Annotated in this window: 42 protein-coding genes and 1 tRNA gene (1 of these 43 running past the window's edge); 26 read left to right on the top strand and 17 right to left on the bottom strand. The window is 62.5% G+C overall.

Annotation, left to right across the window (positions count from 1 at the left end; all coding sequences use genetic code 11):
* From ACIQUG_RS32750 to ACIQUG_RS32740, 3 genes are all read right to left on the bottom strand, one after another.
* On the bottom strand, positions 1-1714 hold the 5' portion of the coding sequence (locus ACIQUG_RS32750) for a polysaccharide biosynthesis protein (RefSeq protein WP_402326550.1). 440 nt of this gene lie to the left of the window's left edge; 1714 of the gene's 2154 nt are visible here — the first part of the coding sequence; it begins with the start codon at positions 1712-1714; its stop codon lies beyond the left edge, outside the window.
* A gap of 750 nt (positions 1715-2464) precedes the next feature.
* Positions 2465-3745, bottom strand: coding sequence for an HlyD family type I secretion periplasmic adaptor subunit (locus tag ACIQUG_RS32745; protein WP_246764824.1), 1281 nt, complete (start codon positions 3743-3745; stop codon positions 2465-2467).
* Positions 3746-3783: 38 nt separating this feature from the next.
* Positions 3784-5565, bottom strand: a complete 1782-nt coding sequence (locus ACIQUG_RS32740; RefSeq protein WP_402326491.1) for a type I secretion system permease/ATPase — start codon at positions 5563-5565, stop codon at positions 3784-3786.
* A gap of 251 nt (positions 5566-5816) precedes the next feature.
* Here ACIQUG_RS32740 and ACIQUG_RS32735 point away from each other — a divergent pair, with 251 nt between their 5' ends.
* Positions 5817-7007: a calcium-binding protein gene (locus ACIQUG_RS32735; RefSeq protein WP_402326489.1), complete on the top strand. Its 1191-nt coding sequence runs from the start codon at positions 5817-5819 to the stop codon at positions 7005-7007.
* Positions 7008-7085: 78 nt separating this feature from the next.
* Here the strand turns inward: ACIQUG_RS32735 and ACIQUG_RS32730 are convergent, their stop codons facing one another.
* The 3 genes from ACIQUG_RS32730 to ACIQUG_RS32720 form a co-directional block, all read right to left on the bottom strand.
* Positions 7086-7784 carry an HAD family hydrolase gene (locus ACIQUG_RS32730; protein WP_402326488.1) on the bottom strand — a complete coding sequence of 233 codons (699 nt, stop codon included), beginning with the start codon at positions 7782-7784 and terminating at the stop codon, positions 7086-7088.
* A 4-nt stretch (positions 7785-7788) separates the two neighbouring features.
* Positions 7789-8760, bottom strand: coding sequence for an ATP-grasp domain-containing protein (locus ACIQUG_RS32725; RefSeq protein WP_402326487.1), 972 nt, complete (start codon positions 8758-8760; stop codon positions 7789-7791).
* An 88-nt stretch (positions 8761-8848) separates the two neighbouring features.
* Positions 8849-9754 carry a methionyl-tRNA formyltransferase gene (locus ACIQUG_RS32720; RefSeq protein WP_402326485.1) on the bottom strand — a complete coding sequence of 302 codons (906 nt, stop codon included), beginning with the start codon at positions 9752-9754 and terminating at the stop codon, positions 8849-8851.
* A gap of 428 nt (positions 9755-10182) precedes the next feature.
* On the opposite strand from ACIQUG_RS32720, the gene ACIQUG_RS32715 reads away from it, so the two are divergent.
* The 3 genes from ACIQUG_RS32715 (at position 10183) to ACIQUG_RS32705 (ending at position 13234) form a co-directional block, all read left to right on the top strand.
* The gene (locus ACIQUG_RS32715; RefSeq protein ID WP_043610801.1) at positions 10183-11268 is read left to right on the top strand and encodes a glycosyltransferase; all 1086 of its coding nucleotides are present in this window, start codon (positions 10183-10185) and stop codon (positions 11266-11268) included.
* Positions 11269-11398: 130 nt separating this feature from the next.
* Positions 11399-12058, top strand: coding sequence for a response regulator (locus ACIQUG_RS32710; RefSeq protein WP_402326483.1), 660 nt, complete (start codon positions 11399-11401; stop codon positions 12056-12058).
* Positions 12059-12130: 72 nt separating this feature from the next.
* Positions 12131-13234, top strand: a complete 1104-nt coding sequence (locus ACIQUG_RS32705; RefSeq protein WP_402326548.1) for a glycosyltransferase family 4 protein — start codon at positions 12131-12133, stop codon at positions 13232-13234.
* Between the two features lie 39 nt (positions 13235-13273).
* Here the strand turns inward: ACIQUG_RS32705 and ACIQUG_RS32700 are convergent, their stop codons facing one another.
* The gene (locus ACIQUG_RS32700; RefSeq protein WP_402326481.1) at positions 13274-14911 is read right to left on the bottom strand and encodes a glycosyltransferase family 39 protein; all 1638 of its coding nucleotides are present in this window, start codon (positions 14909-14911) and stop codon (positions 13274-13276) included.
* A 403-nt stretch (positions 14912-15314) separates the two neighbouring features.
* Between ACIQUG_RS32700 and rfbF the strand changes: the two genes are divergently transcribed.
* The 10 genes from rfbF (at position 15315) to ACIQUG_RS32650 (ending at position 26254) form a co-directional block, all read left to right on the top strand.
* Positions 15315-16139, top strand: coding sequence for a glucose-1-phosphate cytidylyltransferase (gene rfbF, locus ACIQUG_RS32695; RefSeq protein ID WP_052201503.1), 825 nt, complete (start codon positions 15315-15317; stop codon positions 16137-16139).
* 3 nt (positions 16140-16142) lie between these two features.
* Positions 16143-17300, top strand: a complete 1158-nt coding sequence (gene rfbG, locus ACIQUG_RS32690) for a CDP-glucose 4,6-dehydratase (RefSeq protein WP_402326479.1) — start codon at positions 16143-16145, stop codon at positions 17298-17300.
* On the top strand, positions 17290-18528 hold the full coding sequence (locus tag ACIQUG_RS32685; protein ID WP_402326478.1) for a DegT/DnrJ/EryC1/StrS family aminotransferase: 1239 nt from the start codon (positions 17290-17292) through the stop codon (positions 18526-18528). Before rfbG ends, ACIQUG_RS32685 begins: the two co-directional genes overlap by 11 nt.
* A gap of 90 nt (positions 18529-18618) precedes the next feature.
* Entirely contained in the window at positions 18619-19596 is a 978-nt protein-coding gene (locus tag ACIQUG_RS32680; RefSeq protein WP_402326477.1) for an NAD-dependent epimerase/dehydratase family protein, read from the top strand.
* A 16-nt stretch (positions 19597-19612) separates the two neighbouring features.
* Complete coding sequence (locus tag ACIQUG_RS32675; protein ID WP_402326476.1) at positions 19613-20626, top strand: glycosyltransferase family 2 protein; 1014 nt, start codon at positions 19613-19615, stop codon at positions 20624-20626.
* Positions 20598-21035, top strand: coding sequence for a GtrA family protein (locus ACIQUG_RS32670; protein ID WP_402326474.1), 438 nt, complete (start codon positions 20598-20600; stop codon positions 21033-21035). Before ACIQUG_RS32675 ends, ACIQUG_RS32670 begins: the two co-directional genes overlap by 29 nt.
* Before the next feature lie 116 nt (positions 21036-21151).
* Positions 21152-22051: a sulfate adenylyltransferase subunit CysD gene (gene cysD / locus ACIQUG_RS32665; protein ID WP_402326472.1), complete on the top strand. Its 900-nt coding sequence runs from the start codon at positions 21152-21154 to the stop codon at positions 22049-22051.
* The gene (gene cysN / locus ACIQUG_RS32660; RefSeq protein WP_402326471.1) at positions 22051-23940 is read left to right on the top strand and encodes a sulfate adenylyltransferase subunit CysN; all 1890 of its coding nucleotides are present in this window, start codon (positions 22051-22053) and stop codon (positions 23938-23940) included. The genes cysD and cysN overlap by 1 nt, the downstream gene beginning before the upstream one ends.
* 55 nt (positions 23941-23995) lie before the next feature.
* The gene (gene cysQ, locus ACIQUG_RS32655; RefSeq protein ID WP_402326469.1) at positions 23996-24805 is read left to right on the top strand and encodes a 3'(2'),5'-bisphosphate nucleotidase CysQ; all 810 of its coding nucleotides are present in this window, start codon (positions 23996-23998) and stop codon (positions 24803-24805) included.
* Positions 24806-24880: 75 nt separating this feature from the next.
* Complete coding sequence (locus ACIQUG_RS32650) at positions 24881-26254, top strand: O-antigen ligase family protein (RefSeq protein ID WP_402326468.1); 1374 nt, start codon at positions 24881-24883, stop codon at positions 26252-26254.
* Here the strand turns inward: ACIQUG_RS32650 and ACIQUG_RS32645 are convergent.
* The 4 genes from ACIQUG_RS32645 to ACIQUG_RS32630 all read right to left on the bottom strand — a co-directional run bounded on the left by ACIQUG_RS32645 (position 26220) and on the right by ACIQUG_RS32630 (position 30139).
* On the bottom strand, positions 26220-26810 hold the full coding sequence (locus ACIQUG_RS32645) for a sugar transferase (RefSeq protein ID WP_402326467.1): 591 nt from the start codon (positions 26808-26810) through the stop codon (positions 26220-26222). The two genes, ACIQUG_RS32650 and ACIQUG_RS32645, sit on opposite strands and share 35 nt — an antisense overlap.
* A gap of 78 nt (positions 26811-26888) precedes the next feature.
* Entirely contained in the window at positions 26889-28097 is a 1209-nt protein-coding gene (locus ACIQUG_RS32640) for a DegT/DnrJ/EryC1/StrS family aminotransferase (RefSeq protein WP_402326465.1), read from the bottom strand.
* A 36-nt stretch (positions 28098-28133) separates the two neighbouring features.
* Positions 28134-28817, bottom strand: a complete 684-nt coding sequence (locus ACIQUG_RS32635) for a PIG-L deacetylase family protein (RefSeq protein ID WP_402326546.1) — start codon at positions 28815-28817, stop codon at positions 28134-28136.
* 158 nt (positions 28818-28975) lie between these two features.
* Positions 28976-30139: a polysaccharide biosynthesis/export family protein gene (locus ACIQUG_RS32630; protein WP_052201512.1), complete on the bottom strand. Its 1164-nt coding sequence runs from the start codon at positions 30137-30139 to the stop codon at positions 28976-28978.
* A gap of 457 nt (positions 30140-30596) precedes the next feature.
* On the opposite strand from ACIQUG_RS32630, the gene ACIQUG_RS32625 reads away from it, so the two are divergent.
* Positions 30597-31946: a lipopolysaccharide biosynthesis protein gene (locus tag ACIQUG_RS32625; RefSeq protein WP_371742679.1), complete on the top strand. Its 1350-nt coding sequence runs from the start codon at positions 30597-30599 to the stop codon at positions 31944-31946.
* Between the two features lie 367 nt (positions 31947-32313).
* On the opposite strand, the gene ACIQUG_RS32620 is transcribed toward ACIQUG_RS32625, so the two are convergent.
* Both ACIQUG_RS32620 and ACIQUG_RS32615 read right to left on the bottom strand, forming a co-directional pair.
* On the bottom strand, positions 32314-34446 hold the full coding sequence (locus ACIQUG_RS32620; RefSeq protein WP_043610823.1) for an exopolysaccharide transport family protein: 2133 nt from the start codon (positions 34444-34446) through the stop codon (positions 32314-32316).
* 327 nt (positions 34447-34773) lie between these two features.
* Positions 34774-36234 (bottom strand): polysaccharide lyase family 1 protein, encoded by a 1461-nt coding sequence (locus ACIQUG_RS32615; RefSeq protein ID WP_402326464.1) that lies wholly within the window; start codon positions 36232-36234, stop codon positions 34774-34776.
* A 271-nt stretch (positions 36235-36505) separates the two neighbouring features.
* On the opposite strand from ACIQUG_RS32615, the gene ACIQUG_RS32610 reads away from it, so the two are divergent.
* Both ACIQUG_RS32610 and ACIQUG_RS32605 read left to right on the top strand, forming a co-directional pair.
* Entirely contained in the window at positions 36506-37711 is a 1206-nt protein-coding gene (locus tag ACIQUG_RS32610) for a glycosyltransferase family 4 protein (protein WP_402326463.1), read from the top strand.
* Between the two features lie 31 nt (positions 37712-37742).
* Entirely contained in the window at positions 37743-38588 is an 846-nt protein-coding gene (locus ACIQUG_RS32605) for a sulfotransferase family protein (RefSeq protein WP_402326462.1), read from the top strand.
* Between the two features lie 7 nt (positions 38589-38595).
* On the opposite strand, the gene ACIQUG_RS32600 is transcribed toward ACIQUG_RS32605, so the two are convergent.
* On the bottom strand, positions 38596-39780 hold the full coding sequence (locus ACIQUG_RS32600) for a TCR/Tet family MFS transporter (protein WP_402326545.1): 1185 nt from the start codon (positions 39778-39780) through the stop codon (positions 38596-38598).
* Between the two features lie 394 nt (positions 39781-40174).
* On the opposite strand from ACIQUG_RS32600, the gene ACIQUG_RS32595 reads away from it, so the two are divergent.
* The 6 genes from ACIQUG_RS32595 (at position 40175) to ACIQUG_RS32570 (ending at position 48002) form a co-directional block, all read left to right on the top strand.
* Positions 40175-40705 carry an RNA polymerase sigma factor gene (locus ACIQUG_RS32595; protein ID WP_402326461.1) on the top strand — a complete coding sequence of 177 codons (531 nt, stop codon included), beginning with the start codon at positions 40175-40177 and terminating at the stop codon, positions 40703-40705.
* A gap of 66 nt (positions 40706-40771) precedes the next feature.
* Complete coding sequence (locus ACIQUG_RS32590) at positions 40772-41716, top strand: FecR family protein (protein ID WP_402326460.1); 945 nt, start codon at positions 40772-40774, stop codon at positions 41714-41716.
* Between the two features lie 122 nt (positions 41717-41838).
* Positions 41839-44232 (top strand): TonB-dependent siderophore receptor, encoded by a 2394-nt coding sequence (locus ACIQUG_RS32585; RefSeq protein WP_402326459.1) that lies wholly within the window; start codon positions 41839-41841, stop codon positions 44230-44232.
* Between the two features lie 13 nt (positions 44233-44245).
* A complete protein-coding gene (locus ACIQUG_RS32580; RefSeq protein ID WP_402326457.1) occupies positions 44246-45133 on the top strand; it encodes an ABC transporter substrate-binding protein in 888 nt (295 codons plus the stop codon).
* On the top strand, positions 45130-47136 hold the full coding sequence (gene fhuB / locus ACIQUG_RS32575; protein WP_402326455.1) for a Fe(3+)-hydroxamate ABC transporter permease FhuB: 2007 nt from the start codon (positions 45130-45132) through the stop codon (positions 47134-47136). The genes ACIQUG_RS32580 and fhuB overlap by 4 nt, the downstream gene beginning before the upstream one ends.
* An 80-nt stretch (positions 47137-47216) precedes the next feature.
* A complete protein-coding gene (locus tag ACIQUG_RS32570; RefSeq protein ID WP_402326453.1) occupies positions 47217-48002 on the top strand; it encodes an ATP-binding cassette domain-containing protein in 786 nt (261 codons plus the stop codon).
* A gap of 72 nt (positions 48003-48074) precedes the next feature.
* Here ACIQUG_RS32570 and ACIQUG_RS32565 read toward each other — a convergent pair whose 3' ends face one another.
* On the bottom strand, positions 48075-49259 hold the full coding sequence (locus ACIQUG_RS32565) for a GGDEF domain-containing protein (RefSeq protein WP_402326452.1): 1185 nt from the start codon (positions 49257-49259) through the stop codon (positions 48075-48077).
* Between the two features lie 114 nt (positions 49260-49373).
* Positions 49374-49823 (bottom strand): winged helix-turn-helix transcriptional regulator, encoded by a 450-nt coding sequence (locus ACIQUG_RS32560; protein WP_402326451.1) that lies wholly within the window; start codon positions 49821-49823, stop codon positions 49374-49376.
* Between the two features lie 95 nt (positions 49824-49918).
* On the opposite strand from ACIQUG_RS32560, the gene ACIQUG_RS32555 reads away from it, so the two are divergent.
* From ACIQUG_RS32555 to ACIQUG_RS32545, 3 genes are all read left to right on the top strand, one after another.
* A complete protein-coding gene (locus ACIQUG_RS32555; RefSeq protein ID WP_402326449.1) occupies positions 49919-51184 on the top strand; it encodes an MFS transporter in 1266 nt (421 codons plus the stop codon).
* Positions 51185-51363: 179 nt separating this feature from the next.
* The gene (locus ACIQUG_RS32550) at positions 51364-55089 is read left to right on the top strand and encodes a response regulator (protein ID WP_402326448.1); all 3726 of its coding nucleotides are present in this window, start codon (positions 51364-51366) and stop codon (positions 55087-55089) included.
* A gap of 158 nt (positions 55090-55247) precedes the next feature.
* Positions 55248-57293, top strand: coding sequence for a PAS domain S-box protein (locus ACIQUG_RS32545; protein WP_402326446.1), 2046 nt, complete (start codon positions 55248-55250; stop codon positions 57291-57293).
* 287 nt (positions 57294-57580) lie between these two features.
* Here ACIQUG_RS32545 and ACIQUG_RS32540 read toward each other — a convergent pair.
* Positions 57581-57657: transfer RNA gene (locus tag ACIQUG_RS32540), tRNA-Met, on the bottom strand.
* Positions 57658-57671 lie beyond the last annotated feature (14 nt).

Here is a 57671-nt window from a genome sequence, read left to right as displayed (position 1 = left end):
TGATCTTGATCGGCTCATTCATATCAAGAACGAAAATCTCGCCCTTGCCGATTTCGCCTTCCAGACCGTAGGCCGAAGCCTGCAGCGTCAGTTCGACGGCTTCGCGAATGGTCATGAAGAAGCGTGTCATGCGCGGATCCGTCACCGTCAGCGGCCCACCCTTGGCGATCTGCCGCTTAAACAACGGGATCAGCGAACCGCTCGAACCGAGCACGTTGCCGAAGCGAACGGTCATGAAGCGCGGGCCGGACCCCTTCTTCAGGCAATGAAGGTCGAGCGCCTGGCAATAGAGTTCGGCCAGCCGCTTGGTCCCGCCCATCACGCTGGTCGGGTTGACGACCTTATCGGTCGACACCTGCACCATCGCCTGCACCTTGAAGCGGCGGGCGGCATTCGCGACGTTCATCGTGCCGATCACATTGGTCAGCACGCCCTCGCAAGGGTTAAGCTCCACCATCGGCACATGCTTGAGTGCGGCAGCATGGAAGACGAGTTCCGGCCGATACTTGGCAAAGACGTCGTTGACGCGATTGGCCCGGCGGACGTTGCAAAGGTTTGCGGTCCGCTTGACGGCCGGATAGCGTTCTCCGAGCTCCATATCGATCGCATAGAGATTGTACTCGCAGTTCTCGACCAGGATGAGTTCGGCCGGTTCGCGCGCTGCCACCTGCAAGGTAAGCTCACTGCCGATCGAACCACCGGCGCCGGTGATCAGGACGCGACGGCCGCGGACGAGGCGCAGAATTGCCTCGTTGTCGAGGGCCGCCTGCGGGCGCTCCAGAAGATCCGTCAGCTCGATCGAGCGCAGCTCGAAACGGCTTTCCTGCTTGGCGCTCTTGAGTTCCGTGATCTGCGTCAGGCGCGATACGGTCATGCCACGCGCTTCGGCGCGCCGCATCACATCCTCCGCACCATCGCCAAACGCCGAAAGCGCTTCGGTAAAGACGACATGGCGCGGCAGCTGCCCACTCTCTGCGAGCGCACAGACCACACTATCGAAATCGCTGAGCGCACCGAGGATCGGAATGCCGCGCAAGGTCATATCCGTATGCTCCGGCGTCACTTCCAGGCAGCCGACCGGCTTATGGCTGCAATGCGGATCGCGGCGGAGCGCTCTCAGATAGAGGTCTGCCGCATGGCCGCTGCCGACGAGCAAGGTCGGGATCTGCTCGGCATTGTCCTCGGCGACCGGCTGGCGCCGGCTCGGGCGCAACGCCAGTTCGTCAAGCCGGAAGCTCAGCCGCGAAGCCGACAGGAATGCGGTCAAAAGCAGCGCCTCGAGCGGCACGACGCTTCGCGGCATATCCTGCAGGCGGTTCGCAAAGAACGACATCAACACAAGCGCCGCCGAACTGATCAAGACGGCCTGCAGGATCGAGCGCAGATCCGAAACGGAGCAGTAGCGCCAATCGCGGGCGTACAATCCGGCGACCGGAAAGGCGAGCGCACAGGCAAGAAGATATAGCGGCCCGGTCGATACCAGCGCCCAGATCAGCTCCGGACGAGTCGACATCGCGTCGAAACCGTAGCGCAGGAAAAAGGCGGCCACGAGCGCCAAAGCTGCAGACGCTATGTCCATCGCATAGAGCACACGCGATCGACGGACCTGCTTGACCGAGGATACGGCCGTTCTTGCCGCCAGGCGCAAAAGTGCGCGTCCGACAGCGGCAAACCAGGTGAATATGGTGAGGAACCTTGCCCAGTATCTCGCCATGGACGGCGGAGACGGGGCGACGGCTTGCGTGGGCTGGGCAGCGGCCTCGTTGCGATGCATGCGACACCCTTCGATCCATAGAACGCCATTCAACCGCCGCGCCGAGAACGGACGGACGAATGATGCGCCTTGAGACGTCATGTCTCGTTGAATTTGTTTGGAATAAACTTCTGATACCGATCAGATCGTACAAAGTTACCTGAAATTTATTTTATCTATGCACGGATACAAGCTTTGGTCTTCGCAATAAAATACGTCAACTTCGCCCAAACTCTCGCACGCCAAAAACTGCGTGTAAATTATCTTTTCGTTTTATCGGAAGCAATTTACCTAATTATCTTAGAACTCAATAGTATTACGGCAAATTAATCCATAGCCCTTTAGGATTAACCAGCGACCATTCCGCTCCTCCGGGAACAGAACGCACCGCTCGAAATATAGAAATAAAGTCCAAATTCCGAAAACAAACTCACTCATTCCGGCGCATAAAAATAGATATGATTTTCATTTCCAAAATTATCTAAAGAAAATCTTGCAGTACATCCGAAAATATACACCCGACAAATCTTAGCGCGATTGGAGAAGGCGCTTCAACACTCCCCAGCACGCACCTCGGAACCGCTCTCGGGTGACGGGCGAGCGACGCCGACAGCCCCCAGACCACCGGAGGCGGACCATGCCAAGGGAGTGCCCTGCGTATCAGCCGGCACGCGGTTCAGCGCAATCTTGCACGGGAAAGACCTTGTGGGCTCATTCCCCTGCAAAGGCACGTCGATAGGAGTCGGAAATCGGCCGGATCAAATACTCAAGGAAGGTGCGGTCGCCGAGTTCGATGAAGGCGTCGATCGGCATCCCCGGATGCAGTTGCTCCATGCGAACGCCGGCCGGCAGCGGGGTATCCAGGCGCAGCACGGCTCGGTAATAGGGCTCGCGCGTCGCCGGATCGGTCAGGCGGTCGGCCGAGACATGGGCAACCGTCGCTGAAACCTCCGGCGTCAGGCTGGTATTGAGCGCCGAGAGGCGGACCCTCGCCGGCTGGCCGACATGGACGACGTCGATGTCCTGCGGATGAATACGCGCATCGACGACCAGGTCCCCTGTCGGCAGGATCTCCATGATCTTTTCGCCGGGACCGACGACACTGCCGACGGCATTGTAGACCGAGGCGACCACAACGCCATCCACCGGCGCCTTGACGACGGTGCGCTCAAGCACCCGGCGTGCGGCCTCGACCTGTTCTTCGACGTCGGCGAGCCCGGTCTTCACCTCGTTCATCGCGGTCACCGCCTGCTCGACGCGCTGGGTCTTCAGTCGTTCGATCTGCTCACGCGCTTCCGCCACCTGCGTGCGGCTCGACGAGGCTTCCGCTTGCAGCATGCCGACCTGGCCGAGCAGGTCCGCTTCGACGCGGAGAAGCTGCGTGTACTCCGTGCGGTTCGTCAGCCCCTTTTCCAGGAGATTGAACTTGCGCTCGGCTTCGCTGCGCACGATCTGCGTCTGTTTCTCGACCGCCGCCTTCTGTGCGGCCAGACCATCAAGCCCGTCGTTCAGGCTTTCGACGCGCTGCTGCAGAATGACGGTTTCGGAGGTGAAGCGGGCAAGCCGGGTCTGAAACTCCTTGACCTGCTCTTCCGTCAGGTCGCGGCTTGCGGCCGACATCGTGGCCGGCGCATTGCCGATCGCGATCGTCAGATCCCGCTTCCCGTCCCGCTCGGCGGCAAGTCGCGCCTCCCGCGCCTTCAGTGCTACCCATTGCTTGGCAAGGCGATTGAGCTGGGTGCGGGCCACGGTGTCGTCGAGGACCACGAGCGTCTGCCCCCTTGCGACGGCATCCCCTTCACGAACCGCGATTTCGCTAACGATCCCGCCTTCCAGATGCTGCACGAGGACATTGCGGCCCGTGGCCGTGATCGTACCGGAAGCGACGGCAGCGCCGGAGAGCGGCGCCGTCGCCGCCCAATAGCCGAAGCCGACAAGGATGAGGGCAAGCGTGCCATAGCCGAGCCGGGCGACAAACCCGGTATCGGTCACGATCGCATCCCGCCAGGAACGCCGAGCACCCGCCGCCGTCATGGCCGGTCCCCGGTTCTGCCAGGCAGGAACGCGGAGATGTTTGCCGGCGGGAGGTTCGACGGTCGCTTGGCAGCGGCTGCCTTCGCGGCCCGGTCCGCCCGCTCGGACTGCGCGCGCCGCGCCACCTCGTCCGTTGGGCCGAAGTCATCAATCCTGCCATTCTTCATCACCAGGATCCGGTCACATGTCGTTGCGATCGAAATGCGGTGCGTGACGATGACGACCGTGACGCCGCGCTCCTTCGCGTCTCTGAGCGCCCGTCCGAGGGCCGCTTCCCCCTCACTGTCGAGGTTGGCGTTCGGCTCGTCGAGAACGAGAAGACGCGGAGAGCCGTAGAAGGCGCGCGCAAGCCCGATGCGTTGCCGCTCTCCGCCGGAGAGATTGTTGGAGCCGGGCCCGATCGGGGTCTGATAGCCCTTCGTTTGCGCCAGGATGAGATCATTGGCATGTGCCGCGCGCGCGGCCGCAACCACCGCCTCGTCCGCCGCATCCGGTTCGAAGCGCGAGATATTGGCGGCGATTGTGCCGGGCAGAAGCTGCACATCCTGCGCGAGATAGCCGATGAGGCTGCCGAGCTGCGCCGCGTCCCAGGTTCTCAGGTCCGCACCGTCGATGGTGATCGAACCCGCGGTCGGGGCAACGGCGCCGGTCAAAAGCCGCGCAAGCGTCGATTTGCCCGCCCGGCTCGGGCCGACAACCGCAACGCTTTCGCCGGCAGCGATCGTGAAATTCAACCGTTTGAGGATCGGCTCGGGGTCGGCTCCCGCGTCCGGCGAAACATAGAGCAGATCGCGCACGGCAATATCGCCTGCAGGATTCGGCAGCAGAAGCTTGCGGCCATCGGCATTGCCGGCCTCAATCACCTTTTCGAACCGCGTCCAGGCGCTGCGCGCTTCCATTGCCTGCTTCCAGATCCCGACCAGTTGATCGAGTGGCTGCAGTGCGCGGCCCGACAAGATCGAGGACGCAAAGATCATGCCGGCGGTCATCTGCCCCTTCAGGACAAGGGTCGCGCCGACGGCGAGGATCGCCATCTGCAGGATCATTCTGATCGATCGCGATATGCCTCCGAAGATGGCGTTGACGACGAGATTTCCGTCGGCTGCCGCAGTCGCGGCGGCAAACTGGCGCCCCCAGACCTCGCTGACATTGTTCGTCATGCCCATCGCACGCACCGTCTCGGCACTGCGGCTGAACATCTGCGCCGTCAGATTGGCGCTGGTAATCCGCTCCTGCGCGAACTGCGACGCCTTCTTGTTCATGTACTGATTAAGGAAAACCAGGAGCAGGATCACGATCGCGCCGATCGTCGTCATCAGGAAGAGCATTGGATGCAGGAGATAAAGCAGTGCCGCGAACACCGGCGAGAACGGCAGATCGAAGAGGACCGGCGTGCCGCGTGAAGCGATGAAGCCTCTGACGGTCGCAAGATCGCGCAAGGGCTGGATGTCGCCCGGCTCCCGGCCCGTTGCCGCGACCACGTTTGCAAAAGCCGCCGCCCCGAGCTCGCTGTCGAGCTTGGCCGCCATGCGCACGGCGTAGATCGCCCGAATCACATCGAGCAGGCCGAGGAATGCGAAGGCAAGGAACGCGATAATCGTCAGATAGACGAGCGTTTCGATGCTTGAAGAGGGCAAAACCCGATCATAAACCTGGATCAGAAACAGAGGCGACGTCAGCGCCAGCACGTTAACGACCGTCGAGAACAAGCCGAGATCGATAACGCTGCGCCGGAACGCAGAGCGTAAACTGCCGCTTGTGATTCTGTTGTCTACCATGCTGCAACGACACCGTTTCCAGGAATTTGAGTGGGGCCGTATCGATGGAAGTGTTCCCCGATGTCAACGTGCCGGGGGTTGAGTAGATACTATACATCTGTTGTAGCGGTTGCTTATAGATGCTATTTTAAGCCCCCACCATTGAACGCGACAGATCACAGTTTTCACACGCTCCGGTCGCTTGCTGTCTTTGCGCGGCGGTCGGTAAAAGCAACGGCGCGTATTCTGCCCCACTAATAAAGGATGGAAACATGATCGTTAAGGGAAGACCCGTAGCTGACACGCTTTATGGCACGAACGTAGCTGACACAATTTATGGATATGCGGGCGACGATAGCCTTTGGGGCTATGCGGGAGACGACTATCTCGACGGTGGCGACGGCAACGACCGCATGTACGGTGGCGACGGCAACGACTTCTTCAAGGCCGGTCCAGGCGACGATTATGCTGAAGGCGGCGTCGGCAACGACTCCTTCGATGGCGGCCTTGGCAACGACCACTTCGTCGGTGGCCTGGGCAACGACATCTTCGACGGCGAGGACGGCGACGACATCCTCGACGGCGGCGATGGCCACGACACCATGCTCGGCGGTGCCGGCAACGATACCTTCTACGGCGGCGCCGGCGAAGAATACATCGACGGTGGCGCCGGCAACGACATCATCTATGCCGGCGACGGCAACGACGGTTTCGTCAACCGCATCAACCCGGCGACCGGCAAATTGACGACGCAGGCCGTCGGCGGCGGCGCCGGCGACGACTACATCTATGGCGAAGGCGGCAACGACGCGCTCAAGGGCCAATCCGGCAATGACCACGTCTATGGCGGCATCGGCGATGACCGGGTCGACGGCGGCGACGGCGACAACTATCTCGACGGCGGCGACGGCAACGACATTCTCGATTCCGAGAGCGGTCGTGACGAGGCCCATGGCGGTGCCGGCGTCGACAGGATCAGCGTCGGCGCAGGCGACGACCTCGTCTATGGTGATGGCGGCAACGACAGCATCAGCGGCGAAGACGGCAACGACACGCTGAACGGCGGCGATGGCGATGACCTGTTCTATGGCGGCAACGGCAACGACACGATCCGTGGCGATGCCGGCAAGGACACGCTTATCGGCGAGAGCGGCTCCGATTTCCTCTGGGGCGGCGCCGACGCCGACCGCTTCGTGCTCAAGGGCGCCGGCGCGCTCGTCGGCCAGGATACCATCATGGACTACCAGGATGGCCTCGATCGCATCGTTCTCGAAAAGCTCGGCATCACCCGCTACGCCAACACCGGTGGCCCCGGCACGGTCTATGCCTATGACGACCCGAGCGGCGACGTGATCCTCAAGGCGCAGGATTCGGCTGGTCACGCGTTCTCGATCGTCGTCGACGATCCGAACGGTACTCTGTCTGCGGCCAACTTCAGCGCCGCGGACTTCACCTTCGCATAAAATACCGGCGGCCGCGGGTTTGAATACGCGCTTCGCGGCCGCCACTACCACCCGTCCCTGCCTTCACCGGCAGATAACTCAGCGGGAGACCGCTTCGCCCGCGGCGAGTGATCGCAAGGCGTCGTCCAGTTCATCGAGATCGCTGATACGCGTGTCGGCCTGGTGCGCCTCGTCCGGTGCCGCCGTGCGGTGGACCCGCGCTTCGCGCGCCACCATCACAGTTTGCCATCCGCGCCGGCGCGGTGTGACGAAATCCTTGAGCGGATTGTCGGCAATATAGACTAGAGTGTCCGACTTGACGTCAGCCCAGGCCTCGATCGCCTCATAGGCCCGTGCGTGCGGCTTCCAGAATTCTCTCCCCCAAAGGTCAGTGAAGATCACCCGGTCGACCAGGGCTTCGAGCCCCAGCGCCTTGACCTTGGCCTGTTGCGTGGCCGCGGGCCCGTCGGTGATGATCGCCCTTCGGCCGACACGCGCACGCTCCAGATAGCGGCGCGCATCGTTTGCCAGAGAGATTTCGGGCTGGTGTCCGCGATAGACCGCAACCAACTGGCTTACCAGCGCCTCGTCAGGCGCAATGCCCATCGCCGCCAGGGCCATATCGAAAACGCGCCCGCTGTGTCCGCGCGCAGCAACTGCCTCGCAATGCCCGGCGAAGCCTTCTACGCCCAGATGGTGCGCCAGCCAGGCATCAACGGCCCTGAAGCCGCTTAGGGCGAAATCCCGCTCCAGATAAAGCGTATCGTCGAGATCGAAGACAAGCACCTGCTCGCCCATCCGCCTATCCCCTGAAGACCGCTGCATCGTATCGCAGCATCAGCACGCCTTCGCGCCAATCGTCGTGCGCCGTTCTCGGCAAGCCCGCCACTTCCTCAAGCAGCCATTGCGCAAAGGTCGCGCCGGCATGGTCAACGAGCGGATAGCCACCGCCGAAACGGGCATTGATTTCGATCACCCGCGGACCAGTGAGCCGATCGTCCATGACCTGGAAACAGAACGCGCCGCGCAAGTCCGGCAACGCCCGCAAGATGCCCTCGGCCATCGCCCGATGCACCGGATGACGCTCGGTGACGCCCTTTTCGACTTCGCCTGCCCTTATGCGCAAGCGTCGATGCGAAATGACCGACTGCAAAGTGCCGCCGTCATCGACGAACGCATTGACCGTATGCTCCGGGCCGTCGAGATATTGCTGCAGGATCATCGGCTCTGCGGTCGTTTCCGGCAGATCGGCCATTGAGCGCACCATGCTGATCGAGCGGCTTGCGCTCCCGGCATTGGGCTTGAGGAACAGCGGCCAGTTCCAACGCGAAAGCTCGCCGCGAACCTCCTCCAGCATACCGGTTCGCGGGACCGGTACTCCGGCCGCGTCGAGCACGCGCATGGTTTCGAGCTTGTCGCGCACGACGTCGATGACAGCCGAAGTGCTCACATGCACGCGGCAATCGAAGCCGGCGAAATCCCCCGCCGCACCCGCAAGCGGCACAAGTTCGGGATCGATCGTAGGCACGAGCAGGCGCACATCATGCGCCCGCGCGATTTCCGCCAGGCGGTCGGTGAACTCCGGGTGATTATAGGCAGGGACCGAGAAAGCCCGGTCGGCGACGGCGCAGGCGGCGCTCAGATCGGGATCAAGGTCGCAGGCCAGAATCTGGATATCGATGTCCAGCGCGCGCGCTGCCCGACGAAAGCACTCGATCAGGCCAACACGTCTTCCCGCGGAAGAGACGAGGATCTTGAACGACCGGTACGCCATACACGCCTTCTCCTTGACTGTTAGGACGAGGGGTCAAGGCAATCGCCGCAGCCCCGCCCGACTGAACCCGATGCCAATGCCCGCGCGATCACGCTCCCAACTTGCTGTGCACTGGGGGGCGCCGGCCGTCGGCTGTACGCCACGCGGTTACCTCGATGCACTGCCGGTCTCCGCACATGACGGTGAAACCATCCGCCGTATGGGTCTGAACTTGCGCGGCAAGGCCGATGTAGCGAAAGGACTCCGCGAAGGCCCGCGCCGCATCGAAATGGACGACCCTTCCGTCCTGACGCGAAAAGGCGCCAGGATAGGGTTCGCCTACCGCCCTGATCAGGCGCAGCACCTCAGCCGCCGGCCGCTGCCAGTCGATCAGGCCATCCTCGGCGACACGCTTTGCGCAATAGTTCGCCAGGCTGTGGTCCTGCTCGACCCGCGGCGCCCTGCCCGCTGCCGCCAATTCAACAGCCTCCGGCACCATCTCCGCGAGATTGCGCACATGCTTGCCGTAAAGACTGCGCGCCGTCTCGTCCGGCGCGACGGGAAACAGGCGCTGCAGGATGATGGGGCCGGAATCCGTGCCCTCGTCGATCCAGAAGAGCGACGAACCCGTCGTCTTTTCGTCAAGCAGGATGGTCCAGGGGATAACACCCCTGCCTCGCAGGCGCGGCAGCGCCGACGGGTGAAAACCGATCACCCCGAGCCTCGGGATGGCACGGAAGGCTTGGCGGCAGATCTGCGACCAGCCGAGGACCAGGACGAGGTCCGGGTCGCAGGCGCGAACGGCTGCAAGCGTGTCTTCGGCGTTCACATTGGTCGTGTGGCAGACCGCGCTGCCCGCCGCGCGCGCCGGCGTCGTCAAGTCCGCGAAATCGGAATGGCGATCCGCAGCCTCCGGCGGCAGCGTAACCACCAGGGAGGGCAGCATCCCCTTCGCCAACAGGGCATCGAGCGCGATCCGGGATCCTTCGACGGCACCAACCAGAGCAAAACGCATTTTGGTTCTCAAATGCACAATGTGTCAGAGCGCAATATACAACTCGGATCACAACCAAGGGAAGAAATAACCCATCCGGGCGATATAAATGTATTTCAAGTATGATATGACGGGATGCTATTTCAGAGCCGGGCTATACTGCAAGAGAATAATTGCATGACAGTGTCTGCCGTTGTATCTTGAATCCACTGCTTTTCTAGGGTGCGCTCTGGAAGGCCAATTTAGAGTACGAACCTATTTCAGAAATGATCGCATCCGATGTGCCCTCCAAATTCGAGGCAATAGGAAGTTGATGTCCTGGCGTGCATGGCGCGCCCAGGAATTTAATGCTTGTGACCAGCGCCGGGATACACGCCAGTGTGCCCCGTCGTCAGGCTCAGGGAATGCGGAGGAATGCCCTAACGGCGGCGCAACTTCGGATCCACGGTATGATTTTGCATTTGATCACCAATTTCAGCGCAAGCGCCGGAGCTGAGACGATGCTCGCGCGCCTGCTCAAGGCGTCGTCTGACGAACGCGTCATGGTCGTGTCGCTACTCGATGTCTCGGCGCGAAACCGTGACCTCGCGGACAATCCGCGCGTCGAGTATGTGGCGCTTGGCGCGCACTCGCTCCCGGCCATTCTGCAGGGTACGATGCGGCTTGCCAACATCATCCGCCAGGAAAAGCCGAGCGTCATGCTCTGCTGGATGTACCACGCCATGGTGGTCGGCACGGTCGCTGCCAAACTTGCGCGCCGCGCCACCCCGGTCATCTGGAATGTTCGCCAGTCGCTCGATGACGTCGCCTCGCTGTCGCGAAGCTCCCATGTGGCGATCGCTGCTGCCCGGGTGCTCTCCGGTTCGGCCTCCGGCATCATCTACAATTCGTCGCGCGCCCGCGAAATGCACCGCGCCTACGGCTACCGTAACCTGAATTCGGTTGTCATCCCGAACGGCTTCGAAATCCCCGCGGTGGCGGCCGGCCATGAGGCGCCGCCGCGGCGGATCGGCATCGTCGCACGCTTCCACCCGCAAAAGGACCACGCCACCTTCTTTCGCGCCGCCGCTTCGGTGTTGCGCACCCATCCCGACACGCGCTTCCTCGCCGCCGGACGTGGGTTGGCCTGGGACAATCCCGAAGTCGTGCGGCTGATTGCCGATGCTGGATTGCCAAGCGAGGCCATCGACCTCAGAGGCGAAGTCGCGGACATGGAGGATTTCTACCGCAGCATCGACATTCTCGCTTTGTCCTCCAGAACCGAGGGCTTTCCGAATGTTGTTGCCGAGGCCATGAGCTACGCGAAAATGGTGGTGGCAACGGACGTCGGAGACGCGGCAGAGGTTGCCGGCAATGCCGGGATCGTCGTGCCTGCGCGCAATCCTGAGGCCTTTGCCGACGCCATGCGCAAGGTGCTCGACCTGTCGCCGGAGGAATATGCCCGCTACGCGCATCTCGCCCGCGATCGCATCGAAAGCGAATACACGCTGCACAACATCGAACGGCGTTACTCCAATTTCCTGAGGAACTTCTAGCAAGCCACCGCACGGCTCAAGCTGCGGAAAGAGAATTCGGAGAGGGGGACCGACACATGAACGACAACGACAAGGGGGCTCGACCTACGCGAATGCCGGCGGACTTGGCGCCGACAGTCAGGCGGGCATCATGACGACGCCGATACGCACAGTCATCATCGACGACCATCCGCTCGTCATCGTCGGCGCCCGCGCGACGATCGATACGACCAGCGATATCGTCTGCGTCGGCGCGGCTGGAACAGGTGCGGACGCGCTGGCGCTGATCAAGGAAACCGGGCCCGACGTTTCGGTCATCGATATCGCCCTTCCCGACATGAGCGGCCTTACGCTCGCCGAACAAATCCTCAAGCAGCAGCTTTCGGCCTATGTTGTGGTGATGACGATTTACCCGGAACGTTCCTACGCACAGCAGGCGCTTCAGATCGGCGTCAAGGGCTTCATCCAGAAATGCTCGGCGCCCGAGCACCTGCTGCTTGCCGTTCGCTCCGTCACGCATGGCGGGCTCTATCTCGACCCGCCGACCGCCCAGGAACTGACCCGCGCGGCGCCAAGCCCCGGATCGCGCGCGTTGAAGGCGGCCGGTGTGCCGGGGCTGACCCGTCGCGAGCAGGACGTTCTGCGCCTCGTCGCCCTTGGGTACTCCAACAAGGAAATCGGCGCGCGCGCCAATGTGAGCGTCAAATCGATCGAAACCTACAAGGCCCGCGCGACGGAGAAGCTACAGCTCCACACGCGGGCGCAGATTGTCCATTTCGCCTTGACCCACGGCTGGATGAGCGCCGTCTAGGCCGTGGTCGGGTCGGGCGCAGGCGGGATTGTCCGCCTGTCCCAATCGAGACAGGAGCCGCCATTGCGAATTGTGTTCGTGCTTTCGGGGCTTGGTGCCGGCGGCGCAGAAAAGGTCGTCAACATCCTCGCGCGCCATCGCTCGGCCCGCGGTGACGACGTGCACGTGCTCGCGCTCAATGCGGAAACCCCTGAGACCTACTTCGCCTACGACCGCTCCGTCCGCGTCGAAGCGCTCGGCGGCGGCTCGTCGGTGCCTGTGTTCAGGACGGCCGAGCGTATCGCCCGATTGCGCGCGCGCCTGCGCGCCCTGTCGCCCGACCTCGTCATCTCCTTTCTGACGAAGGTCAACATCATGGTCGTGCTTGCCAGCCGCGGCCTCGGCCTGCGGCTCGTCCTTTCCGAACGAAACAACTTCAACACGCAAGACATGAACGGGCTGTGGCGATTGGCGCGGCCGTTGGCGGCCCGCCTGGCGGAGCGGCTGGTGATGCAGACGACGGAAGCGGCCAATTCGCTGCCGCCGGCCCTCAAAGCCAAGGCCGTGATCATCCCCAACCCGATCACGCTTCAGCATGTGCGTGACAGACAGTCAGGCACCAGCACCCGGCTGCTGGCCGTCGGCCGCCTGGACAGGCAGAAGGGCTTCGATCTGCTGATAGACGCCTTTGCCGATGTCGCCGGGCGCGCGCCGAACATGACGCTGACCATCTTCGGCGAGGGCCCGGAACGGCCGGCGCTCGAGGAACAGGTCCGACGTCTCGGCCTTTCGAACCGCGTTCGGCTGCCCGGCACGACGAAATCCCCGGTCGAATGGATCAACGCCGGTGATATGTTCGTCCTCAGTTCGCGCTTCGAAGGGTTCCCGAACGTGCTGCTTGAGGCGATGTCCGCCGGCCTTGCCAGCATCGCCTTCGATTGCCCCTGGGGACCGTCGGAAATCATCGACACGCCGGCCGTTGGGGTGCTCGTCCCCAAGGAGGACACGCACCGGCTGGCAGAGGCCATGGTCCGCCTAGCGGCCGACGCAACGCTCCGGCAGCAGATCGGCGCCATGGGCGCGCGCGCGGTTGCCGCGCGCTACGCCATCCAGTCGGTCCTTCAGCAATGGGACGATGTCATCGCAGCGCCTGATGAGGCCCAGGCGCTTTACCCGGCAGCGCGCGTATCGACCTGACACGGCGCCGCCTTCGGAAGGCGACGCCGCATCGCCCGATCACGATCCGGGCGACGTTGCTGGCTTCAGATAGAGGGTCGGAATCCCATATCTGTCCTTGAAGCCGAGTGAGGCGGACTGCACGTAGCCGTGGCTTTCCGCAAAGGCACGCATCGGCTTTTCCAGTTCGTCTTCAAAGCCCAGCAGAAACGCCGCCGGCGGGTCTTTCTCGAACAGCGCTTCGATCGTCGATGGCGATGTCATCTTGTAGTACTTCGCCAGGTCGGGGCTCGTCATGTCGGCGGTGCGGTAGGCAAACGGCCCTGTCGCCAGCTCGGCATAGACATCGAGGCCGCCTTCCAGCGGATAGATGGGCGCGAGCGTCGCAACCTTGCCGGTGACGCCGGCAGCCTGCATCCTCTCGGCAATCGTCACGCCTCCCTCATGCACGCGCATCGTCGTCCACTGCTGCGGATGGGTCGCCTTACCGAGGTATTGGCCAAGGCGCGGCGCGTTCACCGCAAGAACGACAAGCACGGCCGACAGCAGGATCGGCCGCACCATGGGCAGCGCGCGCGGCCCAAGCGCCTCGAGCAGAAGCCCAAACGCCAAAGGAAGGCAGACGAGCGGCGGCGCAAAATACTGCGGGAACCCGGGCGTCGGAACGAAGCTCAGCACAAAACTGCAGAAGAGCACGCCGGCAAGGACCAGCACCTCCCCGATGCGCAGCCTTGGTTCGGCTGCTGCATTGTCCGTGCGCCGGGCAAAGGCGATGAACGCGATGGCGATGAGTGCGGCAAGCGCAACGGCCACGGCTGGCGCAAGCCATATGTCCTGCGCCATGACCAGTTTCTGGGCAAGCGACATCGCCCCGCCCTCCCCGTCGCCGCTCATCAGCCGCCAGTATTGCGGATGCGGACCGGTATGGTAGCGCACCACGTGCGCCAGAAAGAGTTGGGGATCCCTGACGAGGTAGAAGAGGATCGGCGCCCCGCCGACAAGTCCACCGATGAGCAGCGGCGCCGCGACCTTCACGATACGATCCTTCAGCGCCAGCGAGCGCGGCAGAAGGAATGCGGCCACGGCGACGGCCGGGATGAAGGCGATGGCGCTCAATTTGAAGCACACGGCCAAGGCCAGCAGAAATCCGGCGAACGCCACCATCAACGAACGGCGCTTTTCGTTACGCAGGGCGAGAAGAAAGAGACTGAGGCCGAGAAAGGCGAACGGCCACGGCAGGAAATTGTTGGTGGCGCCGACACCCGTCTGGGTCAGAAACAACTCGTTCACCAGCGACAGGATGCCGACGCAGACCGTTGCCCAGGCCGAGCGCGTCAACACATAGACCACACCGCCGACAGCAACAGTCAGGAGGATCCAGGCGAGAAAGACACCGAGGCGACCGCTTAGAAGCAGGTCGCTCGACCCCGTCAGCTTGCTGATGGCGTAGAAGTACCAGGCGGAGGCGGGCGGATGATTGTAGAAGAAATCGGCGTATAGCGCATGGTCGTTCAAGAGCCTGGCCGGCGGAACATACAGCTGCTCGTCTCGCCGCATCTCGAAATTCATGATCCGAAGAAACAGGAAATAAAAAACGAACAGGAAGAACAGGACTGCGGCAACTTGATAGAAAATCCCGACTGACTTTCCTTCAACGGAACCCGGTCTTTCCGAAGAAACACTTGCTGGATAGGTCATATAAAAACTCCGAACAAAAATAGACGAAGTATAAAATACAGGCTGGCGACGGGAACGATGCGGTCGCACACGACTTCAAATGGATCACACAGGATCGTAATGCGCAGTGGCGCACGCCCTAGCGGGACAACCCCGACAAGTGTGCAGGGATAAACCTGACACGTAAAAAGGCTTGCGGCCCAGCAGAATATAAGGTATTTCTTGTATATTAGTTACTTAACATAACGGAAACCCTGGGATTTATCCAGACATATTCCGTAGCGCGCAGGTAACCGCCTGCCTTTATTGACGTGCATTTTTATCAGTTATTGAAAACGCTCAAATCGCGCATTGGATCGCGATTGCTCATGAATAAAACCTGAGACGTCAACACTATCCCAAACATATCTTCTTGGAGACCGCTATGAAAGTCGTTCTCTTTGCGGGAGGGCTTGGCTCGCGCCTGGCCGAGGAAACCACGCGTATTCCTAAGCCGATGGTTGAGATTGGTGGCAAACCCATCATTCTTCACGTCATGGATATTTACAGCCACTGGGGGCACCGCGACTTCGTCGTGGCCGGCGGCTATAAATGCATGTCGATCAAGAGCTTCTTCCATAACTTCCATCTGTCGACCGCGGACTTTACCGTCGCGCTCGGAAGTGGCTCGATGGTGCTGCACCCCAATCATCCGCTCGACTGGAATGTCTCTGTCGTGGACACCGGCCTGTCGACGATGACCGGCGGTCGGCTCCTGCGCCTGCGCGAATGGCTCGACAACGAGCCCTTCATGGTGACCTATTCGGACGGCGTCGGAAACATCGACATCGAGGCGCTGCTGGCGTTTCACCGCTCGCACGGGCGCCTTGCGACGGTCACCGCCGTTCAGCCTCCGGCCCGCTTCGGCAACCTCGAGATCGAAGGCGACCAGGTCGTCGAGTTCACCGAGAAGGTGCAGAAGAAGGAAACCTGGATCAACGGCGGCTTCTTCGTCTTTGAACCTGGCGTGCTCGACTACATCCCGAGCCTTTCCGAACCGCTGGAAATGTCGCCGCTGACCAATCTTGCCCGGGACGGTCAGCTGTTTGCCTACAAGCATCACGGCTTCTGGCATCCGATGGATACGGTGCGCGATCGCGATTACCTGAACGGCCTGTGCGAAAGCGAAGATCCGCCGTGGCTGCACTTCGAACGCGATCACCTGGCCGCCGCGACAGCCGCACCGTCCACCCATCACGTACGGATGTAGGACATGGCTTTGATCACCAGCGAGGCTGACCTTGCCGAGGCGTTCCGTGGTCGAAAGATCCTGGTCACGGGACACACCGGTTTCAAGGGAGGCTGGCTCTCGCTCTGGCTGAGGCGACTGGGTGCAACGGTGGTCGGCCTGTCGCTGCCACCGTCGACGCCGTCCTTCTACCTGGCGACCGGCCTCGACGATGTCATCGACGGCCACGAGGGCGACATCCGCTCTGCCGCCGACGTGGCGCGGGCAATCGACGGACAGGATTTCGATCTCGTCATTCACATGGCCGCGCAGGCTGTGGTGCGAGCCTCCTTCGAGAGCCCGGTCGACACCTATGCGACCAACGTCGTCGGCACCGCCATCGTGCTCGATGCGGCAAGGCGCATGAAGTCCCTGAAGGGCGTGATCGTCGTCACCAGCGACAAGTGCTACGAGAACCGCGAATGGGTCTGGGGTTATCGGGAGAACGACCCGATGGGCGGGCGCGATCCCTACAGTTCGTCGAAAGGCTGCGCCGAACTCGTCGCAGCCGCCTATCGATCCTCGTTCTTCAATGAACCCAACGGACCGCAACTTGTCAGCGTGCGCGCCGGCAACGTCATCGGCGGCGGCGACTGGGGCGCCGACAGGCTCGTGCCCGACCTGGTCCGGTCGGTGGAAGGCGGCAGCCCGGCCCGGCTGCGCAATCCGGCGAGCATCCGGCCATGGCAGCACGTCTTCGAGCCGCTTCGCGGTTACATGATGCTGGCGGCGCACCTGCTTCACGGCAGAACGCGCTTTGCCGGCGGCTGGAATTTCGGCCCCGACCAGGAAGCGACCGTCAATGTCGGAACGCTTGCCGACATGGTCGTCGGCCAATGGGGCGACGCGCCACCGAAATACATCGTCGAGCCGCAGGTAAACGCGCCGGTGGAGTCGACCATCCTGCGCCTCGACAGCACCAAGGCCCGCACGGAACTCGGCTGGAAGCCGGTGCTGCGCCTGCGCGACACCGTGGCCATGACTGTCGCCTGGTACCGCAGGTACCGGGAAGATCCGAGAAACATCCGGTCGTTCTCGGAGCATCAGATCGAGCAATACGCCGCCGCTTGGAAACAGGAAGTCGAACACGAAGCAAGACCATTGCCATTGCGCGACATCGGAGATTGGAAAGATGCGAGTTAATTACGGACAGTCCGTTTACGGTCAGGAAGAGATCGACGCCGTTGTGGCAGTCCTGCGCTCATCGACACAGATGGGCGCGGCCGTCAGGACGATGCAGGAACGTGTCGCGACGCTCTTCGCGAAACGGCATGGCATCATGGTGAACTCCGGTTCGTCTGCGAACCATCTCGCCATCGAAATCGCCGACCTTCCGAAGGGATCCGAGGTCATCACGCCCGCATTGACCTTTGCGACGACCGTCGCCCCGATCGTGCGCGCCGGTCTTGTCCCGGCATTCGTCGACGTTGTCGAAGGCACCTACAATATCGATGTCGATGCGATCGAGCGGATGATTACCAGGAAGACGAAGGCGGTGATGATCCCATCGCTGATCGGGAATTTGCCTGACTGGGATCGCATTCGCGCCATCGCCGACGCGCACAAACTGCTGGTGATCGAAGACAGCGCCGACACGCTGGGCGCGACGATCAGGGACACCAGCACCGGCGCGCGGTCCGATATCAGCACGACCAGCTTCTACGGCTCACACGTCATCACCGCGGCGGGCAACGGCGGCATGGTCTGCGTCAACGACGACGAACTGGCGCGCAAGGCGATGCTCTATCGCTCCTGGGGCCGAACATCCTCACTCTTTGTCGAATCCGAGACCATCGAGAACCGGTTCAACATCGATCTCGACGGCTTCGATTATGACGCCAAGTTCGTGTTCGAGGTGCTGGGCTTCAACATCGAACCGTCCGAAATGGGCGCGGCGTTCGGGCTCGTCCAACTCGACCGACTGCAGCAGAACATCGATGCGCGAGAGCGCAACTTCGCCAAGCAGCGCGCCTTCTTCGAGACCTACGAGGACTGGTTCGTGCTGCCAGAGCAATTGCCGCTTTCGCGAACCGGATGGCTCGCCTACCCGATGACCGTGCGCGCCGATGCGCCGTTCACCCGCCGGGAGATGCAGATCTTCCTGGAACAGCGCGACATCCAGACCCGTCCGGTGTTTACCGGAAACATCCTGCGCCAGCCGGCGATGAGTGGCGTTCACAGCAAGGTCGAACCGCGCGGCTATCCGGTCGCCGACGACGTGATGCGCGGCGGCATCCTGCTTGCCTGCCACCACGGCCTGACGCAGGCGCACCTGGACCATATCCACCAGTCCTTCCGTGATTTCGCCCAGCGGTATGCAAGCTCTGGCGCCACAAAGCGCCGGGATCATCAGCCGGCCTCGTTCTTCTGAGCGAACACGAAACGCGCCTCTCCGGCCAAGGGGAGGCGCGTCAGACGGATCTTCGGTCCTCGGCGGTCACGCGTAGATGAGAAGAGGCGCATGTCGAGAATATTGATCACCGGTGCCGCTGGTTTCATTGGTTCGCATCTGACGCGAACCTGCCTCGACGCGCGCCATGAAGTGCATGTGGTGGTGCGGCCCGGCTCGGAAGACAGCCGGCTCGAGGCCGTCGACGGTGCGTTCATCCGGCACAATTTCGACCTTCAGTCCGACGATGCCATGCGGCGTTGCCTGCAGGACGTCGAGCCGGAAATCGTCTTCCATCTCGCCGCCCGTACACGCCGGCGGGAAGAGGCGGAACTCAACGACGCCAAGGCCGGCATCCGCGAACATCTCAATGCATTGCTCGGCCTGCTCGGCGCGGCAAGCGCGCTGCGCCATCCACCGCGAAAGATCATCCGAACCGGATCGCTTGCCGAATATGGTGCGACACCCGCCCCCTACGAGGAAGACAGCCGCGAAATCCCGGTAAACGCCTATGGCGCCGAACTGACGGCCGCGACCCATTTCATCGGCGGGTTGCAGACACGCCTGCCCTTTCCGGTGATCACCGCACGGCTGGCGCTTGTCTTTGGCCCGAGGCAATCGACCGAATTCATGATCCCGTCCTTCATCGAGCGTTGCCTTGCCGGCCAGCGTTGCCTCGTACGCCATCCCAGCGACCGGCGCGACCTGCTCTATGTCGACGATGTCGTCGAGGCGCTGCTGCGGATTGCCGATGCGCCGGTCAGCACCCGGCTCGTCAATGTCGCAACCGGCATCGCCCCGCCGATGCGTGAGGTCGCACGCCTGATCGTCGAACAAACCGGCGCCGACCCCGCCCTCATCGAATACGGCTCGGCCACCTCGACAGGCGGCATCCGCGATTTCCGGGCAGCGCCGGGGCGCGCCAAGGATCTGTTCGGCTGGAGCGCCCGCATACCGTTTGCGGAAGGGCTGGCCCGCACCATCGCATGGCACAGGGCCGTCGTACCGCCGGCCTCGAACGATGGCCACGCATCGCGCAAGACCGTCTGAGGGTGGTGACGACGAGATGAAGAAGAGACAGAAAATCTCGATCCTGGTACCGGCCTATAACGAGGAGGCCAATGTCCGGCGCGCCCACGAGGCGATCGTCGATATGTTCCGCAGCCTGCCCGAATACGACCGCGAGATCATCTTCACGGACAATCACTCCACCGACAGAACCTTCGAGATCCTGTCGGAGATTGCAAGCGAAGACCCGAGCGTTCGGGTGATCCGCTTCAGCCGTAACATCGGCTACCAGCGCTCGCTGCTCGTGGCCTACAAGGCGGCGACCGGCGATTGCTCGGTGCAGATCGACTGTGACCTGCAGGATCCGCCGCACCTGATACCCGGCATGATCGATCTCTGGCTACAGGGACACCAAGTGGTCTACGGCATTCGCCGGACGCTCACCGACGGTTGGCTGACAACCCATATCCGCCGCGCCTTCTACTGGTGCATCAACGCGCTCAGCGAGGATGATCTGCCGCTCAACGCCGGCGAATTCAGGCTCGTCGACCGATGCATCCTCGACGAGCTGCGCAAGGTCGACGACACGTCTCCCTATCTGCGCGGCCTCATCAGCGCCATGGGGTTTTCCCAGGTCGGCTTCGAATACGACCGTCACGCGCGCGTGGCCGGCGAAAGCAAGTTTCCGTTCAGGGCGATGCTGTCACTTGCGGTCGATGGCATCCTCAACCATTCGCTGACGCCCCTCAGGCTCGCCTCGATGGCGAGCCTAGTGATGGGCACCGCCACGCTGCTGCTTCTCTTCGGCTACCTCGTCGGCAAGCTTCTGTTCGGGCAGGACTGGCCCGCCGGCTTTGCCACGACCACGATGCTGCTTTTGCTTTCCATTACCTTGAACGCGATCTTCCTCGGCATCATGGGAGAGTATGTGGGCCGCATCTTCATGCAATCGAAGCACCGCCCCGCTCCGATCATCGAAGCCTCAATCAACAACGACGAACACCGGCGCCCGACGCCGGCGATGCCGGACTGGAGGCGCGGCGATGTCGCTGCCGACAACAAAAGACGCTAGTTCCCGGCAGCGCGCCGGCGAAACGCTCGCCCGCTTTGCGGCCGTGGGCGCCGTGACGACGTTGCTCGACATGGCGTTGTTCAACACGTTCTATTTCGCGGGGGCGCCGCCAACGCCGTCTAACCTCGTTTCCTATTCCTGCGGCATCGCGGTCAGCTACATGCTCAATCGCGCCTGGACCTTCCGCGCCGCCCACAGCCATGTGCAGGCGGTGAAGTTCGTCGCCGCCACCCTGACGGGCCTCTTGATATCGACCGCGATCGTCGCGGGCCTTGCCCTCCTGATCCCGGCACCGGTCGCCAAGGTGGTCAGCGTCCCGATCGTCTTTGTCTGGAATTATCTGGCGTCGCGGCTTTGGGTCTTTCGCGGCGCGGAGCAGCCTAGTACAGCCGCTAGAAACAACACTTAAAACAAGAAGTTCAGTGCAGCTTAAGTTTAGTTAACACATAAACTATCGACTGAAACAAAAGATATAAATTTGAGATTTTAGAATTTTTATTTTGCAGTTTTGGAGTATTCGCACCGATGTCCTTAACTCATTTGCAGCGCCTGGAAGCCGAAGCGATCCACATCTTCAGAGAGGTCGCTGCGACCTTCGCGAAGCCGGTCATGCTCTATTCGGTGGGCAAGGACTCCTCCGTCATGCTGCATCTCGCGATGAAAGCATTTTATCCCGGCAAGCCGCCCTTCCCCTTCCTCCATGTCGACACCACCTGGAAATTCCGCGAGATGATCAAGTTTCGCGACCGCACTGCGGCCGAACTCGGCATCGATCTCCTCGTTCATATCAATCGCGACGGCGTCGAGCAGAAGATCAACCCCTTCACCCACGGCTCAAACGTGCATACGCATGTGATGAAGACGATCGCGCTGCGCCAGGCGCTCGACAAATACGGCTTCGATGCGGCCTTCGGGGGCGCACGGCGGGACGAGGAAAAGAGCCGGGCAAAGGAGCGCATCTTCTCCTTCCGCAACGCTCAGCACGCCTGGGATCCGAAGAACCAGCGGCCCGAGCTCTGGAAGAGTTACAACACACGTGTCGGTCCATCCGAATCCATTCGTGTCTTTCCTCTGTCCAACTGGACCGAACTCGACATCTGGCAATACATCCTCAAGGAAAACATCCCGATCGTACCGCTCTATTTCGCCGCCCGTCGTCCGGTCGTCGAGCGGGACGGCATGCTGATCATGGTGGATGACGAGCGCATGCCGCTCCATGCGGACGAGAAGGTCGAGCAGCGGCTGGTGCGGTTTCGCACGCTCGGCTGCTACCCGCTCACCGCTGCGATCGAATCCAACGCCACGACACTCCAGGACATCGTCCGCGAAATGCTGACCGCCCGCACGTCGGAGAGGCACGGCCGCCTGATCGACGCGGACGAAAACGCATCGATGGAGAAGAAGAAGCGGGAGGGATATTTCTGATGACTGCCAGCATTCCCGCAACACCGGGCAGCGTGCTCCAATATCTGGCCAAACAGGAGAAGAAATCGCTTCTGCGTTTCATGACCTGCGGTTCGGTCGACGATGGCAAGTCGACCCTGATCGGCCGGCTGCTTTACGACAGCAAGCTGCTCTTCGACGACCAGCTCGCAGCACTCAAGCGCGAGACCAAACGCAACAGCGCCAACCACGGCGACATCGATTTCGCACTCCTGATCGACGGCCTGGAGGCCGAAAGGGAACAAGGCATCACCATCGACGTTGCCTATCGCTTCTTCGCCACCTCGCGCCGCAAGTTCATCGTCGCCGACGCGCCGGGGCACGAGGAATATACCCGCAACATGGTCACGGCAGCGTCCACGGCGACGCTTGCCGTCGTGCTCGTCGACAGCCGCAAGGGCATTCTTCGGCAGACGCGGCGCCATTCCTTCATCGCGTCCCTGCTCGGGGTGCGCCACGTCGTTCTTGCCGTCAACAAGATCGATCTCGTCGGTTTTGACCGCAGGGTCTTCGACACGATCGTCGCCGACTACAAGGCCTTTGCGGAGAACCTCGGTTTCTCGACGATCACCCCGATCCCGATTTCGGCGCGCTTTGGCGACAACATGACGAGCCGTTCGCCGAACATGCCCTGGTATGGCGGCCCGACATTGCTGGAGCATCTCGAGACGGTGCCGATCGAGGAAGAGGCGGCCGAAGCGGAGTTCCGTTTCCCGGTCCAGCTTGTCCTTCGCCCAAATCTCGACTTCCGCGGCTTTGCCGGCCAGGTGGCCTCGGGCAGCATTGCTGTCGGCGATCCGGTCGCGGTGGCAAACTCCGGCCAGCTCTCAAGAGTCAAGGAAATCGTCACCTATGACGGCAAGCTTGCGCGCGCAGTCGAGGGCCAGTCGGTCACGCTTGTGCTGGAGGACGAGCTAGACATCTCGCGCGGCAACATGCTCGTGCCGCCGGAAGATCGCCCGCATGTCGCCGATCAGTTCATGGCGCATGTTATCTGGCTTCACCCGGATGCGATGCTTCCCGGACGCAGCTACATCCTGCGCACGGAAGTCGACAGCGTCAGCGCGACCATTACCAGCCTCAAACACCAGATCGACGTGAACACCTTTGCCGAGGAAGCGGCAAAGTCGCTGCGCATGAACGAGATCGGCGTTTGCAATCTCTCCACCCAGGCGCCGATCGTCTTCGACAGCTACAAGGACAACCGGACAACCGGAAACTTCGTGCTGATCGACCGCTTCACCAACGCCACAGTCGGCGCCGGCATGATCGACTTTCCGCTGCGTCGCGCGCTCAACGTGCATTGGCAGGCCCTCGACATCAACAAGAAGGCCCGTTCCGCACTCAATCATCAGACACCGTGCGTGTTGTGGTTCACGGGTTTCTCCGGCTCGGGGAAATCGACGATCGCCAACACCGTCGAAAAGATGCTGCACGCCCAGGGCAAGCACACGTTCCTGCTTGACGGCGACAACGTCCGCCACGGCCTCAACCGCGATCTCGGTTTCACCGAAGAAGACCGCGTCGAGAACATCAGGCGCGTGGCCGAGGTTGCGAAACTCATGACCGAAGCGGGCCTGATCGTGCTCGTGTCGTTCATCTCGCCTTTCCGCTCGGAGCGCCGCATGGCCCGCGACTTGTTCGGCCCCGGCGAATTCATCGAGATTTTCGTCGATACCCCGATCGAGGAATGCGCACGCCGCGACCCCAAGGGGCTCTACAAGAAGGCGCTCGCCGGCGAGATCAGCAATTTCACCGGCATCAGCTCGCCTTACGAGCGCCCGGAGACGCCGGAAATCCATCTGCACACCATGGGCCGCGAAGTCACGGCGCTTGCAGCCGAAATCGAGGCCTATCTCGACAATCAATAGGCGCCAGTCCGGCGCGGTGAAGACGATGCCGCCAGCGGCAGCACGGAGAGAAACGATGATCGATACGCTCACGGCCGCAGCGATAGAGGCCGGCAAGGCCATTCTCGACGTTTACGCGCGTGATATCACCGTCGATGAAAAGGCCGACTGTTCGCCGGTCACCGAAGCGGACCGCTGTGCCGAAGAGATTATCCTTGCCATTCTGGCACGGACCTTCCCCGACATCCCGGTGGTGGCCGAGGAAGCCGTCGCGGCAGGCGCCGTGCCCGAAATCGAGGGCCAGCGCTTCTTCCTCGTCGACCCGCTCGACGGCACGAAAGAATTCATCAACCGACGAAGCGATTTCACCGTCAACATCGCCTTGATCAGCGACGGCGAGCCTGTTGCCGGCGTCGTCTTTGCGCCCGCCCGGCTGGTCGGCTATGTCGCCGAAGGCGGACGGGCGACGAAGTTTCAGGTGACGGCCGACTTTGCCGTCACCGAGACCACGGAAATACGGTGCCGAGAACGACCGGAAAATCTGACCGCGGTTGCCAGCCGTTCGCACAGCGATGCCGAAACGGCGGATTTCCTGGAGCGCAACGCTATCCGCGACTGCACGTCGATCGGCTCGTCGCTCAAATTCTGCCTGCTCGCCGAGGGGCTCGCCGATGTCTATCCCCGTTTCGGGCGCACCATGGAATGGGATACGGCCGCCGGCGATGCCGTGCTACGCGCTGCCGGCGGACGCGTCACGACGCTTGACGGGCAACCGTTCCGTTACGGAAAGCGGCGCCAGGCAAATGATTGCGACTTCGCCAATCCAGGCTTCATCGGCTGGGGTCGTGAGTGCGGAACAGAGGTTCGCGAAAAGGAAGCGGACTAAAGGGAAAAAGGCTAGAGTGCCTGAAAGCGAGGCTCAAGCGAGCAGCCTCGTATCGGTTGAAGGTGACGGCATGCCATGAACATGTTCAACCATACCCTTTCGGCCGGACTGGCTCCTCGTCGCGAAGCCGCGCGCCGCGATGCGCCAGGCATCGTGCTCACCAAAAAGATCGAGTTCCTGCTGCTCGTCGGCGCCGTCTTCTTCTGCTCGATGAACTACTTTCGCTACGGCGATACCAACTTCACCGTCGCCGATTTCCTCGCCCTGCTTTGCTTCTGCTTCGCGCTGCTCAACCGCAACATCGATTTTCAGCTGTTCGGCCGCGTCAGCAGCGGCTTGTGGTGGCTGGGGCTGACGATGCTGGTCTCCGGCCTGCTGGTCAGCAGCATCGCGGGCCCGGACCCGATGCGCGGCATCGTGGTCGTCACCCAGTATCTCTACGCCTATCTCTTCGTGGTGCTGTTGTTCAGCGGTCGTACGCTCGATCAGCTCGTGCTGCTCGCGAAGACCTATGTGTTCTCGATCCTCGTGCTGTGTTTCCAGGGCATCTATCTCATCCATATCGACGGCCGCACGAACACCAACTTCGTCAGCGGCAACGGCCGCTTCAGCGGCCTGATGGAGCGCGAAAACGAGTGCGCGGCGGTGATCGCGCTTGCCGTCCCGATCCTGCTTCTGCTGATCACGACGAAACGCATCAACCGGATCTATGCTGTTTTCGCCCTGCTGATCCTGATATACGGAATCCTGCTGACCGGCTCCAACACCGGCCTCATCGCCCTCGTCTTCGGCATGAGCGCATTTGCCGTCATCGGCGTGAACTGGAAGCGGCTGATGATCAACGTCGTTCTGCTGGCCGGCATGGTTCTCGCGGTTTTCACGTCCGCCCGCGACTATCTTCCGGCAGCCTTCCAGAAGCGCGTGCTCGGCGCCCTCGAAAGCGGCGACATCGGCCAGGCGGGCACGTTCGATCATCGCGTCGAGCTAATCTATGAGGCGATGAACATGACCGACAGCACCTTGCTGCTCGGCGTCGGCGCGGACCAGTACCGGATCGCGAGCGCCATTCACCAGCCGGTTCATAATCTCTATCTGCTTTTGTGGACGGAAGGCGGCCTCATCTCGGCGCTCGGTCTTCTGGTGATGCTGCTTTCGGCCTTCGGCCCGGCGCTGGCCGTGGCGCGGCTTCCGGGCGGGCGACCGTTTGCGGGCTGCATCCTCGCCAACATCTCGATGATGCTGCTGGTCGCCAATGCTGTGCCGCACGCCTATAGCCGCTTCTGGCCGTTCCCGCTCGTGCTGCCTGTCGCTCTTGCCTGCGCCTACATCGCGTTCTCACGCGCGGCAAAACCGGCGCCGGACACTTTTGCCCAGCCCGAACCGGTGCCACAACCCGAACTGCGGCAAAGGGATCTTATCGCTCAGGCACGCTCTGGCGTGCCGCGCTGAGGCGGCGTTCGCTGATCCGATCCCCGAAGATCATCACCAGAACTGTTTCAGCGATGATCTTCAGATCGACCCAGGCTGATCGGTTGGTTATGTACCAGAGATCGAGATCGAGCTTGTCGTCGTTCGAAAGAATGGCATTGCCGCTGATCTGGGCCCAGCCCGTGAGCCCCGGCCGGACGCTGCAGCGACGAACCCCGCGCTCGCCCAGCGCCTCGATCGTCTCCGGAAGGATGGGACGCGGGCCGATGAGGCTCATGTCGCCGATCAGGATGTTCCAGAACTCGGGCAATTCGTCCAGGCGCGTCCGGCGAAGCAGAAGCCCGAACCGGCCCGTGCGCTCGGCATCGCTGAGAAGACGCCCGTCAGCGTCCCGCGCATCGGACATCGACCGAAACTTCATCATGCGAAACGGGCGTCGGTCGAGCCCTGCCCGGGTCTGGTAAAACAACACCGGCCGGCCGAGCCAGATGGCGACCGCAATCCCGACCACCAGCATGATCGGCAGGCTCAGAAGGCCCGCGATCAACGCAAAGACGATGTCAAAGCACCGCTTCATCTCCAACTCCCATGCACCGGTCAGGGTATGGTCGGGCAGCCGCGTCGCGGCGACGCGGCCGTCTCCGAAAAGGCGGCTTTATGCTCGCGCTTCCATTTCAACCACCGGCGCGTGCTGCCCCAGAGCGGGAAGTGACGCCTCGGTGACGACGGCATGCAGAAAGCGGGCGGCCTTGGTCATCGCCTCTTCGCTCTGCGCCGGATCGACGAGAAGCGCGATGCTGGTTTCACCAAGTCGGCGTGCGACCGGGAGCCGCTCGGCCGGCGAAAGCCCAAGATCGGTGAAGCACTTCTCGAGGTAGACCTCGGAGCAGCTTCCGGTAAAGCATGGCACGCCCGCCGCATTCATCGCCGCCACGATCCAGTCGCGGTCGTGTCCGGGCTTCAATGCCTCCGGCCGAACGAAAGCGTAGTAGCGGTAGTAAGCGTGGCGACATCCCTTCGGTAATGTCGGCACGCGCAACGCTGCAAGCTCTTGGGCGACATCGTCGAGGATCGCAGCGTTGCGGGACCTCGTCGCGTGCCATGCCGGAAGGCGCTCCAGTTGCCGCGAGCCGAGAACCGCCGAAAGCGACGTCATTCGCCAGTTCGTGCCGATCGTTTCATGCAGCCAACGGAAACCGGGCGGGTGCTCTCGCAGGAACGCCGCATCATAGGATTTGCCGTGGTCCTTGCGGCTCCACGACTTCTTCCACAGTGCCTCGTCGTCAAGAGCGATCAGACCACCCTCGCCGCCGGTGGTGATGATCTTGTCTTGGCAGAAGGAGAATGCAGCGATATCGCCGAAACTTCCGACCGGCTTGCCGTCGATCTCCGCGCCATGGGCCTGGGCGCAATCCTCGATCACCCACAGTCCCTTCTGTCTGGCGAGGGCCATGATTTCCGGCATATCGCAGGGAAATCCGGCCAGGTGGACCGCGATGATGCCCTTTGTCCGGCTGGTGATTTTCGGTGCGATCGTTGCGGCGCTGATGTTCTGGCTGTTCTCGTCGACATCGGCAAAGACCGGGACGCCGCCGCAAAACGAAACGCACGACGCCGAGGCGACGAAACTGCGCGGTGTCACGATCACCTCGTCGCCGGGTTCCAGACCGAGCGCGAAAAGCGCAAGCTCCAGCGCAAGCGTGCCGTTTGCAAGCGCGACGGCGTGTTTACGCCCGAGGGTGCGGGCGTAGGCTTCCTCGAAGGCTGCGACGTGCGACCCGGTCCAGGCATTCACCTTGCCCGACCTCAAGACCGCCGCAACATCTGCAATCTGTTCCTCGTCATATACCGGCCACGTCGCCACAGCTTGCTCCCTCGCTCGAGTGAAAACTCCGGAAATTCAGATGACCTGCCGCACCATCACGAAGGCCTCGGCGGCCGATTTGAGTACGGTTGCGCCGCGCAATGTGGCGAGCGCGTTCAAGGTCTCGAGGCTGCGCTCGTGCGGCGCCGCCCGAACCTGGGACTTGAACGCCTTCATCGCCGCAAGCTTTCGATCGATATGGTCGCTGATGTCGACAAACACGTTCGGTGCGAAGCCCGGCGTCACATAGGGCGCGTTCCAGTTGGTCTCCGACAGCGTCTCGTAGGCCAGGATCACCTTGGGATAACCGGGCTGATGCGGCCTTGCCGCCACCATCGACGACAGGAAGATCAATTGATGGTCGATATGCATGTCGCCGACGAAGGGGACGAGCAGCGTCTGCGGCGCGATGGAGCGCACCAGTTCGAACAGCGCGGCATTGAGCGCCGAATGGGAGGTTTCAGAGAGGGCTGCGGCGGGGAAACCCAACCAGCGCGTTTCCTTGACGCCGAGAATCCGGTGCGCCTCATGCGCTTCGGCCTGAACGGCCTCCACCGAGGCCCGGTCATAGGCCGGCGGCTTTCCCTCCGTGACCACCGCCACGAAGACGTCGTTTCCTTGCGCCGCCAGCCGCGCCATCGTCCCGCCGGCGCCCAGAACCTCGTCGTCGGGATGCGGTGCGATGACCAGAGTGCGTCCGAGCGTTTCCATCAGGTTCATCTTGCCGCCCCCAACACGCCGGTCGCCGCCGATCTCAGAACCGTTTCCCGACAAGGGCTGTCATCCCCGCCGCCCAAGCCCGACGTCAGTCCACATGCGAACTCGCCCCTCACGCAACTCTCCTTCTATGCACGACCGAAGCCGCGAACATGCCGGCGCTACAGGCCGGCGATCGATACGAAAATGACATCGCCCGGCAGCACGGCAGTAAGGCTTGTCGCCTGGATACTCTGCCTGCCCTTGGTCTCGCCGCGACCGGTCTCCCGGTCGATCTTGTAGAGAAACGATACCTGTTCCTGTTTGCTCGAATCGACCTCCGCAGCAGCCATCAGGACCATCTGCTCCTTGGTTGTCTGACGCTGCGTTTCGAGCTTCTTGAGCGTGGCCTCGCGCTCCTGGAGCAAGGTCAGGATCTCCTTCTCGCGGTTTGCCTTCAAGGTTTCGAGCTGTAGCTTGAGATTGGCGAGCTCGCGGTTGGAGCGCCCGATCTCGGAGATGAGTTCCAGCAATCGCGATTTTTCGCTCGAGGTCGCCATCTTCACCCGTGAAAGCTCGGATTCCGTATTCAGCTCCCGCTTCCTGAGCGCGAGCGTCCTCGCCTCAACCTGTTCGTTGAGCGCGACGACCTCCTCCTGCTGCTCCTTGAGCTTGTCGAGGATCGTCAGGCTCGCCTCCGTCTGCATGATGCTCTGGTTGAGGATCTCCATCTGGTTCTTTGTCGACAGCAGGTCCGTCTTCAGGATCTTCTCCTCGATCGCGACCACGGGACCGACGGAAGCTTCATCGACATACATCTTGACGCTTTCCGGAATATCCTTGAGGTCGACCTTCTCGGAACCGCGCAACTGTGCGTAAAGCCGGGCGGTGTAGACCGCCTCCCGCACGATCTCGACATCCGTTTCCTCGATCGTGCCGCGCAGCTTCGCCTGGGCGATGATGCGGTCAGCCGGATTGCTCATCGCCGTCTGCGGTCCACCGGCCAGGCCGACCGCCTGCTCGACCGTCAGCCCCGGATAGTAGGCGAAGGAGCCGGGCGTCCGCACCTCGCCAAGGATCAGCACTGGGCGAACCGTTACGATGGAAAGCGACAGCTTCGGATCGGTCAGCAACTGGCGGGAGAGATATTCGTTGCGCAAGGCGTCGACCGCCTCGGGAATGGTTCGCCCCTCGATCTTGAACGCGCCGATCAACGGGAAGGCGGCCGCTCCATCGGTGCCGATCGTCAGGGACGTCGGCAGCTCGGCATCATCCAAAATGTCGAAGGACAGCACGTCCCCGACCGAAACCCGGTAGGCGGCAGGCGCCGCCTGTATCGTGGGCATTGTGGTCGTTGCCGCAGCGCCCGATGCAGTGGCGCTGGGCGTACTTGCGGTCGATGCGCCGGCAGCGTGGAGGGGACCCGTCAGGGACAACGTCGCCGCCGCGACGAAAGCGATATGACTGACGATGCGAAAGATTGTTTGAGCCGGAAACTTCATGCTTCCCTCTAATGAATAGATCCGAACTTCATGATGGTTCAACCGCACCAAGAGAAGCGGAAATTAAACTCCAACAATGGATGAATTTATTTTACGAGGCCTCTGTAATTTCTTTGGGTCACTATGATATGCTTCAAAAATAGGTTCCACGGCACAATTTTTAATTGCATATGGATAAGTAATTAAATTTTCCCAGAAACAGGGAAACAATTTTCTCTCGCCCTGCGAGAACACTAAAACACATATTAGCATTCTTCCATGAAACAGACGTAATTGCAACCTCGAAGCAGGATGTAATTTTGTGATATTATTGGAATCACTACTAAAAAAGACAAGAAAGTATCGCTTAGCCTGGCAAGCCGAGGCAGACCTCCACGGACGGCTCAAGAACATAGCGCACCTGCTGACCGGCAACTTCGCCAGCGCCTTCATCGGACTGGCCGGCTTTGCTCTGACGGCGCGTGCGCTCGGTCCTGCCGACTATGGCCTCCTGGCCCTATCCTTTGCCTATACGCGCGGCATCGAGCGCTTCGTCAGCTTCCGCTCCTGGCAACCGCTGATCAAATACGGGGCGAAGGCCCTTCAGGTCGGAGAGACCGACGACCTCAAGGCCTTGTTCAAATTCGGGCTGCTGATCGATCTCGCCACCGCGCTTGCGGGATGGGGGCTGGCCGTCCTCATCGTACTTTTCGCCGGGCCGCTTTTCGGCATTTCCGAAGAGATGAGCCGCTTCGTGCTGATCTACTGCGCGGTCCTGCCCTTCCAGGTGACCGGCATGCCGACGGCGGTGATGCGGCTTTATGGCCGCTTCAAGATTGTCGCCTATGGCCAGGTCGCCGCCAGCATCCTAAGGGCGCTCCTGTGCCTTGCCGGCGTCTATCTCGGCTGGGGGCTGTTCGAATTCATGCTTCTGTGGATGGCGTCGCAGATCTGCAGCAGCCTGAACAGGACCGCCTGGGCTTTCCGCGAGTTGCGCAAACAGGGACTGACCGGCGTCATGTGGGTGCCGCTCGGGGATATCCGAACCCGCTTCCCCGGTTTCTGGAGCTTCTCGCTGTGGACCAACATGGCGCTGATCATCCAGGCCTGCGCCTTCGAATTCGATACGCTTCTCGTCGGTTATCTCGCCGACCCGGGATCGGCCGGCCTCTACCATATCGCCAAGCGGGTGGCGAAGATCGCGCAGCAGGCGGGAGAACAGGTCCAGGCCGTGCTCTATCCGGATCTTTCGCGCGTCTGGGCGACCGAGGGGATCGACGAGTTCAGAAAGACCGTCAGCCAAACCGGATGGCTGCTGTTCGCCTTCGGCGTCTGCGCCCTCATCGGCGCCCACCTGACCATCGAATGGGTGCTGCGCGTGACGGCCGGGCCGGGCTTCGAGGCGGCCGCCTCTCTCGTCATGGTGCAGTTCGTCGCCGTCATCATCTTTCTTTGCGGCAGGACGCTCTATTCGGCCCTGCTCGCCATGGGACACGAGAAGATCCTGCTGCAAAGCGCACTTCTTGGGGGCGCCCTCTTCCTCTTCACGGCAGTCGTCCTCATCCCGCGCGTCGGCGCGGTGGGCGCGAACGTTGCGCATATCGTGATGTCCGGCGTCTGGTTCGTGCAGATGGCGATCGCCTATCGCCGCAAACTCGACAGCAGACGCTGACCTTAAGCAATCGGCTTTCCGTTGCCAGGCTCAGCGTCAGCCTGGCCCGGCCCCCTATCGACGCGAGCGTTCTCATCGATCGCACTGACTTTCGACGAGTTGGCGCCGACCCGAGGGAACAACAGCTTTGCCAAAGCGGCTGCACCGATCGTCCGGACGCAGACGGTAGCGACGATCCCCGCACAGCGAAAGCTGCTCCGGCCAGGCCGGACGCGCGTTCGAACGGCGCGCAACTGACGCCGCTGTCGAACATCAAGGCTTTCGCGATTTGGCGATGGGGGGATCAGCAGAGCGGCTTCGCCAACTTTGGCGATCGGCGCCCGCCAGTTGCGCGCGCCCCTTCCCGACCGGTTTGACCGCGGCGCGCCTACTCCGAACGGTCGCAGTAGTTCATGACGCTGCCGAGAATGACCGCGTGGTTCAGCGACAGCCGTTGCTGAACATTGGCGAGCTGGCGATCCGTCGTGCCGCCCGAGCGGCAGACCAGAATGACGGAATCGACGTGCGATGCGAGCCAGATCACGCCTTCGTTTTCCTCGACGGCCGGTGCGTCGACGATGATGAGATCGTAGCTGTCGCGCAATTCGGCGCAGAGCACATCGAGGTTCATGAGCCCCGGACGCACCGAAATGAACTCAAGGTGGGGATAGGCAGGCGACGTCGCGATCCGGCTCTTGATATCGACCTTGCCTTCGAGCGGCGCCGTAATCGCGGTATCCTTGGTGTTGGCACCGGCAATGTTCGGCGCGCTCTGCGCCGACATGTCGAGGTCGATGACGATCGGGCGCAGCCCGTCGACCTTCGCCATTGTCGCCATGCCGAGCGCGACCGTGGTCTTGCCGTCGCCAAGTGCCGGCGAGCACAACATCACCACCTTGCCGCCCGCCTCATGGTCGATCGTGAGCCAGGCCATGCACAAAGTGCGCATGGCGGTGGCCGCCGGCGACTCCGGATTGTTCAGCATGTAGTGGTAGAAGGCCGACGAATTCCGCAGCCGCTTGCGCATGTCGGGGACACTGGCAAGGTTCGGACGGTTGAGCAGTTGCTCGGCGTCGCGCGGCAGGTAAAGCCTGCTTTCCAGCGAGTCCGAAATGATGACCCCGACGACCGCGAGCAGAACGGCCCCGATGCTGCCGGCGACGATCACCAGCGTGTTGTTCGGGAATGTCGGCTTCGTCGGCACTTCCGCATAGGACGCGATCCGGGCAGTCGGCTTGTACTCGCCTCTTTCGGGATTGAGCGCACCGAGCCTGAGCACGATCTGGTCGTAGACCGCCTGTTCCGACTGAAGGTCGCGGGCAAGTTCACGCCGACGGATTTCGGCGAGGTTGCGACCCTGGACCTTGTCCTGCAGCGCGCTCAGTTCCGCCTGGAATTTTTCGGCGCGTACCGTTGCGACCTTGGCGTTGTTGGCCAGCTCCTGCACGAGGCGCTGGGCCTCGTTGCCGATCATGGAGCGTACGGACTCAAGCTCGTTCGTAGCGTCGAGGACCAGCGGATGGTTCTTGCCGAACTTGGCGCCGAGCTGCGCGCGCGTGCGCTCGAGCCGCGCCTCTTCACCACGCAACTGGTCAAGCTGCGTCGAAGTCAGCGCACTGCCGGCCAGCTCCTTGCCGTCGGCAGACACCAGCTGCTTGGCCTCGTTGTATTTCGCAACCGCGCCCGCCTCTTCGACGCGCAAGGTCACATACTGCTCGTTGAGCTGCAGCATGCGCGCTCTCAAAACGTCGTCCTGCGGATCGAAGGTCAGGTCGCTGTCGCGGGCAAAGGCAGCGATATCGCGCTCCATGCCGGCAATTCGGGTGGCACTGTTGGCCATCTCGCCGCGCAGATACGCAACCGTGTTGTTCGTGGCCTCTTCGGTCTTTTTCGCCGTCCAGGAGAGATATTGCTCGGCGAGCGCATCAGCGATGGTGGCCGCCTTCAAGGGGTTCGATTGCACCACGCGGATCGTCAGCGCGAGGCTTTCCCCGGTACGGGTGACGACATAGGAGTTCAGCAGCGTCGAGATGGCGCGGTTGCGCTGCACGTTTTCGGAGATCAGCCGCTCCTTCTGGGTGCTCTCTTCCGGCGCGCCGAAAATGAACTCGGAGATGTTGGCGAAGAACGACTGAAGGAACGTCTCGTGCTCGCTGCGGGTCTCCGGCAGGTAGGTGTTGAAATCGGGGTCGTTGACCAGATTGAGTGCATCGACGACGACGCCGACGAAGACGCGCGAGCGGATCACATCCAGCTCGGTTTCCATCACCGACCGGTCGCGTTCAAGCTTGCGCAACTCGACCTGCGCCTCATAGGGGCGGACGTCGTTGCGGTCAAAGACGATGGCGGAAGCTGCCGTATAGGAGCGCGGCAGCAAGGCGGCCGTCAGCAGCGTCGCAAGCAACGCAAATCCCAGCAGCGAGAAGAAGACCACGCGATACCGACGGAAAAGCTCGAACAGATCGCGGATGCCATATCCGCGCGGCGCAAGACGCGCCTCCCGATACTGAACCGCAGGCATTTGGCCTCGCCCTGGAGGCGCTTCGACTTTGCGATCGATGGTCAGCATGAGAGCCCTAACATATAAATTTGATAGAAATACCTGACGTCAAAGAACTAAAGGCACGCTCGCACAGACTCCGCGCGGCAAGAGGCAATGCCACGCAGGTAAAATACTGACATAGAAATAACATTCAAATTTAGAAAACTATATTATACCGCGTCCGGAAGAGCAATAGTTGCTTGCCGACGAACCAAGGGAACGATTTGACCTCATGGTTGCGACGGACATTCTCGGGCACCTCCGACAATTGCGGGCCGCTGCAGAAAAGAAACCGTACCCCACCCGTTAGTTCGGGTAGCGACCGGCAATCCGCTCCTGCGACAGCCATTCCATGAATTGATCGAAGCGCGTGCCCCCACCGGTCGAGGCAGGCTCCCAGGCGTCGTTCACACCGACGACGCCGCCAAATTTTTCCTCCACGCTGTCGGCCATGCCATCACCGTCCTCGTCCGCATAGGCGTGCGCCTCCTCGATCGCCGGGATCTCGCCCGGCGCAACCACCATGCGCCCGGCTCCCCTCTCGCCTTTCGCGCCCATATCCTTGATCCAGGCGACGTCCAGATCGTCACGGGGAAACGCGCCGGACTGGCCGCGAACCTCTTCATATGCCTCACCGGCGGCAAGGAGCGTATCAACCGCCAAGGGACAAGGCGGACGGTTCACCACGAATTGGTCCGTTCCCGGCGAAAGCAGCTGAAGCGACTTGGAGGGCGGCGCCCACAACTCGTTGCCGCTCTCGTAGATCTGCGGCTGGGCGGCGCTTTCGACATTCTGCCACTTGATGGCATAGGTCTTCTCCACCGTACTCGGACCTGCCTTGAAGTAGTTGCCGACATAGGAAATCGGCGTGCCACCCGGATACTGCGAGAACACTTCGCCCCATTCGGACCGTGCATTGAAGAACACGTTGTTGATGATCTCGATGCAGGATTTTCCGTAGTGGTTGTTGTCGGGGTTCCGGTCGTTGTTGGAAATGCAGGCGTTTCGCCAGAAGGTAATGTTCTGCGGAACTCTGGGATCGGCGCCGAGCAGGGTGCACTTGCTGTGCTTGTTCAGCCCCTCGGCAAAGATCGAGTTAGCGATGGTGATATCCGTCGTGTTGGAATAGGTGCTGACGTTCTCGTCGGTCGCCCAGGACATCGACGTATGGTCGAAATAGACGCGCTGGCTGTTTTCGATCACCGCCGCATGGACGTTCTTGACGGAGTTGGGCAGCCGCGGCCGAATGCGCAGATGCCGGACGATCACGTCGTGCGTCTGCTTGGCAACCAGCGGGGTATGCCTCAGCTCGTCATTCGTCTGGTCGATGGTCAGCAAAATGCCACCGCCCGGCGCCGTCTGTCCGAGGATCGAAACCGAGTTGTTATCCTCGCCGATCACGAGCGAGGATTTGAGCCGAATGATCCCGGAAACGCGAAACACGCAATTTCGGGCCCCGGTCGCCTCGATGCATTCGCGCAGCGTACCGGGACCGGAATCCTCAAGGCTCGTTACCTGGATGATGCGGCCGCCGCGGCCGCCCTGCGCCATCTTCCCGTGCCCTTCGGCACCGGGAAACGCAACCATCTGCGGCTCGGCCGCCGAAGCCGCGACACCGCAGAAGGCGGAAAGCAGGGCAAGCGTGCACGCACCATGCTGAAAAGCCTTTGCGCGCCGTGTCTGTTGCTGGATAGGCCGAGAACCGAAATGACCGGCCGGCCGCGGCGCACGTGGCGATGTGCGCGGCATGAAAATCTCAATCGGCATATAATTTACTCCCAAAGCCTTTTGGCGAGGCCCCGCTCCAGAAGCTTGAAAACGCTTGTGCAGGGCAATTCATCCCGCCCTATATCGTCAATCAAAAGAATATTTTTCGCGCAATTCGGGGCGAAGCTTTCCACTTTTGTTATAGTTCGTCAATTCGATTTATTTGCATCACCCGAAATAGGTATATAACTCTCGCTTTTGGCCTCTCGAAGTAGCAATAAGACGGTGCTATAGTTTCGCCATATTTAGTTTACTTTCGGGACCTCGTTTCGTGTCTCAAAAAGCAATTACCGTCGGATTTCCATTTTCGGGTGATGATATCGGGGGGAGCCATATTTCCGCGCTCAACCTCATATCGTCGTTCGACAGGGAACGCATCAATCCCATCGTCTTCGTCCATCATCCGCGCAAGGCGCTCTCCAGATATCTGGACGAGAACAAGATCGACTACGTCACGATCGAGGACATCGACATCCTTTCGCCGCAACGGGATCGGCCGCTCGCGCAGCAATCCTTCTCGGCACTGCGCTATCCGATCTCGATGGTGAAGATCATCAAGCTCCTCAGACGACACAACATCGACATCGTGCACACCAACGACGGCGCGATCCATACGACCTGGGCGCTTCCAACTTACCTGGCCGGCGCGAAACTCCTGTGGCACCACCGCGGCGACCCCCGCGCCCGGGCCGTCAACATGCTTGCACCGATTCTTGCCAAGCACGTGGTGACGGTCTCGCGATTTGCGCAGCCGGCCAAGCCGTTGCTGCCGCTCGAAGGGCGTATCTCAGTGCTGCACAGCCCCTTCCGGCATCCGGACCAGATCCCCGACCGGGAGGAAAGCAGGCTGGCGCTGGTGCGCGAGCTCGGACTGCCGGAGGAAACGCGGTTCGTCGGCTATTTCGGGCTTCTCAACGAGCGCAAGCGCCCTCTCCGCTTCGTCGAAGCTGTTCACGCCTTTCACCGCAGCAATCCGGATTTCCCGATTGCCGGCCTTCTTTTCGGCACGCCCGAACAGGCAGGGCCGCGGCTCGACCTTGAGACCGCGGAACGCGCGCGCGCGCTCGGGATCGCCGACAAGATCCACCTTATGGGATTTCGTCATCCGGTCGCGCCCTACATGTGCGCCGTGGACATTCTCCTCGTGCCGGCCATGAGCGAGCCGTTCGGCAGAACGCTCATCGAGGCCATGATGTACGGCACCCCGGTCGTCGCCACCAACCACGGCGGAAACCCGGAGGCGATCGAGAACGACGTTACCGGTTTTCTCGTCGAACCGGAAAACCCAGAGGCTTTCGTCGCCCCGATGGAGCGCCTGCTGAAAGACAGAGGCGAGTGGCAACGCATCAGCGACACGGCGCGCACCTCGACGCTCGCTGCCTATGGCATCAAGCCCCATGTGGACGGCATCGTCAGCATTTATCAGCGAATTCTCGGAAAACGGCCCTCCGACATCTCGGCACACGCCGCCCACTGAGCCCACCGACAGCGGAAAGAAAGAGAACGACATGCAGCTCTCGGATATCGATTTCCTGATCATCGGCGCTGCCAAGAGCGCGACCACCTGGCTACAGCAGTCGCTGCAGCAGAACCCTTCCGTCTATATGCCGGATCCCGAGCTGCACTTCTTCAGCCGAAACTTCGACAAGGGCGACGCCTGGTATCTGGAGCAATTCGAGCCCAAGCCTGAGCAGACCGTCGTCGGCGAGAAATCCAACTCCTATCTCGACGAGCCGGAAGCGGCGGCCCGCATCAAGAAGGCGCTGCCGCGGGCACGGCTGATCGCGCAGCTGCGCAATCCCGTCGACCGCGCCTATTCCGACTACTGCATGCTCTATCGCCGCGGGGAAGTCGGCACCGACATCACCCGGTATCTCGATCCACGCCAGGCAAAGGGCGGACGTTTCCTAGTCGGTGGCCTCTATTGCCGTCAGCTGGAAGCCTATCTCGATCTGTTTCCGGCCGAAAACCTGCAGGTTCTGCTTTACGAGCATATGCGCCAGAACCCGCAGGCGCATCTCGACGCGGTCAGAGACTTTCTGCAGCTGTCCTCGCCGCTGCATCCGGTCATCAACAAGGTCAAGGACAAGACTGTGCCTGTCGTGCCGCCGAAGCTGCGCCGACTTCTTCAGCCGCTAAAGCCGATCGCGGCACCGTTCCGCAGCAATCCCATCATGAAGGGCCTGCGCTCGATGGTCGCCCGCGAACTCGACTATGTGCCGTTGCCGACGGACCTGCGCAACCGGCTGGTCGAATTCTACGCGCCGGAAACCGAAAGGCTCGGCGCGCTTCTGAAGCAGGACCTTTCGGGCTGGCTGCAGGCAGCCGCCGGCAGCGCGCGACCAGCGGCCTGATGCCGCCCTAGCCCTCGGCGGGCCGCCCAAATCGTAACGACAGAACGAGCGGTACGGCCACCAGATAGAGGGCGACGACCGACAGCCAGATGGCGCCTGGCCATTCCTGCCGGAAGACGAAATAGAAGCTTGAGAAAGCGAGCGGGCTGGCGATCGACGCCAGGCTCACCGCCGACGCCAGCACCCCCTGAAACTGGCCTTGCTGGGTCTCATCGACCTGTCGGGTCGCAAGGGACTGCAAGGCCGGCGCGCCGATGCCGCCGAGCACGAAGATCGGCATGACGGCGAAGATCATCCAGCCTTCCGTCGCAAATGCCATGACGATCAAGCCGACGCACGCGCCGGCAACGCCTGTCAGGATTGTTGCGCGTTCGCCGAGCCGTTTCACCGCCGGGCCGGGCAGGAAAGCCTGGGCGAGGGCCTGGCAGACCCCGAAGGCGCCAAGCGAAAGGCCGATCCACAGCCCGTTCCATTGAAAGGCATCGCTGCCCCACAGGGCCCAGCAGGTGCTGTAGGCCTCGCCTGTCGCGCTCAAGGCGATGAACAGAACGACGATCGGCATCAGGCCCTTGGTGGAAAAAGCCCAGCCGAGCGGACGGAGCGGATTGAGCGCGGCCAGATCGATCCTCTCCCGGCTGGGAATGCGCGATTCCGGCAGGACGAAGAGCGCCAGCAGCAGATTGCAGGCGTTGAGAACGGCGGCTGCAATGAAGGGCAGCCGCAAGCCATGGTCGCCAAGGATGCCGCCCAGCACCGGGCCGACGATAAAGCCGATTCCGAACATGGCATTGAACAGGCCGAAGCGGCGGGCGCGTTTGTCTTCCGGCGAGATATCGGTGATATAGGCCGTCGCCACCGCCAGGTTGGCGCTCGTCAGGCCGGCGATCGCGCGACCTGCAAAAAGCATCCAGAGGTTGGAGGCGAAAGCCAGAAACAGGTAGTTGACGGCGGCACCCCCAAGGGAAAGCAGCAAGACGGGCCGGCGGCCGATGCGGTCGCTGAGTGCACCGAGCACCGGTGCAAACACGAACTGCATTACTGCATAGAGGGCTGTCATGGTGCCGATGAGCGGCGCGACGTCGCCCGTCTGTGTGACCTCCTTCAGCAGCGACGGCAGAATGGGGAAGATCAGCCCGATGCCGACGGCATCGAGGACAATGGCAGCAAAAATGACGATAAGTGGTTTCTTCATGGTAAGGGGTGTGGTCATGGCACGCTCCGGTAGACGCGAGCGTGCGGCACCGCCAGGCGCCAATGGCTCGCGAGCAGGGGCTGACGAAATGTCAGATATCTGGTTCTGGGAGACGCTGGCCGATCCGCGCCGAAATAGGCAGGGATGGCATGTACTCGACCGCCTGGACGCCAATTCGTCCACCTGTTTACTCCGCCACTGAGCGGATCAAGGGAAGCGGTCGCTTTTCGCGACGGGCAATATTTACGTCAGATAGCCGCGCGCCGCAATCCCCATCGCCGCACGCGTCTATAACATGAGATTTAAACTCCACTATTGCGCTCCGGTCTGTGGCCCGCTATCCCATTCCCCGCGCCGGCACCGGTGCGGGGATGGCAGGGGCGACTTCAATCCGATGAAAAGCCGTGACGACAAGCTGGCTTTGATCTTCATGCGCGAGCGTGCGGGCCTTTCACGCTATCTGTCGTCGCGCGCCGGTTCGGCGGAGGATGGCGAAGACCTGGCCCAGGAAGCCTGGATCCGCTTTTCGCGCAATGGCGCCGCCGCGCTGAAGGCACCCGTTCCCTATCTGCGTCGCATCGTGCGCAATCTCGCCATCGACCACAGCCGCGCTTCCACACGGCGGCGACTGACCTCGCTGGAAATCGAGGATCTGCTGGCGTTGCCCGACGAGAAGCCCGGTCCCGAGCAGGCGCTTAACGCGCGAAGCGAACTTTTGCGCCTGACCGAGATCCTTGCGGAACTGCCGGAACGCCGCCGGGCAATCCTGATTGCTGCCCGCGTCGAGGAAAAGCCGCATCGCGAAATCGCCGAAGCACATGGCGTTTCCACGCGTACGGTGGAACTGGAAATTCGCGCGGCAATCGAATACTGCTCCCGCAGGTTGAGCGAAATCGGCCCGGCTACCGACAAAAATAGACGGTGAATTTCGGCCTCGGACGTCACCAATCGTTTATTGTCCTATACGTCGGCGTCACCGGAACCCTGATCCATGCATATTGAGGATTCGCAAGAAGCGGAAAGACTGAAGCGCGAGGCGATCGCGTGGGTCGTTCGCATCACGTCCGGCACCGCGACCGAGGACGATGCCGCGCGCCTGGCGGAATGGCGTGCCGTGGGGCCGGCTCACGAGGACGCCTATCGCGAGGCTGTGCGCCTTTGGAAGATCACCGGCCCGGCGCTTAAGGCCGGCGCGGCCCGATCGCGCCCCATGCTCTCCCGTCGTCGCTTTCTCGGGGGCGCGGCGGCAGGTGCTTCGCTGGCCGCAGGGGCCTCGTTCGCCTCCTATCTTGGCCTGCTTCCATCGCTCAACGCCGCCCTCGCCGACTACGCCACCGCAAGGGGGCAGCAGCGGCAGGTCACGCTCGACGATGGGTCCACGGTCGATCTCGACGGAGGATCAAGCCTTTCCGTCACGTATTCAGCCAATGCCCGCTCGGTCACCCTGCACGAGGGCGCAGCCCTTTTTGCGGTCGCACACGACCCGTCCCGCCCCTTCGCAGTCGAGGCGGCGCAGGGCCGGACGGTTGCGCTCGGAACCACCTTCGCCGTTCGCCACGGTGCCGGCGACGTCGAAGTGGAATGTCTTGAAGGCACGGTTCAGGTGCAGTGTATCAGCGAGGCCCGGCTCTCGGCCGGCGACAGCATTCTTTACTCGGGGCAAGGCCTCGGCGCCATCTCCCCCGGCAGCCCCGACGAGATGGCGGCCTGGAGGCGCGGGCTTCTCGTCTTCCGCGACCGGTCGCTCGACGACGTCGTGCTCGACATCAATCGCCACCGCAAGGGGCGGGTCGTCATTGCCAGCAACCGTCTCGGCGCACGCCGGGTCTCCGGCGTCTTTCACCTCGATCGGCCGGATGAGATCATCGCCCATCTGGAAGCGTCGCTGCAGCTCTCCGCCAGCCGGGTCGGCGGCGGGGTCGTGCTCCTCTACTGAACCTCAGCGCCACAGCCGCGCTTAAAAAAATTCGGAGAATCATTTCGGTCCCGCGACGCGGAGTCGTTCTTGTCATCGAAGGCACGCGATTGGCATGCCGATCTGAGACAGGGTTCGGGGACATGATGAACGGAAATCGGCCGCAGCGCACGGCGAAGGCTGCAATCAAGAGGATGCTGGCGACGACGGCATTCCTGGCGCTGGCAGGCGTAGTGGCCGGCACGCCGGCAGCAGCGCAGCAACCGAACCAGTCCTACGCCATCGCCAGCGGGTCTCTGGATACTGCACTTTCGCGCTTCGGCGCGACCAGCGGCGTCCAGGTGCTCTACAGCGCCGCGATCACCAAGGGCAGAACGTCGAGTGGCGCAAATGGCGCCCTGTCCGCAGACGCGGCGCTCGCCCGGATCCTCGCCGGCACCGGGCTCACCTATCGTTTCACCGGCCCGAAATCGGTAACGATCTCCGATCCGGCAGCCCCCGCAAGCGCGGAAGTCGACGCCAATGGCGCAACCAAGCTGCAGGCCATCGTCGCAACCGGCGAGGCCAGCGAAAACAGCTATGTCGTTGCCGATAGCAGCACGGGAACCAAGACCGACGCGCCGTTGATCGAGATCCCACAGTCGATCTCCGTGGTCGGCCGCAAGCAGATCGAAGCTCAGAACGCGCAATCCGTCACTGAAATTCTCCGCTACGTTCCGGGCGTGACGATCGAGACCTACGGACCGGATCCGAAGGGTTACGACTGGATCATGATGCGCGGCTTCAACGCCCAGTCGACCAGTTCCTACAGGGACGGCCTGCGCCAGCTTTCGAGCGGCTACACCTTCTTCCGCACGGACCCCTACCAGCTTGAGACCGTCGAGGTCCTGCGCGGCCCCTCCTCTTCGCTCTATGGGCAGAGCGACGCAGGCGGCATCGTCAACCGCGTCTCGAAGAAGCCGACCACGGACCGCCGCAACGAGGTTGAGGTCGAATACGGCAGCTTCAGCCGCATGCAGGGCGCCTTCGACCTGTCGGGGCCGATCGGCGAGGATCCGGCGCTGCTCTACCGGGTGATCGGCGTGGCCCGCAACAGCGACACGCAATTTACCTACGGCAACGGCGCCGATATCGGCGACGATCGCCTGTTGCTGGCACCCTCGCTGACCTTCGCGCCCGATGCCGAGACGTCGCTGACGATCAGCGGCGATCTGCTCCAGGACAAGAGCGGCGGCAGCGCGATCAGCTTTACCCCGACGGGCGTGCTCATCGGCGATCCGAGCTTCAACAGAAGCGAGCAGATCCAGAAGACGATCGGCTACGAATTCGAGCACCGGCTGAACGAGACCTGGACGGTGCGGCAGAACGTGCGCTACGGCCACGTCAACTTCCTGCTCGACAACCTCCTGATCTCCGGCTCGGGCCCGGCCGGCCTCAACCGGGTGGCTCGCCGTTTCGACGAGAGCTTCGATGGTCTGGCGATCGACAACCAGGCGCAGGCCGAGTTCGACACGGGTTCGATCGCCCATGACCTGCTGCTCGGTCTCGACTACGCCTGGTCGCGTTCCGACGTGCGGCACTATACCGGGCCGGCGCCGTCCTTGAACCCGTTCAATCCGGTTTATGGCCTGCCCGTCACCCCGCCAGGGACGCCGCTTCAAAGCTACAAGGAGCGCTACCAGCAGATCGGCGTCTACGCGCAGGACCAGATCAGCTTGACCGACAGCCTGATCGCCACCCTCGGAGGGCGCTACGACTGGCTGGATCTCGACAACACCAACCGGCTGCGCGGGACCAAGACGGAAATTGACGTCGGACATTTCTCGGGGCGCGCCGGCCTCACCTATCTGACCGATTGGGGCGTGGCTTCCTATGTCAGCTTCTCGCAATCCTTCGTGCCGAACTCGGGCGTGTCGGCTGACGGCGACACCTTCGATCCCTCTGAAGGCCGGCAATGGGAAGTGGGCGTCAAATACGAGCCGACCTCGTTCGACGGCCTGTTCACGCTCGCCTATTTCGACATCGTGAAGTCCAACGTTCTGACCCCGGACACACGGCCCGGCAACGCCGGGTTCAGCGTTGCGACCGGCGAAGTGCAGTCGCGCGGTCTTGAGCTCGAAGGCAAGTTCAGCCTCGGCAGCGGCTGGGATTTCACCGGCTCCTACACCTGGACGGATGCTGAAATCACCAAGGACAACAGCGGCAATATCGGCAACCGGCCGGCGCTTGTGCCCGAGCATCAGGCATCCGCCTGGCTCAACTACACGGTCACCGGCGGCACGCTCGAAGGGCTTTCGCTCGGCGGCGGTGCGCGTTTCGTCGGATCGAGCTTCGGCAACAACACCAACACGCTTGAAGTCGGCGGACGTACGGTCTTCGACCTTGGCGCAAGCTACAAGGTGACCGAAAACGCCACCGTCTCCCTCAACGCCACCAACGTCTTCGACAAGAAGTACTACACGACCTGCAACCCCGCCTACTCCTGCTACGAAGGCGACCGGCGCAGCGTCATCGGCCGGTTGAAGATCGGCTTCTAGGACGCGAACCGATATGCTCACCCGTCGTCGCCTTCTCGCCGCAACACCGTTCGCGCTTGCTGCCGTCGCCGCCCCCTTCCGGGCGGCGGCCAGCAGCCGTGCCAGACGCATCGCGGCAATCGACTGGGCGGCGGCGGAAGCGCTGGTGGCGCTGGGCGCGACGCCGGTTGCCGTTTCGGATACGCAATACTTCCGGCAACGCATGCCGGTTACCTTGCCGGAAAGCGTCGCGGACATCGGCCCGTTCTGGGAGATCAATCTCGAGCGCCTCGCCGCAATCGCCCCCGATGCGATCCTCGCGAACAGTTCGAGCCTGACCATGACGCCGGCGATCGGCGAGATCGCGCCGGTGGAACAGGTTCCCGACAGGGCCGAAAAGGGCAAGCGCTTCGAACTTGCGGTCGCGATCATGACCCATGCCGCCCGGGTCGCCGGCGTGCCGCAGGCCGATGTCGATGCGTACCTGCTTGACGTCGAGGCGCGGCTTGCGGTCCAGCGTCAGCAATTGCGCGACACGCGCCGGCCGATGCTCGTACTGCTGCCGGACCAGAATGGAAGACGAACGATGGTCTATGGCGAGGGCAGCCTGCCGGATGCGGTCTTGAAGAAACTGGGACTTACGAACGCCTGGACCGGTCCGGTCAACGCCAATGGCCTGGCGCAGGTGGGTCTCGACGCCCTGATGCCGCTTGATGGCGCGACCTTCGTTCAGGTCGAGATTCCGACGCTCAAAGTGCGCACGGCCCGATCGCTGGCGCGAAGCGCGCTTTGGCAACGGCTGGAGCCCATCCGCGCCGCGCGAAGCGTCACCATACCGCAGTTTCACCCCTTCGGTGGGTTGCCCTCGGTGACCCACTTCGCCGAAACGCTGGTTCCGGCACTTGAGGGGTTGCCGGCATGACGGATGCGTCTCTGTCTCCGGTGCGCGCCGCCTTCAGCGGCGCCAGTGTCGGCATCGCCGCGCTCACAATTACCGCGTTCGGGCTCGCTCTTGCCAATCTGCAGGCCGCGGCCGGTTCGTCCGGCTGGCTTCAACCGCTGCTGTCCCCCGATCTTGCCGACCCCCACCAGGCGGTCGCCTATCTGAGCTTGTTCCCACGGATCCTGCTCGCTCTTGTCGCCGGCTTGGCGCTTGGTTTTGCCGGCTCGGTGTTCCAGACGGTGTTGCGCAATCCGCTCGCCGAGCCCGGCCTGCTTGGCGTGACGTCGGGCGCGCAGCTCGCGCTTGCCGCATCGCTGCTCTATGCACCGGCACTTTGGATCAACGGCTACGAGCTGGTTGCCCTTGCCGGCGGCATTGCCGTCTTCGCCATCGTTGCCCTTGCAGCCGCCGGCCGCGGCGCCTCCGCGCCCGCCTTCGTCCTGACCGGCGTCGTGATCAGTCTTTATTGCAACGCCATCTACGGCCTGCTCGTCCTCTTCCATCATGACTTCCTGAGCGACCTGTTGACCTGGCAGGCGGGATCCCTGCAGCAGAGCGGCTGGCAATCGATGGCAAGGCTGACGGCTCAGGTCGGCGCGGTCGGACTGGTCATGCTTCTGCTTCTGCGCCCTTTGCGGCTGCTCTCGCTTGGCGACGGACCGGCCCGCAGCCTTGGGCTGTCGCCGGCCGTCGTCAAAGTGTCGCTGCTCGGGCTCGCATCCGCGCTGGCAGCGATCGTGACCGCCGAAATCGGCATCATCGGCTTCATCGGACTTGCGGCACCCGCACTGGCGCGGCGTCTGTGGCCGCGACGGTCCCACAATCCGCTCCCGGCCGCTTTCGTCGGCGCGATCCTGCTGCTGTTCATCGACCAGACACTCGCTCTGCTCGCGCCCTATGCCGGCGACATTCCTGCCGGTGCGGCCGCCGGCCTCTTCACCGGTCCGCTGCTCGCGTTCCTCGCCGTTACCAGGCAGCAGGCGGAGCGCCCGCGGACGGACCGGACGCCGCTTTCCGCGCGCCGGCTGCGCCAGCCCGTGCTCGGCCTGGCGTTGCTTCTCGTCATCCTGCTTCTGGCCTCGACGCTCTCGGTCCTGGCCGGCGTCAGCGATCACGGGTGGCAGATACTCTCGCCTTCAGATCCGGCCGTGCCGTGGCACTGGCGGCTCCCTCGCCTGCTCGGCGCCGCGGGCGCCGGCACGTGCCTCGCCGTTGCGGGTCTGCTTCTGCAGCGCGCCTTGCGCAATCCGCTCGCCAGCCCCGATCTTCTCGGCGTTGGCCATGGTGCCGGCCTTGGACTGATCATCGCCTTCATGATCGTGCCGGCGGGCGCGGTCTGGTCCAAGCTTGCGGTCTCGGCGATCGGCGCCGCCGCGGTGCTCGCGCTCGTCGCGACGCTGGCGCGGCGCGCCTCTTTCCAGCCGGAACGAACGCTGCTCGTCGGCGTCGGCCTCGGCAGCATGGTTCATGCGCTGCTGGTCCTGTTCCTTGCAAGCGGCGGCCCGAACGGTGCGGCGCTTCTCAGCTGGTTCTCCGGATCGATCGGCGCCGTTCGCCTTACCGATGCGGTCATGGTCTGCGTCGTCGCCCTTGCCGCAACGGCTGCGGCGCTCGTTCTTGGCCGCTGGCTCGCGGCGCTGCCGCTCGGTGATACGGCGGTAACAGCGATCGGCATTCCCGACCGCGTAGCGAGGACCACCCTGTTCTTCGCCGCCGCCATCGCCATTGCCGCCGGAACGATGATCGTCGGGCCGGTCAGCTTTATCGGGCTCATGGTTCCCCATCTCGTCGCCCAGGCCGGGTTCCGCCGCGAACGCGATCTCGTCGTGGCCTGCGCCCTAACCGGCGCCGCCTTCCTGGTCGGAGCGGACTGGATCGGCCGCAACCTCGCCTGGCCATGGCCAATGGCACCGGGACTGATCTCGGCGCTTTTGGGCGGACCGATCTTCCTTTGGCTGATCTGGCGAGGTCGCGCCCAATGAAACCGGCCTTGAACAGCCTATCCGATCAAATCGAAACGCGGCCCGATCCCGGTCCGTCGGCAGACATTGCAGGAGCCCCGATGACGGACGCAAAACCACACTTTGCGGTGCGCGACGCCAGCTTTTCCGTCGGCGATCGCGTGCTATTGCACCCGACGAAGCTGGAAATCGCCAAGGGCGAAATGCTGGCGCTCGTTGGCCACAACGGCTCGGGAAAGTCGACCCTTCTGAAGATGCTGGCCCGACAACAAGCGCCGTCATCCGGCGCAATCGCGTTCGATGGAAGACCGCTCGACGCCTGGCCGACCCGCGAGTTTGCCCGCCGGGTCGGCTATCTGCCGCAGCAGATCCCCGCCGCTCCGGCCATGACGGTTCGGGAACTGACGGCGATGGGCCGCTACCCGTGGCACGGCGCGCTCGGCCGGTTCGGACGTGACGACCGTGAGAGCGTCGAGCGGGCGCTGGAGCGCACGCATATGCTGCCGCTTGCCGACCGGCTGGTGGACACGCTTTCCGGCGGCGAACGCCAGCGCGCCTGGCTCGCGATGCTGTTGGCGCAGAACGCGGCATGCCTGCTGCTCGACGAGCCAACGGCCGCTCTCGACGTCGCCCACCAGATCGAGGTGCTTTCACTCGTTCGCACCCTGTCACGCGCCAGCGGCCTGACTGTCATTCTCGTGCTGCACGACATCAACATGGCGAGCCGCTTCTGCGACGAGATCGTTGCGCTCCATTCCGGCCGGCTCGTCGCCAGCGGCCGGCCAAACCAGATCATGGAAAAGACGACCCTCGAACGCATCTACGGGGTGCAGATGGACATCCTCCCCCACCCCTCGGCCGATCGTGTCATCGCCGTGCCCCGTTGATGGCAGGGCATGCCCGGACCTGTCGCTGATTTGGAGGCCGGGAGGCCGCACCTTTCCCGGCTCGACTGCCGCTTAGGCAACCTGCGCGTCTGGCTCGGCCTCCTTGGCCAGAACGACCGTATTCCTGCCCATGCGCTTGGCTTCGTAAAGCGCGTCATCTGCCTTCTGCAGCAGCCGCTCGAGCGTGGTATCCACGGCGATCGCGGTCGCTGCCCCGAGGCTCGCGGTCACGCAGCCATCGGTCAATCCGCGATGCGGTAGGCGCAGCCCTTCGATCGCCGTCCTGATCCGCTCCGCCATCGCCAAAGCCTGCAGCGGCTCCCGTCCGGGCGCCAGCACCAGTATCTCTTCCCCGCCAAAACGGAAGACGAAGGCAGCCTCGTCGACCGTGGAGCGGATGCACTGTGAAACAGCGCGGATACAGGCATCGCCTTCGATATGGCCGTGAACGTCGTTGAACCGCTTGAAGTGGTCGATGTCGAGCAAGATCGCCGAAATTGCAGTGTTGCCCGGTGCTTCGTTCCAAAGCATGCCGCCGATCCGCGCCAGCGACCGGCGGTTCAACAGACCCGTCAGTTCATCCCGTTCAGCGTTGCGTTCGAGTTGCTGGCAAAGGAGGCTGCCTCTCAGCTGGTTGAGAAAATTCTGCCGGTCCTTCTGCTCCAGGAAATAGGCGCTCACCGCCAGAAAGATCGACAGCGTCAGATAGAAGGTGATGATGCCGGAATAGGTTACGTCGTCGAAAGCGCCGGTCAGATGCGTCGTGGTGAAATGCGACGCGCACATCAGCGCAAGCCCCGAAACGACGGCCAAGAACCGCGGCCGGAGCGCGATGACGAAGAATAGGAAGGCGGCGGAATTGCCGTTCTGGTAGACGAAAAGGTAGGGACTGGTGCTCTGCGTGGCCACCGCCATCGGCAAGGTGACGCCGAGCACCGCGATCGCCATCGCCAGGACGTCGTAAAGGCGGGCGTCCGGCCAGCGGCGCACCGCCAGGATGCAGGCAATGACGAAGGGCGTGAACACCAGGAAGCGAACGGTGAACAACCCGGCGAAGACATCCGGCAACATCGTGTGGTCGCCGAAATAGACGAGATCGTAGATGAAGATGCCGATCACGCCCCAGATTGCGGCGAGCCGCACGCGCTCTGCCGCATAGTCCTTGCGGAAGAGTTCTTCAATCTCCGGCGAAAAATGCAGATAGCGAAAGCCCCGCGCGATCTGGCCTTCTACCTGGTCTAGCGTCACAACGCCCATCGCCCATTTCCCGAACTGCGGAAAGACTCGGGCAGACTAGCAGAGAAAGCTGAATATTCGTCTAAAGGTAGAACGGTTCATTGCATCGGGCGCGCGAACCGGCCTGAAGCGACGTCACGCCTCGGGAACCTTGATCAGCACCGTTCCTGCCGCATCGATCGGCTTGCCATCCTGCGTGCGGATATCGAGCTTAACCGGCAGGCCCGTTTCCTTCTCGACCAATTGGGAATGCTCCTCGCCCGGCTGAAACAGATGCTTTTCACCGAACTGCCGCAAGGCGACCATGACCGGAAAGAGGTCGCGGCCCATCGCCGTCAACTGGTACTCGACCCGGGCCTTCGCCTCACCGGCCGGAACCGTTTCGAGAATGCCGCGCTCGACGAGCGTTTTCAGGCGGTCGGTCAGGATGTTCTTGGCAATGCCGAGGCTCTTTTGAAAGTCGCTGAAGCGGCGGACGTCATCGAACGCATCGCGCACGATCAGCAGCGACCACCAGTCGCCGATCGCATCCAGCGATCGCGCGCTCGGGCAATAGTCTTCCTTCAGCCGTCTGCGGGCCACCATGCATGATCTCCATTTCGAATTTTGGTTGCATTATGAAACCAAAATGATATCCATTTCTTGGTTTCATTATTAAACCAAAACAAGGAACACGTCCAATGGATGGTAAAATTGCTGCGGCGCCGGCCGGCGCTGCAAACGATGTCCCCTGCCCGGTCGGCGGTGCCCGCCCGGCATCGCGGCTGACGCGTCCGATGATGACACTCTTTGCCTTCGCCGCCGGCCTCGCCGTCGCCAATGCCTATTTCGCTCACCCTTTGCTCGACGTCATGGCTGCCGATCTCGATCTGTCGGAAACCCGCGCCGGCCTGATCGTCGGCGCGACCCAACTTGGCTACGCGCTCGGGCTGATCCTGCTTCTTCCTCTCGGAGACCTTTTCGATCGCCGCAAGATCATCATCTTTCAGTCGCTGCTGTCGGTCGCGGCCCTCGGCTTCGTCGCTCTTTCGGCGACTGTCGAAATGCTAATGGTTTCCATTGCCGCAGTTGGCATGCTCGCCGTGCTCACGCAGGCGCTGGTCGCCTATGCGGCCAGTCTCTCCCACTCTTCGGAACGGGGCCGGGTGGTCGGATTTGTCACCAGCGGCATCGTCATCGGCATTTTGTCGGCTCGCGCCGTCGCGGGATTGCTGACCGATCTGGCCGGCTGGCGGGCGGTCTATTTTGTATCTGCCGCGCTTACGCTCTTGATCGCGCTGCTGCTGTACAAGCTGCTGCCGCATCAACAACGGGAAACGAGCAAGCTTAGCTATCTCCGCCTCGTCTCCTCCACCTTCACGCTGATTGCCCAGGAGCCGGTTCTGCGCGTCCGCGGCATCATCGCGATGTTGATCTTCGCCAACGTGACGACGCTGCTCACCCCGCTTGTCCTGCCGCTGAGCGTGCCGCCCTTCTCGCTGTCGCATACTGAGGTCGGCCTCTTTGGGCTGGCAGGGATTGCCGGAGCGCTCGCCGCCTCACGAGCCGGACACTGGGCCGATCTCGGATTTGGACAGAGGACGACGGGGATATCGCTCGCGCTGATGCTCGCCGCGTGGCTGCCGATCTCGCTGCTTGACCATTCGCTCCTGTGGCTCGTTGCCGGCGTCCTCATCCTCGACTTCGGGCTTCAGGCCGTGCACGTGACGAACCAGGCTCTGATCTATCGCGTGCGACCGGAAGCCCAGAACCGGCTGACCGCCGCCTATATGCTGTTCTATTCGCTCGGCAGCGGGCTCGGATCGTCCCTTTCAACCGTCGCCTATGCCTATGGCGGATGGCAGGGCGTCTGCCTGATGGGCGCAGCGCTCAGCCTCTTGACCCTGCTCTTCTGGCTGGCGACGAAACCCGCCGAACCGCACGACGGCACGATGCTGAACGGCTAGTTTTGCACCACCCGCATCGCGCATGGCCGCTCTCCGCAAGGGCGGTCATGCTTTCGCTCCATCTCCATCCCCCTCCTCCCCGAAAAAACGTCCCGACATCGTACGGCTCGTCGCTAGGGAACCGTTACCGAAACCGAGCGTTTACGTTGCTTGAGCGTCATCTATCGGGGATCAACGCCATGTCAGACGCCGAAAACACGTCCGACAGCGCAGTCGCAGCCAAGGAAACGGCGTGGCCCGCGTCACACGACGAGATGCAGTCGCTGATCGACGACTTTGACTGGTCGCAGACCTCGCTCGGGCCGACGGAAAATTGGTCGCCGACGCTCAAGATCATGATCCCCTTCCTTCTGCGCAACCGGTTTCCGCTCCTGTTGTGGTGGGGACCGCACTATGTCTCAATCTACAACGAGGCTTATCGCCCGGTGCTCGGCGCAAAACACCCCTGGGCGCTCGGCAAACCGGTCAGCGAATGCTGGAGCGAGATCTGGCATGTGCTGAAACCGTTGATCGACACGCCTTTCAATGGCGGGCCTGCGACCTGGAACGACGACATCGAGCTCGAGATCAACAGGCACGGTTTCCTGGAAGAGACACATTTCACCATCGCCTACAGCCCGGTGCCCGACGAAACCGCAGCAAATGGCATTGGCGGCGTGCTCGCCACCGTGACCGAAATTACCGAGAAGGTGATCGGCGAGCGCCGCATCGTCGTCCTTCGGGATCTCGCTTCCCGCTCGGGCGATGCGCGAACGCCCGACGAGGCCTGCGCGATCGCAACGGAGACATTCAGGAAGCACGAAAGAGACGTGCCCTTCGCCCTTCTCTATCTCGTGGAGCCCGGCCGGAGACGAGCACGGCTTTCCGGATTGGCAGGCCTTGAACCGGATCACGCGCTGTGCCCGGCAAAGGTAGAGTTGGCGCAACAGGACAGTTCCGCAGGCTGGAATTTCGGTGCCGAGCTGAACCCCATCCTTGTCGATGATCTCGGACGCCGTTTCCCGCCTTCCGCGAGCAAAAACCATCCCAGCCTGCCGCACACGGCAGTCGTGCTTCCGCTGCCCGCAGCAAATGCCCGCGATGCCGCCGGTTTTCTCGTGGTCGGCATCAATCCTCGCCTGAAGCTCGACGAGCACTACCACGACTTCCTGCATCTCATGCGGGCGCAGATGGCCAGCGCCATCGCCAATGCGCAGTCCTATGAGGACGAGCGTAAGCGTTCCGAGGCATTAGCGGAAATAGACAAAGCGAAAACCGTTTTCTTTTCCAATGTCAGCCATGAGTTCCGCACGCCGATCACGCTGATGCTCGGCCACATTGAGGACCTGCTGGCCCGCAGCGGAGAGCGCCCCGACGATCGCGACCGTCTGCTCATTGCCCATCGCAACTCGCTGCGCCTGCTCAAGCTGGTCAACACTCTGCTTGAATTCTCGCGCATCGAAGCCGGGCGCCTGCGGGCGCGCTTCGAGCCGACCAACCTTGCGACGGCGACGGCAGAGCTTGCCAGCGCCTTTCGATCGGCGATGGAAATCGCCGGGCTGAACCTGACCGTCGACACGCCGCCGTTGCCGGAACCGGCCTATGTCGATCGCCAGATGTGGGAGAAGATCGTTCTCAATCTCCTCTCGAACGCCTTCAAGTTCACCCTCGAGGGCGACGTCGCCGTCAAACTCGCGGCCGAAGGCAACAATTTCGTCCTGACCGTCCGCGATACCGGCATCGGCATTCCGGCCAACGAGATGCCCCGGCTTTTCGAGCGCTTCCATCGCGTCGAAGGCGCAAGGGGGCGCAGTCAGGAGGGCTCAGGCATCGGGCTCGCCTTCGTCCAGGAATTGGTGAAGCTTCACGGCGGAACGGTCTCGGCCGAAAGTCACCTCGACGAAGGCACGACCATACGCGTGACGATCCCCAAAGGCAGCCGCGCCCCCACAATACACCGGAATGGCGATAGCAATGGCCATGGCAATGGCGAAGATCGCTCGTCGACCACGATCGGCGCCGTGCCATTCGTCGAGGAGGCACTGCAATGGCTGCCGGATCATCCGTCCTCGGATACGGGCCTCCCCGAGGTCGAACCGGCGCAACATCCGGCGCGAACACGAAACGGCGGCCGCCGAACTCTGCTGATAGTCGATGACAACGCCGACATGCGCGACTACCTGCGCCGGCTTCTCGGCGCGCAATACGACCTCAAGATCGTTGGCAACGGCGAAGACGCACTCGCCGCCGTCGCGTCGCAAAAACCGAACCTGATCGTCACGGACATCATGATGCCAGGTTTCGACGGGATCGAACTGCTCAGGCGCCTGCGCGCGGATACGCGCACAAACACCGTGCCGATCATTCTTCTTTCCGCGCGCGCCGGCGAGGAAAGCCGGATCGAGGGCATGCAGGCGGGTGCTGACGATTACTTGATCAAGCCCTTCAGCGCGCGCGAACTCTTGGCCCGGATCGAGGCGCACCTGAAGATCTCTCAATATCGCACCGAGGTCGCCGAAACCCTGCGCGCGAGCGAAGAGCGTTTCCGCGCTCTGGTCACCGCGAGTTCGGATATCGTCTACCGCATGGGTCCTGACTGGCGCGAGATGCGGTTTCTGCAGGGCAAGGACTTCGTCGCCGACACCGACGAGCCGAGCGACAGCTGGCTCGAAACGTACATACCGGCCGAAGACCAGACCCTGATGCTCGCTCGCATCAGCGATGCCATCGACAGCAAGGCCGTCTTCGAAATGGAGCACCGGGTCATCCGCCGCGACGGCGGCGTCGGCTGGACCCATTCGCGCGCGATACCGATGCTCGACGGCAAAGGCGAGATCGCCGAGTGGTTCGGCGCGGCACGGGACATTACCGATCGCAAGCGCGCGGAAGAGACCCAGCAACGCCTGCTCAGCGAACTTAGCCACCGCGTCAAGAACATGCTCGCTTCGGTTCAGGCGATCGCCCAGCATACCTTGCGTTCGGCCAAGTCCCCGGCCGACTTTGCCGCCAGCTTCAGCGGACGGCTGCAGTCGATGTCGCGCATGCACTCGCTTCTGACCCGAACCGCCTGGGAGGGCGCTGACCTCGGCGACATCATTCGCGACCAGCTTTTGTGGGGCACTGCCGACGAGCGCCGGGTCACGACTTCCGGCCCCCCTGTGCGTTTCGATGCGCAGACGGCAACGCATATGGCAATGGTCTTGCATGAACTTGGGACTAACGCAGCAAAACACGGCGCGCTTTCCTCGAACAAGGGATCGGTCTCGATCGATTGGAGCGTGACCGGCAATGCCCTTTGTCTCAACTGGACCGAACGGGGTGGACCCCCGCTCAAAACCCCGATTGGTCCAGGCTTCGGCACGCGGCTGATCGAGAAGGTCGCGACGGGAGGCGGCGGAAGCGCCCACCTGAAGACCGAGGCCGATGGCATGCGATGGGAGGTGTGGCTCCCGCTTGAAGCCGATGTTCCGCCGAGTACCGAGCCCGATGCGGAGCAACCCTTGCCGGAAGGGCCGGCGGCCGGTGCGCAGGTTGCATCGACCAAGCTCAAGGGAAAGCGCATCTTGGTGGTTGAGGATGAGGCGCTGATCGCCTTCGAAATCGCCGCGATCCTGGAGGAAGAGGATGCCGAGGTCGCCGGGCCCGCAGCGACACCCGGCGACGCGTTGCGCCTGATCAACGAGATGGCGCTGGATGCCGCGCTGCTCGATGCCAATCTGCGCGGCCAGCCGGTTGATGCGATCGCCGCAGCCTTGACCGACAAGAAGGTCCCCTTCGTCTTCGTATCCGGCTACGGTCGCGAGGCTCTGCCGCCGGGCTTTGCCGACACCGCTCTGTTGGCAAAGCCGTTCAACCCTCGACAACTGCTCGAGGCCGCGGCCCTGCTCGTCGCCGATCCCAAGTCCGTCTTGCGTTTCCGGCACTGAGGGAGGACGCTTGGTAGAGCCTTCTTACCCTCGGACACCGTTGCATTTCGGCTCGCTTGCGGTAGTTTTTCAGAACGCCCCGCAAAGCAGCGGTGGCCTTTCGCAACGTGTGGCCATCACCGATGCGGTTCCACTTCGAGTTCGTGGGAGCGGTCAATATGCTGGTCGACAATAGTGGCGCAAACGCCTCCGAACAGCCCTATCGCGAGAGCGAGGCGCGGTTTCGCGAGATTTTCGAGAACGCCGGCGTCGCAGTCTGGGAGCAGGACTTTTCCGGGGTCTGCGATCTCTTGGATCGGCTTCGCTCGGAAGGTGTCGAGGATCTGCGCGCCTATCTGAAGGCGCACCCCGAGCGGTTGAACGAAGCGATCGCGCAGGTGCGTATCGTCGACGTCAATCCTTTCACCGTGGAACTGTTCGAGGCCACCGAAAAGGACGAGCTGCTGCGGTCGCTCTCCAACGTCTTTCTGCCGGAGACGGCGCCGATCTTCCTCGAAGAGTTGGTGACGCTCTGGCAGGGTCAGAGGCGTTTCGGCAGCGAGGCCGTCGTTCAGACGTTGCGCGGGCGGCGGCTGCATGTGGTCTTCACCGTCACGTTCGAGGGCCCGCGCTGCGAGCGCACCTATGTCAGCATCCTCGACATTTCCCAGCGCAAGGCCGCCGAGCGCCGGCTGCAGGCGGTCGACCGGATAGCCAAGGCAATTGCCGGCAATCTCGATCTCGATCACATCGTGCAGACCGTGACCGATGCCGCCACGGAGCTGACCGGCGCAAAGTTTGGCGCCTTCTTCTACAATCTCACCGACCCGGACGGCGAGCGCTACACGCTTTACACGCTCTCGGGCGCGCCGCGTGCGGCCTTCGAGAATTTCCAGTTGCCGCGCAACACCGCCGTGTTCGATCCGACCTTTCGCGGTCGCGGCATCGTGCGCTCCGACGACATCCGAACCGACCCGCGTTATGGAAAATCCGCGCCGCATTTCGGCATGCCGAAAGGTCACCTGCCGGTGGTAAGCTACCTCGCTGTTCCGGTGCTCTCACGGTCCGGTGATGTCCACGGCGGACTTTTCTTCGGCCATGATCTGCCGGGTGTCTTTACCGCCGAGACCGAGGCGACGGTGACCTCGATCGCCGCGCATGCCGCGATCGCCATCGACAACGCCCATCTGCTCAAGGCGGCCGAACAGGAACTGACGATCCGCCGCGCGACGGAACGCGCCGCCCAACAACTGGCGGCGATCGTCGAATCCTCCGAAGACGCGATCCTGTCGATGGATCTGAATGGCGTCATCACCAGCTGGAACGCCGGCGCTGAGCGCCTCTATGGCTATACGGTAGAAGAAGCGGTCGGCAGCCCGGTCACGCTGCTGATCCCGGAGGATCGCCTCGGCGAAGAACTGGAGATCCTGGCAAAGGTTCGCGCCGGCCAGCGCGTCGACCACTTCGAAACCGTCAGACAGCGCAAGGATGGCGGGCTGATCCCGATCTCGCTGCGGATTTCACCGATCCGCGACAATACCGGCGTGGTCGTCGGCGCTTCCAAGATCGCCCGCGACATCAGCGAGCGCCGGCAGGCCGAGCAGCAGAAGGATCTGCTGATCCAGGAGATGGCGCACCGGGTAAAGAACCTGTTCATGGTTTCGAGCAGCGTCGTGTCGCTGAGCGCCAAGGCCGCCGCATCCGCCGAGGAGCTGGCATCAGCCGTCGTCGCGCGGTTGGGGTCGCTTGCGCGCGCGCACGTGCTCACCTTGCCGACCCCCGACCGTGACGGTGCAGGCGAAGGCCGCGCCAATCTGCAGGCGCTGCTTTCGACATTGCTCTCACCCTATGACGGCGATACGCCCCAAGGCCTTCGCCGGGTCACGACGCGAGGCTGCGATCTTGGCATCCCGCGCGCCGCGATCACCGGCTTTTCCCTGGTCGTGCACGAGTTCGCCACCAACGCCGCCAAATACGGCGCCCTGTCGACCGCCAGCGGTTCCCTCGACATCGAATGCATCGATCGCGGCGAGACCCTGGAGCTGAAATGGACTGAACGGGGCGGGCCTCCGGTAACCCGAACCGAGACCGAAGGCTTCGGCACCAAGCTCGCCAAGCTGACGATCGAAAGGCAGTTCGGCGGCGAAATTCTCCGCCAGTGGCGTCCGGAAGGCCTGATCATCCACCTGATCGTCCCCAAGGACCGCCTGCAGCCGCCGGAGTGAGGCGCGCAACCCGAGCCCGTAAGAGCCACCTGCCTGTCTTCGCCGTTTGTCGATGGGGCGCCCACTCTGCCCCAAACGCTTTCGGACATTCGGGTAGGTGCGACGGCGACGAGAGTGTCCGAAAGCGCTGAAAACCGTTGCGCGGGATGTGCTCGGTTGTCTGGACTTCCCTTCAGGCTTTGCGCCTTCGGCTTGCGGCTGCCATGGCCCATCTGGGTTTTTGCCGCGGTACCGTTAGAACGCCCAAAAGCCCGCCGGATTTCTCCGAGCGGGCTTTTGTTTTGATTTGGTTGCGGGGGCAGGATTTGAACCTGCGGCCTTCAGGTTATGAGCCTGACGAGCTACCGGGCTGCTCCACCCCGCGCCATCGCGGTAAAT

This window comes from Ensifer sp. NPDC090286 (genome assembly GCF_044769565.1).
In the GTDB taxonomy this organism is placed as follows: Bacteria; Pseudomonadota; Alphaproteobacteria; order Rhizobiales; family Rhizobiaceae; genus Ensifer.
The sequence above is the reverse complement of the archived record's forward strand: the minus strand, read 5'-3'. Positions and strand labels throughout refer to the sequence as shown.

Bases quoted from the DNA above. Each gene is read 5' to 3' on its own strand.
- ACIQUG_RS32740 (WP_402326491.1), bottom strand. From the start codon at position 5,565: ATGGTAGACAACAGAATCACAAGCGGCAGTTTACGCTCTGCGTTCCGG.
- ACIQUG_RS32735 (WP_402326489.1), top strand. From the start codon at position 5,817: ATGATCGTTAAGGGAAGACCCGTAGCTGACACGCTTTATGGCACGAAC.
- ACIQUG_RS32730 (WP_402326488.1), bottom strand. From the start codon at position 7,784: ATGGGCGAGCAGGTGCTTGTCTTCGATCTCGACGATACGCTTTATCTG.
- ACIQUG_RS32725 (WP_402326487.1), bottom strand. From the start codon at position 8,760: ATGGCGTACCGGTCGTTCAAGATCCTCGTCTCTTCCGCGGGAAGACGT.
- ACIQUG_RS32720 (WP_402326485.1), bottom strand. From the start codon at position 9,754: ATGCGTTTTGCTCTGGTTGGTGCCGTCGAAGGATCCCGGATCGCGCTC.
- ACIQUG_RS32715 (WP_043610801.1), top strand. From the start codon at position 10,183: ATGATTTTGCATTTGATCACCAATTTCAGCGCAAGCGCCGGAGCTGAG.
- ACIQUG_RS32710 (WP_402326483.1), top strand. From the start codon at position 11,399: ATGACGACGCCGATACGCACAGTCATCATCGACGACCATCCGCTCGTC.
- ACIQUG_RS32700 (WP_402326481.1), bottom strand. From the start codon at position 14,911: ATGACCTATCCAGCAAGTGTTTCTTCGGAAAGACCGGGTTCCGTTGAA.
- rfbF (WP_052201503.1), top strand. From the start codon at position 15,315: ATGAAAGTCGTTCTCTTTGCGGGAGGGCTTGGCTCGCGCCTGGCCGAG.
- rfbG (WP_402326479.1), top strand. From the start codon at position 16,143: ATGGCTTTGATCACCAGCGAGGCTGACCTTGCCGAGGCGTTCCGTGGT.
- ACIQUG_RS32685 (WP_402326478.1), top strand. From the start codon at position 17,290: ATGCGAGTTAATTACGGACAGTCCGTTTACGGTCAGGAAGAGATCGAC.
- ACIQUG_RS32680 (WP_402326477.1), top strand. From the start codon at position 18,619: ATGTCGAGAATATTGATCACCGGTGCCGCTGGTTTCATTGGTTCGCAT.
- ACIQUG_RS32675 (WP_402326476.1), top strand. From the start codon at position 19,613: ATGAAGAAGAGACAGAAAATCTCGATCCTGGTACCGGCCTATAACGAG.
- ACIQUG_RS32670 (WP_402326474.1), top strand. From the start codon at position 20,598: ATGTCGCTGCCGACAACAAAAGACGCTAGTTCCCGGCAGCGCGCCGGC.
- cysD (WP_402326472.1), top strand. From the start codon at position 21,152: ATGTCCTTAACTCATTTGCAGCGCCTGGAAGCCGAAGCGATCCACATC.
- cysN (WP_402326471.1), top strand. From the start codon at position 22,051: ATGACTGCCAGCATTCCCGCAACACCGGGCAGCGTGCTCCAATATCTG.
- cysQ (WP_402326469.1), top strand. From the start codon at position 23,996: ATGATCGATACGCTCACGGCCGCAGCGATAGAGGCCGGCAAGGCCATT.
- ACIQUG_RS32650 (WP_402326468.1), top strand. From the start codon at position 24,881: ATGAACATGTTCAACCATACCCTTTCGGCCGGACTGGCTCCTCGTCGC.
- ACIQUG_RS32645 (WP_402326467.1), bottom strand. From the start codon at position 26,810: ATGAAGCGGTGCTTTGACATCGTCTTTGCGTTGATCGCGGGCCTTCTG.
- ACIQUG_RS32635 (WP_402326546.1), bottom strand. From the start codon at position 28,817: ATGAACCTGATGGAAACGCTCGGACGCACTCTGGTCATCGCACCGCAT.
- ACIQUG_RS32630 (WP_052201512.1), bottom strand. From the start codon at position 30,139: ATGCCCACGATACAGGCGGCGCCTGCCGCCTACCGGGTTTCGGTCGGG.
- ACIQUG_RS32620 (WP_043610823.1), bottom strand. From the start codon at position 34,446: ATGCCTGCGGTTCAGTATCGGGAGGCGCGTCTTGCGCCGCGCGGATAT.
- ACIQUG_RS32615 (WP_402326464.1), bottom strand. From the start codon at position 36,234: ATGCCGATTGAGATTTTCATGCCGCGCACATCGCCACGTGCGCCGCGG.
- ACIQUG_RS32605 (WP_402326462.1), top strand. From the start codon at position 37,743: ATGCAGCTCTCGGATATCGATTTCCTGATCATCGGCGCTGCCAAGAGC.
- ACIQUG_RS32600 (WP_402326545.1), bottom strand. From the start codon at position 39,780: ATGAAGAAACCACTTATCGTCATTTTTGCTGCCATTGTCCTCGATGCC.
- ACIQUG_RS32595 (WP_402326461.1), top strand. From the start codon at position 40,175: ATGAAAAGCCGTGACGACAAGCTGGCTTTGATCTTCATGCGCGAGCGT.
- ACIQUG_RS32590 (WP_402326460.1), top strand. From the start codon at position 40,772: ATGCATATTGAGGATTCGCAAGAAGCGGAAAGACTGAAGCGCGAGGCG.
- ACIQUG_RS32585 (WP_402326459.1), top strand. From the start codon at position 41,839: ATGATGAACGGAAATCGGCCGCAGCGCACGGCGAAGGCTGCAATCAAG.
- ACIQUG_RS32580 (WP_402326457.1), top strand. From the start codon at position 44,246: ATGCTCACCCGTCGTCGCCTTCTCGCCGCAACACCGTTCGCGCTTGCT.
- fhuB (WP_402326455.1), top strand. From the start codon at position 45,130: ATGACGGATGCGTCTCTGTCTCCGGTGCGCGCCGCCTTCAGCGGCGCC.
- ACIQUG_RS32570 (WP_402326453.1), top strand. From the start codon at position 47,217: ATGACGGACGCAAAACCACACTTTGCGGTGCGCGACGCCAGCTTTTCC.
- ACIQUG_RS32565 (WP_402326452.1), bottom strand. From the start codon at position 49,259: ATGGGCGTTGTGACGCTAGACCAGGTAGAAGGCCAGATCGCGCGGGGC.
- ACIQUG_RS32560 (WP_402326451.1), bottom strand. From the start codon at position 49,823: ATGGTGGCCCGCAGACGGCTGAAGGAAGACTATTGCCCGAGCGCGCGA.
- ACIQUG_RS32555 (WP_402326449.1), top strand. From the start codon at position 49,919: ATGGATGGTAAAATTGCTGCGGCGCCGGCCGGCGCTGCAAACGATGTC.
- ACIQUG_RS32550 (WP_402326448.1), top strand. From the start codon at position 51,364: ATGTCAGACGCCGAAAACACGTCCGACAGCGCAGTCGCAGCCAAGGAA.
- ACIQUG_RS32545 (WP_402326446.1), top strand. From the start codon at position 55,248: ATGCTGGTCGACAATAGTGGCGCAAACGCCTCCGAACAGCCCTATCGC.